We start from the raw sequence: 53,763 nt of genomic DNA, 5'->3' as shown, positions 1-53,763 counted from the left end.
TCATCAGCACGACGATCTGATCATGCAACCGTCCCAGGTCAGTGCTCAGCCGCGGATTGCGCGCCGAGGCAATGACCAGACGATGGAACTGCTCATCGAGCCAACGTGTCGATCGACTGCGCCGTCGGCGATTGCCTGGGCATGCCGCTCGAGCACCGTCGCCAGCTCCGTCTGGACCTCCGACGAGATCCGAGCCGCAGCCTGACGAGCGGCCATGCCCTCAAGTGCCTCGCGGACCTCGAACAGGTGGACCAGATCATCCCGTCCCCCCCGAAGACGACCGCCCCTTGCCTGGGGCGCAGCTCGGCCAGCCCCAGGCGCTCGAGAGCGTAGATCGCATCGCGCACCGGCGTACGGCTGACGCCGAGCTGACGCGCGAGCTCGGGCACGCTGAGATGCGACCCGGCGGCGAGTGTCCCGTCAAGGATCGCCGCGCGCAGTCGCGACTCGACGCGAGCGGCCAGCGACTCGGAGCCGTCGATCGGAGAAAGCTCGGGCACGGGCGCCCCGCCCGTCGAAACAGTCATGACCGAATCCTACGAGAGAGGCTCGATCGATCGAGTAGTCGTCAGCGTCGCACCCCAGCTGTGGATGATCGTGGCGTGGAGGGAACCCAGCCCGCCTGCAACCGTCACCAGAGCCTGGCCCGGCTCCTGCAGAAGGTGAACCCTCCCCTCGCGGATACGTCCTAGTGCTTCCATCGGGGCGTGGTAGCGCTTGGGCCAGTCGTCGATCGGAGTGCTGGCGTGCGACCACAGCTGCTGCTGCACCTCTTCGATGTCGGGAACTTCACGCGCAATGACCTCAGCCCACGTCGGGTTGATGACGACCAGCGCCTCGGAGTAGGCCGAACTCGTCAAGAATCCATTGGCCCCAGGCACGGCCATCGACCGGCCGATGATCGACAAGAGCTCAGTGCCGGTCTCGGCCAGGACGTCACAGACATTCATCGTTCCCATTGCGCCGAAGACCGTGACGGCGCTACCCGAGTGCCCCCGACGTTCGGCGAGAGAAGCCCAGGGGGAGCGCTCCTCCCACTCACCGAACACGATGCCAGCGACCCGGCCGGGCTGACCGAAGACGCTCTGGGATGTCACGCCGATCTGTTGCCCAGCGACATTGCGCATGACCAGCCGCAATGCCCGACCGATCGCCGGCGCCGGTCCGGCCACTCCACCGAGGCAGCCTGTTTCGCACGGCACGTCTAGATGGCGACGCACGGGTCCGTTGACCAGGAGCAGCGGCACGACAGATCCCGTCGTCGCATTGAGCGAGTGGAGCTCGAAGTCGGGTTCACTCATGGCACGCAAGGCCGCCACCAACAGCGGCATCGACTCCGCCGGTGCACCAGCCATGACGGCGTTGATCGCCAGCTTCTCCATCGTGCACGCCGCACCGGACGGCGGCAGCTGGTCGACGACGATGTCAGAAGGCGCCGCGTGGACGGCATCGAGGAAGCGCGTCACCCGGTCGGCTGTCGGCGGCACCAAGGGCAGGCCGTCGCCCCATCCTGCGATCGTGGCGAACTGCTGAAAATCTGAAGGATCAGCCGCCACGTCGTGGACGGGGCTGGACAGGACGGTCGACTCGAGGTTCATACGGTGGCTCCCAGTGTGGTGAGAAGTGCAGGAAAGTACTCGACGGCGATGTCGCGGACTTCACTGTCTGGACGGTTCTGCAACGGGAACGGCAGCACCTGCGCTCGCAGACCGGGGCGCTGATAGTGACCCGCGAGCGTCCCGGCGAGTGCTGCGAACTGATCAGTCACGACTGCCGTGGTCGGCATGCCCGTCCTGGCGGCCTCCGCCGCGTCCTTGATGGTCCAGGAGGTGCATGACCCGCAGTTGCCGAGTCCGACGATGGCAACATCGGCCTCGGACACCAGGCGCGCATACTCGCGGTCGGCTGCTGCGGCATCAGCCCCTGCCAGCCCCTGGGTCCGTCGAAAGGAGGTGACCTTGACGCCCGCCTCAGTCAGCATTCGTTCCCACTCCTGCGAGACGATGTCCCACGAAGTCCACAGCGCGTCGACCCGAAAGAACACCGTCTTCCCGGCGAGACTACCCGCATCAGGACCGGCGTCGAGGTCGATGGAGGCCACCGCAGCCGTGGGGTCGAGGACCAGGATCCGCTCGCTGTCTCCTGGCATCGCACCGCCCCCACGGGGATCACGGAGCACCAGGCGATACTTCGTCACGCCCTGCTGGACGAGGCTCGAGGCAAGCACCTCGCGCAGACGCGCTGGCGGGAGCATGCACTCGGCGCAATTGGCATCGACAAGCTCCAGGGCGAGCTCGACTGTTCCGATGCTGTCGTCGATTGCAATGACGCTGAGATCAGCTCCGTCTCCTTGGACGAGCCCCCTCAACGTCTCGATCGCGCTCCGCACATCGGTCACTTCTGTCACCGTCATCTTCTTTTCCCTTCTTGTGGCGTCGTCGGGTCGTCACGCCGTCGGCGTGTCAAGTCGTGAACTCGCGATGATCCCGTCATCGGCCAGGCGCTTGATCTCGACATCCTCAAGACCAAGCCAGCCGCTCAGGACGGTCCGCGTGGCGTTGCCCAGATGGGGGCAACCGTCCGGCTCCCACGTCTTCTGGTGCGGGAACCTGGGCGCCGGGGCCGCGACGAGTCGCTCGCCCGCTTCGATGCTGTGTACCCTCCGGATCGCCTGGCGCGCCTGGACGTGCGGATCTGCCACCAGTGTTTGAGCATCGTGAACAGGCACCACAGGTAGGCGCAGCGCCGTGAGCTTTTCGATGACCTCGTGGCGCTCGACACCTGCAATCCACGTAGCGACTGCTGTGTCATAGTCGCCGTCAACCGACTCTGCCGCTGGCCCCCCAACAAGGCCGACCAACTGCGCCAGGTGACGCGGCGTGCTACAGCTGATGGCAACCCAGGTGTCATCAGCACAGCGATACGTGTTGCGAACCGGCGACCCGGCCAGTCGCCCGTCAAGCCTCGTGGGTGGCGCATCGCCGGGGGCCCACTGCGCCAGCGCTGGACCCGTGAGGTGAAGCAGGGCGTCGACCGGGTTGACGTCGACGCTGACCACCGCCCCCGTTGGCCTTCTGCTGGCAGGCTGCGAGCACCCCGAAGGCACCGACGTACCCGGTCATCGCATCACCTACCGGCACCGAGGCCAAGGTGGGCTTGCCATCGGGGCGCCCGGTCAGGTGAGTCAGACCGGCAAATGCCTCACCGAGCGTGCCTGAGCCCGGAAGCTTCCGCGTTCGGGCCATCGAGGCCGAAGCTCGTCACGCACACCAGCACCAGATTCGGATTGATCGCCGACAATCTCTCCCAGGTCAGTCCGCGCTTCTCCAACATAGGAGGAAGCAGGTTGACGATGATGACGTCGACATGGGCGGCCAGCGAACGCAGGACGTCACACCCTGCCTCAGACCGCAGGTCGAGCGTCATCGACTGCTTGCCGCGAGCCAGGATCGGCCACAGAGGGCTTCCGGAGACTCGATAGGGATCTCCGCCTGGGGGCTCGATCTTGATGACGTCCGCGCCATGGTCGGCCAGTACGGTCGAGATGAACGGGCCCGCATAGAGGGAGGCAGCGTCGATCACGCGGAGACCCTTGAGCGGTCCATGCACGCTTGCGCCAGAGGTCATGTGTAGTGCTCCTTGAAGTATCCAGCGAGCCGATGCCCGCCGATCTTTATATTACATGTAATGTGAAGATCGTCTAGAAAGCCTCGGAAGGGACCTGCCATGAAGCTGCACCCTCGACTGTCGATCAACCTGGTCGCCTTCACCTCCACCCCGACTGCTGCCTACGGCCCAGGCTTCGCGACGACACTCGAGCAGGATCTGGACTTCGTGGTCGAGACCGGCTTCGGCTCGTTCGGGATGATGGCCGATCATCTTGAGACCCACGGCTGGGATCGCGCCGTTCAGCTACGGAACGCCACGAAGCAAGCCTTGCCTACCTGGTGCAAGCCAATATGTTCACGCTCGACACACCCAACCGCTGGGCCGAGGAACGTAGCAGCCTGAGCCGGACCGTCGAGGCTGCGGCTGCGATGGGTTCGCACCTTGTCTACGGCACAGCCGGTCCGGCGGGCCAGCTGACGTTCGAGGCCGCAACCGAGGCTCTCGCCGAAGCGTCCGCGCCCGTGCTCGAGCACGGGCGCACCCTCGGGGTCGACATCCTCATCGAGACCACGAATCAGCTACGGCAAGAGCTGAACTTCGTCTACAACCTGCGCGACCTCAAGACCGTCTCGGACTCAACCGGGATTGGCATCTGCGCCGACATGTTCCACTGCTGGCGTGAGGCCCGGCTTGACCAGATCATCACGGAGATCGCACCCGCGACTCGCATGGTTCAGCTGTCCGACTGGACCCCCGGCATCACTTCGATGCCAGACCGTGTGGTGCCCGGCGACGGCCAGGTCCCGTTCGCCCGTATCCTCGACCAGTTCGAACGCTCTGGTTTCACCGGCATCTACGACATCGAGCTGCTGGGTCCACGTCTCAACGCTGAGGGCCTCGGCGCATTCAGACGAGCCGGCGAGCACCTCACTGAAATCCTCACATCTCTCGAAGCAACGACGCCCTGACCACCAAGTCACGACAGGAAGACGCATGACGCGCAACCTCATCATCATCGGATCGGGCCCGTCGGGCTACACGTCCGCGATCTATGCAGCCCGGGCCAACCTGGAGCCTCTCGTCTTCGAAGGCGCCGTCACTGCCGGTGGCGCGCTGATGAACACGACCGACGTCGAGAACTTCCCCGGTTACCCCGACGGCATCATGGGCCCCGACCTGATGGACAAGCTGCGGGCACAGGCTGAGCGCTTCGGCGCCGAGCTCGTCACCGACGACGTCACCGAGGTCGACCTGACCGGCGACATCAAGGTCGTCACGGCCAGCGACGGCACGGTTCACCGCGCCAAGGCAGTCGTCCTGGCGATGGGCTCGGGCTACCGCAAGCTGGGCGTCGAGGGCGAGGATCGGCTGTCCGGTCACGGCGTGAGCTGGTGCGCGACCTGCGACGGCTTCTTCTTCCGTGAGCAGAACATCCTCGTGGTGGGCGGCGGCGACTCCGCCCTCGAGGAGGCGACGTTCCTGACCCGCTTCGCGAGCAAGGTGACGCTCGTGCACCGTCGCGATCAGCTGCGCGGCTCCAAGATCATGCAGGACCGCGCGCTGGCGAACGAGAAGATCGACATCGCGTGGAACAGCGAGATCGCCGAGATCATCGGTGACGACAAGCTCGAGGCGGTGACGCTGCGTGACACGGTCACCGGCGAGACCCGTCGTCTCGACGCGACCGGCCTGTTCATCGCGATCGGCCACGATCCTCGCTCCGAGCTTGCTGACCGGCCAGGTCGACCTCGATGACGAGGGCTACGTCCTGGTCAAGCCGGGCTCCACTGCCACCAACCTCACCGGCGTCTTCGCTGCCGGCGACCTCGTCGACCACACCTACCGGCAGGCGATCACCGCTGCCGGCACCGGCTGCGCGGCAGCTCTCGACGCCGAGCGCTACCTGGCCGACATCGAGGCCGCGGGCGAACCGGCACCAGCCGCCGCACTGGTCGACTAGCTGGATGTCCAGGGACGTTGTTCCGCTCGAGTGGGCGCCGTTTCCATCCAGTCTGCTCAGGCCTCCGCCGCAGTCACGTCCTTGAAGTTCTCGCTCTCCTCCTGAGCGTTCAAGCTGTCCATCGTGGCACGCCCGGCCGCGAGTACCTGCCCACCGTCGACAGCCAGTGCCTGACCGGTGATGTAGCGAGCAGCATCGCTGGCGAGGAAGACCATGGCCGCCGCCAAGTCGGACGGCTCACCCATGTATCCCAGCGGGATCTGGTCGGTGAACGGCTTGAGGACCTCAGGATTCTCGGCCAGGAAGTAGTTGAGCCGCGTGTTGATGAGCCCTGGCACGATCGCGTTGACGCGGATGTTGTCACGTCCAGCGTGCACCGCCAAGGCTTGGCCCACTGGATCACACCGGCTTTGGCCAGGCTGTAGGCAAACGTCTGCGGTGCGTAGATCTGCGACATCGTCGACGACGTGATCATGATCGAGCCGCCCCCGACCTTGCGCATCTCTGGCAGCGCAGCCCGCGCGATCATGAGGTTGGTGCGCAGGTTGCCAGTCAAGGTGGCATCCATCTCGTCGGGGTCGAGACGCTCGGGACCCCCGTAGGTGACAAGAGCTCCGTTGAGGGCGAGGACGTCAAGTCGGCCGAACTCCCGGATTGCCTCGTCGATCAGCGGTTTGGCCTGGGTGGCGTCCGCCAGGTCTAGCACGAAGGGACGGGTGGCGTCGCGGCCGATCTCCTCGTTGAGACGGCGTGAGGCGCCGGCGGGATCATCGCTCGTCACACCGGTGATCACTACCGAGGCGCCCTGACGGGCCATCTCCAGGGCCGTGGCGTAGCCGATACCACTACTTGATCCGGTAACGACGGCCACCTTGCCGTCGAGTCTGAACAAGGACACTTCGATCTCCTCTGCTGAGTTGTGCGACCACCCAATCTGCACAGTGAGTGCCGATGGACCGCTGATTGCGTAGACGCTCCGTCAGACGGATCGCTGTCGAGCACGCAGGTCCGTGATGACGGCGAACAGCACCACCGCACCCTTGACGATCTGCTCAGTGGCCCCACTTGCATTGATCCCCACGATGACGTTGTCGAGCACCCCGAAGATGAGCAGTCCGATAGCCGTCCTCCACACCGCTCCGTCGCCGCCGTAGAGAGATGTGCCGCCCACAACCACGATGGCGATGACGTCCAGCAGGAGTGGCGCCGAGTTGGTCAGCTGGGTCGACTGCATGCTGCCCAGCCGAGCCACGAAGATCACGCCGGCCAGACCGGCGCACATGCCGACGATGACGTACGCGCTGACTCGGAGACGCTCGACACGCAGTCCGGCGAGCCGTGCCGAGTGCTCACTGCCGCCGACCGTCATGAGGCGACGGCCGAACGCCGTCGACCCGAGCACGATCTGACCGATCACGAACACCACGACAAGGAGCACGATCGGCACCGGAACACCCAGCAGCGAACCGGTTCCGATATCTCGCGGACTCGGTGTGGTCAATGAGAGCAGATCCGTGCCGAGCCAGCTCAGCACGATACCGGAGAAGATCGACGAGGTCGCGAGCGTGGCGATGAAGGAGTTCACGCCGATCTTGGCCACGATGATGCCATTGATGATGCCGGTGACAGCTCCCGCTGCAACGGCCGCGACCAGCGCGAGCCCCCATCCCATCTCGTCGGCGGTGCTGGCATAGACCGCACCGCCCAGGACGAACACTGGCACAATCGACAGATCGAAGGCAGCGGTGACCATCAGCATCGTGACGCCGACCGCGATGATCCCGAGCCCGGCGTTCTGCACAAGAATGATCTTGAAGTTCTCCCACTCCAAGAAGTGCTCGTACGTGAAGGCCGCGATGACCACCAACACTGCCAGGACAAGAAGCATCGCGTTCTTGTAGAGCAGTGTGATGACGGCGTCGCGACGGGTCGTCCCGGCCGACGCCGATTCTTCCGAGATGGGTTCAGATGTGAGAAGTGACATGTTGCTTCCTAAGCTGTGGTCGGCGAGATGCCGAATGAAAGATTGAGGATCTGGTCGACAGTGATCGGTCCGTTCGCGCGATCGAGCCTCCGGCGGTGCGTCCTTCTTGCAGCACCACCACCCGGGAACAGAGCTCGGTGACCTCCTCCATCTCGCTGGAGGCAAGGATTACTCCGACTCCGCGTTCACATCGGTCCAGCAGCTTCTCGGCAATCACTGCCTTGGCACCGATGTCGATCCCGCGCGTCGGCTCGTCGGCGAGCAGAACTCGGACAGGCGCGTAGTCCCACCGAGCAAACAGGAGCTTTTGCTGATTGCCGCCGGACAGGTTGCCAGCACGGCTGGACAGTCTCGAGACATCGAAATCGGCGTTCTTGGCCGCATCGACCGTCGTGGCGAACAACTTGTTGGTAGTCAGAATGCCGTTGCGGGTCGCGCGTCCCAGGTCACCGATCGCGATGTTGAGCCCACTGGAGCTGTCTAGCACCAGGCCCTCGGTCTTCCGGTTCTCAGGGATCATCGCTATCCCCATGCGCAGGGCCATGTACGGCGAGGTCGGCCACTTGACCGGCTTTCCGTCAATCCACATGTCGCCCGATGTCCGCCGGCCAGACCCACCAAGGCTCGAAGGACCGTGGTACGTCCCGATCCCACCAGCCCCCCGAGGCCGAGCAGGTCACCCTCCATCAGACAAAAAAGAGATGTCCTCGACCGCGCCAGCAACGGTCAGTCCTTCGACCCGTAGCAAGCTCCTTGGACCGGGGCACTCGGTGCGGTGTCACATGATCCTTGAGCGCGACCTCCCCGGGCTCGAGTCCCGAAGGACCGAGCATGGCGGTCACCAGCTGCTGCTTGTCTCGCACACATGCTGTCGCCGGTAGTGCCACCTTTCCGTCGCGAAACACCGTGATGTCGTCCGCGATCTCAAGGACGTCCTCCAGGTTGTGACTGACCAGCACCATCGTCGTGCCCCGGATCCGCAGTTCCTTCATGATGCGAAACAACGACTGCGCCTCGGTCAACGAGAGTGCTGCCGTCGGTTCATCGAGCAAGATCACGCGAGCATCGGCCCGTAGCGCTCGCATGATCTCCAGCATCTGCTGATCAGCGACAGACAACCGTCCGGCGGGGATGTCGGGCGGGATAGACACTCCGAGTCGTTCATTGAGGTCACGCAGCGTCCGGCGCATTCGACGCTCCGACAAGATGCCGAACCGAGATACCTCGGAGCCGAGATACAGGTTGGCCTGCGTCGAGAGCGTCGGGACGATCGTCAGCTCTTGGTAGATCGACGTTATTCCGAGCCGGATGCCGTCTCGGGGCGAGTCGAGCTCCACTTCCTCACCGAAGACCTCAATCGAGCCCTCCGTCGGCCTCTGCCTTCCGGCCATCAGACCCAGGCACGTTGATTTGCCCGCACCATTTTGACCCACCAGGGCGTGCACCGTCCCTTGACGGATCACCACGTCGACGGCGTCCAGAGCACGGACGAGCCCATATTCCTTGCTGAGTCCTCTGCACGTGATCGCGCTACTGTCCACCGTCGACATGGGACTACCGCGCCGTCGCGTTGTCGATAGAGTTCGGAACGTAGTCGCCACTCTTGGCGATTTCCGGCGTCACGTAGGTGAAGAACGGCGGCTCCTTGTCCGAGTAGGACTCCAGAGCGTGCCCATCATTGGCGATCACGCGTGGGACGGGGTTTCCAGCCACAGCCTCGTGGAACATCAGCATCGCGGTCTGAGCCGCGGTGCCGTTGTAGTACGGGTGAGTACCCGCGACCCGGCCGTCCTTCAGCATGTCGACCAACAGTGCGTTTCCGCCGGAGACGTACACCTTGACCTTGCCGGTCAGCCCAGCAGCCTTCACGGCCTCGACCGCGCCGGCACCCATCTCGTCGGAGATGACAGAGATGAACTGAGCGTCCTTGTTGTCCTTCAGGTACTGCTCGGTGACGATCTGACCACCGGCAGCGTCCGGGGACGGCGTCTCGACCCGTGTCACCTGTGCATCCGGGTACTTCTTCAACGCCTCGTCGAGAGCCTTGTTCCACCCAGCCGTGCAGATGCAGGTCGATTGCGGGATCACCACGGACAGCCCCTTGCCCTGCGGAGTCTCTGACAGGATCTGTTCCTGGAATGCCTGCCAGGTCACGGCGGAGGTAGATCCACCCACTGCCCCCAGCATGCCCGGAATGTACGAGTCCTGGACCGGCTCGAGATCCTTGCCGCAAATGGGGTTCTCGTACGAGATCACGAGGACTCCGGCTGCTGGCGCCTGCTTGGTGAAGGCATCACAAGCTCCGGCGCCGTCGACCGGGTTGACCAAGATCGCGTCGTACTTCTTGGTGCTGATCGCCGTCTGGATCTGATCGGCCTGCTTGCCGGCATCGAAGGAGGCATCCACCAGATCGACGGTCCAGCCATAGGCTTCTCCCTGAGCCTTCGCCCAGGCATACCCGGTCTGGAAGTAGGGAGTCGCTCCACCACTGACGAACATCCCCACCTTGAGCTTCTTGCCCTTGTCGACTGCAATCTCTTGGCCGCCGCCGACGTCGATGGTGACCTTGTCCCCGTCGACAGTCGGCTCGGTGAGCCCGGACCCGGTGATCAGGCCGGCGAACTCACCCTCGTCGGAGACGCCCAGCGTCTCTGATGCCGAGGTTGCTGTGCCGTCGTTCGCTGTCACGTCACCATCGCTGGTGTCATCCGCACATGCCGACAGCAGCATGGATGCGACTGCCACGAGGGCGATCCCGCCGGTCATCAGCGATCGGGGACGTCGCGGGGTGTGCTGAGAAAAACTTCGCTTCATGGAAAGGTCCTTTTCTTCGGGGGGCCACCCGGAGTCGGGCGAGACGAGCGCAACAGGACACGCAGGGGGGCAGAGGGGCAGAGGCTCAGCGAGTCCGCCGGCGCCGTCGCTGGGTCGCAGCTTACGAGCACGTCGGCCGTTCTTTGTCGCCTACCTTGCCTTGCGAAATCGACAGAATCAGTTTGATTATTCGATTAGTCTGTCGATATTTCGATTAAGTATGTGAGCCGCGCCACACCCTGTCAAGCACTTTCGTTGGCGAATCAGCACACTCGGGCCTGCCGAGCGCTGAGCCCCGACATCCTGCAATACGGTGGGTCGGTCGGGCTCGAACCCCGAACCTGTCGACCGAACAAGGTGGTGCTCCGCGGTGGCTCAACCGTCCAATCCGACACGTCGAGTTGTCGACGTCCTGAACTTCCTCGCTCGCGAGCCGGGCAGGAGCTATTCACTCACCGAGCTCGACCGCGAGCTGACCATCAGCAAGGCCACCCTGCACGCAGTGGTCGGCGCTCTGCTCGATGCGGGCTACCTCGTGCGCGACTCCGACCGGCGTCGCGTCAAGCTCGGTCCGCGGTTGATTCCCCTCGGGCGAGCGTCCCTGGGGCGTCGAGCAGACCTCGTCGATGCACTCCGGCCGGCCATGCGAAGCCTGGCCGCCGAATACGGAACACATTGCCTGGTCAGCGCGGCCATGGGCGACTGGATCGTCGTGCTGTCCGCCGTTGGAAACCCCACTCGCATTCGCACGACGTTCCGAGAAGGCCAGCGCGGGTCACCGCTGACACCCCCGATGGGGTCGCTGTTCGTCGCATGGCGGGACCAAGCCGAGATCGACCATTGGATCACGCAGGCGCACACAGCCGTCGACCCCATCGAGACGGCGATTCACCTGAGCGCGTTGGAAGACATCCGATCACACGGGTTCGCAGTCGCGCAGCGGCTCGACGCCAAACGTCAGCTGGAACTTGCTCTGACCGAGTTCGCGAGCAACACCGTCGGGGTGCAGGAACCCCGAGAAGCTATCAACGCCCTCTTGCAGCAGATGCGGAACACGACATACCTTGTCGTCGATCACGGCGACGACACCTTGCACCAGGTCGACTGGATCGGCGTGCCATTGTTCGACCGCAGCCATCAGGTGGAGCTGGCATTGGTGATGACGAACTTCCCCGACGACCTGTCGGGGGCGCAGATCAAGCAGGTGGCCGATCGCCTCCAAGCCGCCGCCAACGCGGTGCGCCCACAGCCGCCAGCGACCAAGGCCGACTGAGCCGGGCTGAACAGCCCAGAAAGGGCAAGCCTGTGGGGTGGCCAGGCAAGCCCGACCACCCCACACGCCCCTGTGTGGTCAGACCTCCGAGTCGAGCATCACGCCGTCGGCCGCCGTCGCGGCAGAGGCCTCCTTGGGACGCATGACCATGCTGATCTCCATGGTCTGCAGCACTCTCGTGGCGCGGAAGTGCTCAACTGCTCGCGAAGCGTAGGGCGTGGCTCGCCACACAGCCGCGGCGCCGACACCCAGCAGGATGATTTTCTTCATTGTGATCGTGATCCCTTCTTGGTCAGGAGACGTGCTTGCGAAAGGGCGGCGGCGGCGCCTGTTGCGGCTTGTTGGGGCTGCTCTCGCCGACCCGGAAATTGAACTTCCACAGGGGTTTGCGCAACAGCTTCGTCAAGATTCCGTAGTAGATGACTCCGTCGCCCCACTGCGTCGCAATCCTCCCCGAAGCGCTTCGGTAGTAGTTGTTCTCGAAGTGGAACGTGGTGCCCTCGAGTCGCTCCTGCAGCCAGCGATCGTAGACCTGCATCGCCAAGGGACGGATCTCGACCGACGACGCGCCGCGCTTCCAGGCGTTCCGGATGGCAGACAGCACGTACTTCACCTGCAGCTCGAGGCTGGTCAGAATCGTCCCGCCATTGGTATTGGGTCCGTACAGCATGAAGAAGTTGGGCACGTCCTCGACCATCATTCCAAGGAATGCCGTTTCGTCGCCGTCCCAGATCTCGTGGATCGTGCGACCGTCACGGCCGACAACCTCGAATGTCGTCAGGAAGTCGGCCTTGAAGCCGGTCGACATGACCAGCGCGTCGACTTCGTACGGCTTGCCGTTGACGTCGATCACGCCGTTCTTGGTCACAGATTCCACAGCGCTGGGCACCAAGGTCACATTGGGACGAAGCAACGACGGGTAGAACTCATCGGAGATGATGGGCCGTTTTCCGTTGAAGACATAGTTCGGAGTCACCGCCTCGATCAGATCGGGCCGACCCTCGAGCGAGCGGTCGATGAAGTCCTTGGCGACCTTGCGCAGACCCTCATTCTCCTTGGTGCCTGGCCGATAGACCGCACCATTGATCTGAGCCCGCTCTCGCTGTATCAGCATCGAGGTACGGAACACCCGCTGCGCAACCCGCGAGTCAAGCGCCTTGCGCTCGACCTCGGTGTACGGTCGGGCCAGCTTCGGCACGACCCACCCCGGCTCACGCTGGAACATGATGACCTCTGACGCCATCTCCGACAGCGCGGGCACAACCTGGACCGCGGTGGACCCGGAGCCCACCACGGCGATGCGCTTGTTGGTCGGGTCGAAGGAATGGTCCCACTGCGCGGTGTGGAACTTCGGGCCTTCGAAGTCATCGAGACCTGGCCATGTCGGCAGTCTGGGATCGCCGAGCAGACCTACGGCGCTGATCACGTAGTTGGCGCGCATGATCTCCTCGCCTCCAGACCAGATCGCCCACTCCTGTCGCTGTTCATCCCAGACGACTTGGTCGACAGAAACACCGAAACGCATGTGCTCAGCAAGGCCGAACCGTTCGATCACCGCGCACTGATATTCCTGCAGCTCGGCCTGTCGCACGTGAGTTCGCGTCCACTTCCATGGCATGAACGAGTACGAGTAGAGCACCGAAGGGGTGTCCACCTCGGCGCCCGGGTAGGAGTTGTGCCACCACGTGCCTCCAGGCCCCTCGGCGCGCTCGAGCACGGTGAAGCGGTCGAAGCCGGCCTCTTTCAACTGGACCGCCGCCCCAATGCCGCCGAATCCGCCGCCAATGACTGCGACCGATGGGCGGGGCTTCGGAGTCTTGAGATACGACATGAGCGACATATACGCCTACTTCCCTGTGCTAAGTCTGCCCCAACGCGAGTCAGGTCATCGTCAACCCTAATATGCATAGATTCGAGTATTCGAATAGTTATCCAACTATATGACTAATTCTCGTGACGCGGCGCACAGTTGTCAACTCACTCTTCCGGCGCTTCGGGTGGCCCCGACCGGCAGCGAGCGCGCAACGGCACCAGCGCGCAGACCTCTGCGCACTGGTGCCGTCAAGGGGTGAACTGGTACCTATGGCGCCGGCCACATACCCGAGCTGAGCGCCTGGGCCGGGACGAAGGTGAAGTTGTCCGAGCCCCACTTCTGGTTGCTGTGATGCTCCGGCGAGAAACCTAGACCGTCGGTGCCGATCCAGGTGTCCTTGATCGACGCCGGGATGGTGTCCTCGCCCAGATCCTGCAAAGCCTTCGCCAGGCTTGCTGCGTCGTGGTCATCCGACTCCTCGTAGGCCGCCTTGACCGTGATCAACGACTGGTAGAGCGCGACGAGCCCGGCGAAACCGATGTTGACCTCGAACTCGTCCTCATAGGCCTTCTTGAACTTGGCGAAGGCCGGGTGGAGGTCATCGCCGAACCTTCGACGTTCCAATCGGCAGCTTGCACCGTCACGCCGTCCCAGTACTCAGGCTTGGAGATCTTGCCCAGGTCGTTCGCGGCAAATGCAGATCCATCGCCAATGGCCGGGACGTCCCACTTGATGTCTGTGCGACTCTTCAGCATCGTGGCCGCAGCGGGACCGACGGCGCTCATCACCAGCACGTCCGGCTTCGCCGCACGAAGCTTCTCGAGCACCGAGGTAGCGTCGAGGGAATTGGCCGGGATGTAGCCGTCGACCACCTCGAGGCCACCCTCCTTCGCAACCGACTTGAACGCGTCGACCGAGGTATGCCCCGACTCGTCGTCCACCGCGATGTAGGCAACCTTCTTGTGCCCCTCATCGGAAATGTGCGTCGCCAGCGCGCTCAAGATCGTCGACGGTGGAATGGACTGCTGGAAGGCGAACGGGAACTTCTTGGGATCGTCGAGAACCGGTGTGACCGACGAAGACAACGACAACACTTCGGCCTGCGTCAGGATCGGGGCCATGGGCAGCGCCTCGAAGCTGTACTGACCGCCGAAGACAGCGTCCGGCTTGGGATTGTCCGAGAGGTAGGCCTGCAGGTTCGCCACGGCCTTGGTGGCGTCACCCGCTGAATCCACTGTCGTGAGCTTGACCTGTCGCCCGTCGATGCCACCGTCGGCGTTCAAGATCTTGATCCCCGTCTCCAGGGCGTTGCGCGATGGAATTCCGCCACTTTCAGAGAGCGGTCCGCTCAGAGCCAGCACAGCGACGAAGCTGAACGTGTCATCATCCTTCTCCTTGTCGCCACCCCCATCGCCACATGCGGACAGCACCAGAGCACTGGCCAGAGTAATCGCGGCCAGAGACCGCACACGCTTGACATACACCTTCATGACTGGATCTCCTCCGGGCCGAGCAATGAGCGACACATCAACGATGTGTGACCTATCGCACGCTACCTGCTAGCGTTCGTTAGATCAACATATTTTTGTAATCATTTATCTGATTCGGAGGATCTCTCGTGAGGGACGGAAGAAGCATCGTGTTCAGCGACTCCGCCAGCCCGTTGGAGGTGAGGACTCACGACGTACCAGACCCCGGTCCGGGCGAGTTCTTGGTACGGATCACCCATGCCGGCGTGTGCGGAACCGACGCTCACCGCCTCAGCGGCGACGTCCCCACCCCGCCCACTGCGGTGTGCTTCGGGCACGAGGGAGTCGGAGTCGTCGAGGCCCTGGGCGAAGGCGTCAGTCAGGACCGCGCAGGAGCGACGCTCGTGGTCGGCGACCGAGTCTGCTGGTCGCCGCCAACCCCATGCGGCATGTGCCAGGTGTGCTCTGCGAACGGGTCGACGGCTCTTTGCGAGAACCTCGTCTGGCCAGTTCCATACAGCCCAACCACGCCGGCTAGTTACCAGGACTACGCCACCGTGAAGGACACCGCGGCCTTCTACCGACTCTCCCCCGGCGTCAGCTCCCGATTCCGCCATCGCCTTCGGGTGCGCACTTCCGACGGCACTGGGCGGGATCCGCCGCCTCGGCGATCTTTCCGGCGCCTCCGTGGTGGTCCAAGGTGCGGGCCCGGTAGGCCTGGCGGCATGCCTGGCCAGCTCACTTGCGGGCGCCGACCAGGTGATCCTGATTGGCGACCCGCCGTCGCGTCTTCCGACAGCTCAACGATTCGGCGCTCAGCACACGATCGCGCTGACCGGATCGACCGAGGTGCAGCGCCTGTCGACCGTCCTCGATCTCACTGGCGGACTCGGAGCCGACATCGTGATCGAGGCGGCCGGTCACGTCTCGGCGTTCAACGAAGGCGTGTCGATGGTGGCAGTCGCCGGCACCTACCTCGTCATGGGAATCTACTCAGGTTCGGCGACCGTCCCGTTCAACCCCGTCATCGTCAACAATCGCGACCTGGTGATCCGCGGCAGCTTGGGCAACGGGCTGCCCGATTTCCAGCGCGCGATGGAGATCGCCGCCGAGCACGGCGAAGAACGGGACTTCGCCGGCCTCATCTCGCACCGTTTCGAGCTCGCTCAAACACGCGAGGCCATCGCATCAGTGCGCCGTGGCGACGCCAGCAAAGCGTTGGTCATGCCTGCTGGGCCCACCTGAGACCGACCCTCGCCGCTTGCGTGAAATTTACATGTAAAATATTTGATGCCAGGATGCTGGGATTCCACTGACCTCGATGAAGGGCCTCCTGCCATGTCCGATCAACTGTCCTTCGAAGGCTCTGTCGTGCTGGTTACCGGCTCCGCACGCGGCCTAGGCCTGACCCATGCCCGTCTGCTGGCCAGCCGAGGGGCGCACGTCATCGTGCATGATCGGCCTGCAGCCCCAGGTGTCCCCGACCCGGCTTCGGTAGCGGCGCAATCCATCATCGCCGATGGAGGCGACGCGACAGAGGTCTCAGTAGACCTGTCTGACGCCGACGCGAGCCAGTACCTGATCGACCATGCTCTCGAGCGGCACGGACGGCTCGACGCGATCATCCACAATGCTGGCACCGCAGCGAGAGTCCCCCTGGCCGAGCTTGTCCCTGAAGCCGTCGATGCGATGGTTCGCCTACACCTCGGGGTTGCCGCCGCTCTGAGCGCTTGCGCATGGCGCGCTTTCGAACGGCAGGGCGGCGGACGACTGCTCTACATCACTTCGTCGGCCGGACTGTACGGTGCCGAGGGCAATGCCCACTACGGAGCAGCGAAGTCTGGCTCATTGGACTGGCACGTGTTGCGGCGCTCGAAGGCGAACCGGCCAATATCCGCGCGAATGTACTGGGAGTCGCTGCGCACACGCCCATGGTCGAGACGTCGTTGGCAGATGCGGGCGATTGGCTCGACTGGAGCGAACGCCACATGCGACCAGAGCTGGTCAGCGCAGCGGCCGCCTGGCTCGTGCACCCCGACTGCCCTGCCACAGGTCGCATCTACCATGCGTTCGGCGGCCATGTGGCGCGCGTCGTGATCGCAGAGACCGCTGGAATCACCGATCTTCAACTCACCCCCGAAGCAGTTCGAGACCGGTTCACCGAGATCAACGAGGTGGCAGGTCTGACGATGCCTGAGACTCGCTCCGGATTCTGGACGTACGTGGCCAAGACACTCGCTGCAGCAGGAATTCCGGAGGCGCCCGCACTCACCTAGGACCTCGGGTCTCGTCGTAAGCCCTGTCGATGCCTGTAGAGGCCACCACCTCTCCCTGCTCATGGCACCGATCAACGACCCGGCCACGCTAGTCGGTCAACTGCTTGGTGCTTGACTGAGCAGATGCCGTCGCACTTCTACCGCCCTGCAGAGGGTCACCGTCTTCCGCACGATCCATTCAATGCCATCGTCGGGGCCACGCCCCATCGGGTGGATCGGAACGCTCTCGCCCGCAGGTGTGCGTAACGTGGCGCCGTACAGCTTCTTCAACGCGTTCTCGTACGCGCCCCCGCTGATCGGCTTCTCCAGCACCGAACGCAAGCACAGCGCACACAACGCTCAGCTGAGTGGCGAGTTCACCTGGAACCTCGTGACTCGCCCTCTCGCAGAACAGATGAACGCGACATCCACGACGGCCGAGGTCGACGAGTTTCTTGCAGCCGGACTTGAATCAGCTGATTCCATCGACGTCAACGCGCCTCGCGTCGCAGCCTCTCCAGTGAGCTTTGAATGCCGGGTAAGCGACATCGTGGCGTTGCGCGGCGCGGATGGGCGCTCGTCCGCGGGGGTGCTCACGATTGGCGAAGTCGTCGCAGTGCATATCGACGAGGCCCTGATCCCTGGTGGCATCTACGACACAGCACTCGCTCAACCGGTCCTGCGCGCCGGCGGACCCACTGCCTATTTCGAGATCTTCGCCGAAGGCCGCTTCGATCTCACCAGGCCACGCTAGAGCCGTCGGCCAGATCGTGAAGGAAAGCACCGAGGTCTGATCCGAACGGCTGCGGAAGAGCGCCGGGAATCATCGGCGTCCGTGACAGCGACACGACCGGGCCCGGCATCACCACGGCACCGAACATCGCTGTCTCGTCCTCGAGACGAAGGCCCAGTTCGTCGGCAGGACCCCCTGCGACCATGGCCTCGGCCAGGGTGGCGACCCGGTGAAATCCGGCCCCGGCCTGTGAGAAGGCGGTGGTCCATCGCTCCGTGTCAGCCTGCTGCAACTCCATTTCGAGATCAACCATGAGCCGATCTATCGCCGGGTCAGCGTCGACGTCCAGACCCATAGCCGAACAGATCGCGATGAACTGCTCTCTTGACGCACCGAGGAAAACCCAGCCGTCGGCCGTCCGGTACAGCCGCTGCAGCGGCGACCAGCCGCGAGCGTCCCTGCGTGTTTCTGCGGCGGGTGCTCCTGTCTCGGAATCGAGCTCGATGACCCAGCAGATCTGCTCGAGCATCGTCGCACGGACCAGCGATGTCTCGACATTGATGCTGCCAACGCTTCGCGCCCGTGCGTACAGACCGGCCACCGTGCCAAATGCCGCCAAGACCCCGGCCGCGTAGTCGGTGAAGAACCATCGCGGCAGATCGATCGTTGGATCCGCCCCCCGACGGAATCGGACGACCATCGAGGACATGGTCCGACAGCCCGGTTGTGACGTTCGCAATCTCAGCGAACCCGCGAAAGCCAGCCCAGGGACCGCGCGTGCCGAAGGCATTGAGATACAGCATCACGATGTCGGGCGCGATCGCTCGCACGGACCTCTCGTCAGTCCCCAGCCTCTGCGCGGTCCCGAGCGCGAAGTTCTGCACCAGAACATCACAGTGCCCGACGAGCGTCTTGAAGACCCCGCGCCCCTGCTCGGTGTGCAGGTCGACGATGCCCGTCCGCTTGCCACGGTTGAGGTGTTCGTGCAGGACAGGTTCGTCGAAGATCGCCTCGCTGAGGGCTGGCTCCCGGTCGATCTTGATGACGTCGGCCCCCAGCTGACCCGACGAGCTTTGCCGCCGTGGGAGCCGCGACGACGCGCGATAGATCCAGGACACGGACCCGGCCAAGGGCGGCGCAGTCCGCGTGTCAGCCGATTGCGGAACGAGATCTGTCTGGAACTCAGCTGCGATCAGCGCGTCGACGGCCGAGACGATCGCCGGAGTATCGGCCCCCGCGTCGCCTTGAGCCTCGACCGGGCGGCTTCCGTACGGTGACACCTCGACCGCAGGCCCCGGAACCCGGGCACGGCCGAGCTCGGGATCGCGGATATCAACCGCTGCGCCAGACCCGGTAAGCCGCGGGACTGCTGAGCCACTCCCTTGTCGTTCGGACCATGCCGATCGTGCATCCATTCGCCTGGCCCGAGCTTCCCAGTGCTCCGCGTCACGAGTGGCGAACAAGCCGACCAATCGACGCTGAAGCGCGAAACCCGACGACGGGTCCGAACGCAATGCCAAGAAGCCACCAGTCCCTCGTCAATCCAGGCCTGGCACCCAGCAGCCTCGACGAACAGCCGAAGGTGACGGAACCAGTTGGCCAGGAACGTCACCGATCGGCCGTCCGCGCACAAGTAGACGCCGGACCCGAAGTAGCTGAACGCAGGCGGATTGCGCTCATACGTCATAGCCCGCGATCGGCCGGCCTCGAACAAGCCGTTGTACAGCGGCGCTTCGACCCGCTGACCGATACCGTCGCGTTGCCGTGCGACTAGCGCGGCCGCAATACCCATGGCGCCCTCCATCGCAGCAAGAACCGAGGCCAGCGGCGCGGGCGAGAAGTCTGGGACGCCAGCCGGTCCCTGCCCAGAGTCGGCATCGATCAAGGACGGAAGCGGCGCGTACCCGCCGCCGGCTGCCATCACGACCCTCCACCCGGGAAGGCCTGCCCGCGGATCAGCCGCCGCAAATCCAGGCAACGAGCAGTAGACCAGGTGGGGTGCCGCGGCGAGACAATTTTCGGCGCCCAGCCCCAGGCGATCCATGACCCCAGGACGAAAGTTCTCCACGACGACATCGGCCGAGCGCACCAGTGCATGAGCGCGCGCACGATCGCGAGCCGTGGTCAGGTCGAGGATTGCTCGGCGACGACCGCGCAGGAGGGCGGCGTTGGCCCGTGAGCGCCAGCGAGGGCCACCGGGCGGATCTACCCTGATGACATCTGCACCCTGGTCGGCCAGCAACATCGCCGTCATCGGACCTGCGATGTACTGGCCGAAGTCAACGACTCGCACGCCCGAGAGCGGACCGACGTTGCTGCTGTCTGGCCACAGCTCAGCGATCGGGCGGGTCATCTCGAACCGGGTCCTGGACCGACCGCGCCCGCCGCGAGGTCGGCGACGACTTCTGATCGCCACGTCTCGCAGAAGTCCAGATAGTCGGGGAGGACGTACCGCCCCAGTATCGAGAAACGCCGACGTCAGCCAGGTCTCGCAGACGATTGCGAACATCTGCTGGGGAACCCAAGACTCCGAACTGCTCGGTCAAATAGTCAAGCAGACCGAACTTCTCGATCAGGTCGGCATTGGGTGAGCCGCCGGCACTGTCAGCGTGTCGAATGTACGAGTAGCGATTTGCCAGCCGTCGAAGGCGCCTCGTAGGCGGTCAGGGATGACGGACCGACCCGCCGATCGAGCTAACAGGTTTCCGCCGACGGCGAGCACTGAACCGATCTGCTTGGCAGCCTCATCGGCCGACTCTGCGATGTTGAAGTACGACAGGTACCAGACGTCGACCTCGGACGGGTCGCGTCCGGCCTGTCTCGCACCCTCTGCGATCTGCTCGGCTGCGAACTCACGCGTGGTGTCGCCCAACCCGAGTCCAACGACAACGCCATCGGCGATCCGGCCGGCCAGGCGCAAGGACCTTGGCCCGTGCGCGGACATGATGATCGGCACAGGGTCCCCGCCCCACCACTCCAACGCGACGGCGTCGCCGTGATAGGTCGCTCGACCTGTGGTGTGAAGGGACCGCACCGTGTTGACGTACTCCTCCAACTCGGCCAAGGTCGCTGGAGCGACACCCGAGTTGTGGACCGCGCTGTCACCAGGCCCGATACCCAGCACGGCCCGTCCGTTGGACAGCTGCGTGCAGCGAAGCGAGAGCCGACGCGGCAACGCTCGGATGGCGCGTCACCGGATTCGTCACCCCGGGTCCGAACCTCAATGTCGAGGTGTGCTCGGCGACCAGCGTCAGGGCGCAGTACAACTCACGACTGGTCGACTGCATGTCGCCGATCCGGATCGTGTGGAAGCCGGCACGCTCTGTGACACGTGCGATCGACGCCATCTCGCTGAGTGCGGCCGCTGGCCGGTTGATGCTGATCTCGATGGGGAGCTGGCCTTCTGTGAACGCCAACTCTCCGCACGCCGATGTAGATCCGCTCATGATAATCCCCTTGCGACAGACAATTTCGATTATTCAACTTTTAAGTCGATTTATCGAATTGAGTGTGTTACCTGGGCCACACCGTGTCAAGCGTGCGCGGCGCAGCCCAGGCGGGGAACACCTCGGTTCTACTCCTGCTCGGAATGCAGCGAGTCGATGAAGGCGGCTGCCAGCGCCAGCGAATCGTGAGTTGCTCCGACCACTGGATCATTGATGTGCCAGTCGTGCGGCTGTCCAGGAACCTCACGGAACCACACCTGGACGCCTGCTGCGAGGAGTGACTGCGCTAGGGCACGCGCATCGTCCCTGAGCACTTCGTCTCGACTGGTCTCCACGAGCACGGGCGGTTGGGCGTCCCAGCTGCCAAGACCCGGAGAGATGGCCGGGTCCGCCGCGTCCAGGCCAGGCGCATAGAACCCCACAGCCTCTTCGGCGGCCTCTCGCGAGAACAGCTCATCAGTATCTGCGCACTCGCTGTAGCTCGCGTTCTTCACAGTGAAGTCGATCCAGGGCGAGAAGAGCATGGTTCCGACGTGAAGACGATCTGTTGCGGGTTCAACGCGCAGCGCAAGCCCGGCTGCGAGGTTGCATCCGGCCGAGTCGCCGCCCAGCACAACCTTGAGCCCCTGATCGGCGAGCCAGTCAAATGCCGCCTTGGCTTCATTGGCAGCTGCGGGGTACGGACTTTCAGGCGCCAGCGCGTACTCGACTCCCAAGACCTCGGTCTTCGTGATGGCCGCGAGCCGCGACATGTAGGGCCCCCAGCTCTTGACCGAACCCATGCGCAGCGCACCTCCATGGAAGTACAGGATCACCACACCGGATCGAGCACCCTCGGGAGTGAAACGCACTCCATTGAACCCCGGCTCCTCGACCGCTTCTTCCGTGACGCCTGGCGCGCGATTCTGCAAGCCCATGGCCTCTTCCAGTCCGGCGCGCCGAGCTACCAGGGCCTCTGGAGCAGGGCTTCCCAGGAGTGAATGTGACATCGCATCGTCCTCACTATTCGTCGGGTCGGTCTGGACCCCAGGTGATTAATCAGTAATACTATCTCACTATCTTCGGAGGATTACATGCAAAGTGCTGACCACATGGACACCGAACTGCTGGACCGACTCGCAACCTACGGATCTTGCGAGGCCGGGATCGGCGGAGCGCTCATCACCTTGGTCGGGCCTAAACCTGGGCTCGAAGACACCTACAACCGCTGGTACGAGGACGATCACTACATCTCGGGCGCCCTCGCCTGGCCGTGGGTATTTGCTGGCCGCCGCTGGATGGCCACCCGGCGACTCTTCGCGACACATGCACCAGACGACTCCACCCTCGTGCCGGAGGCGCTGCACAGCGCCTTCGCCCACCTGTACTGGATCGCCACCGAGCACGTGGACGACGTCGAGTACTTCGCCACCGTCTCAGTCTCCGAGCTGGCCAAGCAGGGACGGATGTCTGCCGACCGCGTCCACATCTACACGCACTTCCAGGACTACCACGGTGCGGCGTACCGAGATGCCGACGGCCCACGCGATATTCACGCGCTGAACCATCCCTACCGTGGCATGGTGCTGGAAGTCATCGACGCTCCTGACGCAGACCAGCGACGCGACCTCCAGAAGTGGTACCTGAGCGAGCGCGCCCCGGCCGTCCTGGCTCGGGGCTCAGCCGCGATGTGCTTGCTGTTCAGCCCCAGACCGCATCCTGCCAACATGCCCGCCGACATCGTTGCCTCAGTCCCACCGATCAACCCCGGCCGTCTCACCGCGTTGTGGTTCCTCGATGACGACCCTGGCACCGCGGTCGAGACTCTCTTTCACGATGAGGCCGAGACCGTTGCTGCAGCCGGCCTGGGCGACGTGCAGTTGATCATCTCGTCCCGTCCCGGCCGTGACCGGGACGAACGAGCTGATCGACGAGATGCGCTAAAGCACGGCTCGTGCGTGCTCGGTTACCCGAAGAGCTCGGGTGACGAGCACGCACGGTCGCCTCAACGCCGTCGCGCCACGGGACCGTGTCAGGCCCGGTGATGCCGATCCGTTGCGTGGGGTCCAACGCGAGGCCGAGCTGACTACCGGGCACAGGCACCAGGTCAGGCTTCGCTTCCTTGCCGGTCAGCTCACCAATGTAGGCGCACCACTCCTGGACGGTCACGACCTCGTCGCCGCCAAAGTTGACGATGCGTGCCGGCGAAGAGGCCGCATCCAACAAGGGGCCCAGGTGCTCGGCGATGTCCACGTGGCTAATGGGACTGTAGGGCGACGGATCCGACTTCACCGTGATCACCTCGCCGGCGACGATCGCGTCCGCGTGCTGCGCGATGGCCCCGCCATGCGGACCGTAGGCGGAGTTCATCCGTCCAATCACTACCCGAACGCCGAACTCGACCGCGCAGAATCTCGCCACTGCCTCTTGCGATACTTTGCCGACACCGTACGTCGGCACCCAAGGAACGACTGGATCTCCCAGCGGATCGGTCTCGGTGTAGACATGCCTGGGATCCGGGTTGGGCCGATACACGCTCGTGGTCGACATCACCAGGATCGACTCGACATCACGAAAGTGCGAGATCAGTCGTCCAGTTCCGATGGCATCGACCGTGATGGCGAGATCGAAGTCAGCACGCTGATCGATGAATGCTGCCAGATGGACGACGTGGTCGAAGTCGGTGGGCAGGCCGCTGAAGTCCGGGTCTGCCAGGTCGACAGCTTGGGTCTTGACCCCGTGATCCTCCAGCTGACGCCTGAGATCACTGTCGCTGAATCGCGCAATGCCCCACACATCGTTGTGCGCAGCCAGCAGCTTGGTGACCGGAAATCCGATCTGACCAGCAGCACCCGTGACGAGGATCTTCTTGCCCGAGATCATGCGCACCACATCGTTGCGAAGGTGTGGGACGGGAGGCAGTTCTTCATGGTCAGCTCCATTCATTGGTGGGCGAGGCTCGACAGAACCCGTACGCGACGAAGATTACATGTAATGTGTATAATCTGACTAATTTTATAGTTAGATAGATCACATGAGGATCACCAACGCGACCGACGAAAGGCTGACATCGATGTTCAATCGACGTGCCAGAAGAACCCGGAAGCACAAACGGATAGCTGTCATCGGCGGCGGCCTCGGCGGAATCGCCATGGGCGTGAAGCTCAAGAAGGCCGGGTTCGAGGACTTCACGATCTTCGAAGCACAGGACGGGCCGGGAGGGACCTGGTGGATCAACGACTATCCGGGTGCTGCGGTGGACATCCCGTCCCGACATGTACTCATACTCCCTGTCCTTCGGGACATGGCCCTGGTCGCGGACACATGCTAAGCAAGGCGAGCTTCTCGACTACATCTTGCAAGTTGTCGAACGCCACGACCTGCGCCACCACTTTCGATTTGAGACACCTGTGGCCGCTCTCACCTGGGATGACACTGGTCAAAACTGGCAGGCTACGCACGCAACACGGCGAGGAACTGGTCTTTGATGTGGTCGTCAGCGCGGTCGGCTTCCTGAGCGTGCCCAAGACCCCCGCCTGGCCAGGTATGGACGAATTCGAGCGCCCGTGCTTCCACACCGCGCGCTGGGACAAGACGATCGACTATGAGGGCAAGACCGTCGCGATCGTGGGGGTCGGCTCCAGCGCGACCCAGGTGATTCCCGCGATGGCGCCCTCGGTCAAGAAGCTCTCGTATTTCAACGTGAACCCGGCTGGGTCCTCCCCAAGGGCGAACGAGACTTCGACGAGGCCGAGATGAGGATGCTGGCGCGGCCGTTGCGCTACCGACTCAAGAGATACCGGACGTTCATCGGGTTCGAACGCACACAATGGGGCGGCGCTGTGTACCGCACAGGCTCAGCTATCCACGAAGCAGGCGAGGCCGCCGCCCGTAAGTACATCGACGCGACCTTCCAGGACCGCCCTGATCTCAAGCAGGCCGTGACCCCGAACTACGTCTTCTCCGGCAAACGTCGAGTCGTCAGTGACGACTTCTACCCGGCACTGCTGCGAGAAAACGTCGAGCTGTCACCTCCGGGGTCGACCACCTCACCCGCACCGGCATCGTCGACGCCGACGGGGTCGAACGAGAGATTGACCTGTTGGTGACAGCCACGGGCTTCACGGCTGCCCAATACCTCAACACGATGGTGGTGACAGGTTCCGATGGCCGAAACCTCCACGATGAGTGGACCCAACGAGGCGGCGCATTCGCATTTCTCGGCATGGCCATGCCGGGATTCCCGAACTTCTACATGCTCTACGGACCTAACACCAACGGCGGCGCGCCGATCACCTATTACCACGAGCGTCAGGCCGACTACGTGGTCAGCAACCTGCGCCGCATGGTTCGCCAAGACATCACTGCACTCGATGTCAAACCCCTGTACGTCGACATGTACAACGTCTGGCTCCAACACCGGATGAAGGGTACGGCCTGGATGGAAGCCAACAACTACTTCCGCGACCCATCAGGAAAGGTCGTCACGCAGTGGCCAGACGGAATGGTCAAGTACGTGACGCTTCTTCGTCTGCTCCGACGGCCCGCCACCGCCGCCCTCGAGTCGCGAAAAGACCTGTTCGAACCAAGCCACCAGAAGGAAACCGCCTCATGAAGCTGCACATACGTCGTCTTCGCACCGTGACCCTGCCCGCCCTGGCCGCCGTCTTGATCCTCTCTGCCTGCGGCGGCGAAGGCGGCGGTGAAAGCAAGGACAACGACGACACGTTCACCTACCTCGCAGTCCTCCCCATCAGCGGACCGTTGGCCCAGGCTGGCGGGCTTCCAGCCCGCACGGCCTTCGAAGTCGCTGTGGAGACGGTGAACGCGGGCGGTGGAATTGACGGCCGCACAGTCAAGCTCGACATCGTCGACTCGTCAGGCGACGCAACCAAGGCCGTCGCCAACCTGCAGGCCTACCTCGCCGAGAACGACAAGCCGGATGCCGTGTTCGGTGGCCAGTACAGTTTCGAGGCACTGCCCATGGCACCGATCCTGACAAGTAGCGACGTCTTGTCGTTCACGTCCGCAGGCACGACCGAGCTCAACGATCCGGACAAGTTCCCCTACACATTCCAGGTCTCGGCCCCGGTGTCGCGGGCCATCGAGGTACTGGCCGACCACATCGCCGGCGAAGGTCATCGCAAGGTCGCCTACATCGCCGTCGATGACGAGTCGGGGCACACCTCGGTCGACGCCTTCAAGTCGGTGGCGAAACACGAAGGCCTCAGCGTCATCGACGCTTACATCCCGGCCAATGCAGTCGACGCCACGCCAGCCCTCGAGCGTCTGCGCTCCCAGAACCCCGACGTGCTGGTGCTGAGCGCTGTCGGACCAGCCGCTGCGACCATGCTGAAGTCCCGCGCCTCTAGCGGCTGGGATGTGCCAGCCATCGGCGAGGGCACAGCCTTTGCGAACGCCAACGACCTGGGAAAGATCTCGGGGCCTGCGGACTGGGAAGGTGTCACCGTCCAGATGAACAATCCGACTGTCGAGAACAGCAACATGACAAGCACTCCGGCATTCGCTGACTTCAAGGAAGCGTTCCTGGCCAAGAGCAAGATCAACACCGCCATGACGACGCCGGTGACGATCTATCAGAACCTGATCATGGCCAAGGCCGCATATGAGGCTACCGACTCCGATGACGTGGCCGACTTGGCGAAGGCTCTGGAATCGCTCGACCCTGACACCATTCCAGGCTCCATCAAGGACCTGTGGATCGGCCCAGAAGCGATCGGCTACTCACCCGAGAACCACCTGACGGACAGGTGGGGACCAGAGGACTACACATTCGTCCCCGCGCAGGGCCTCAAGGATGGCATGGTCTCTGCTCCCTAACGGCTGACTACCCGCCGCACGCCATGATGGGCGCCTCGAACTCGGCCAGTTCGAGGCGCCCATCAGCGATGAAGACGCTTTCGCCAGCGTCACAGCTTCCGGCGCTTCTGGGCGCCGATCCTGGCATCGACCAATGCCATGGCATCGCTTGGCAGCGTCGCGTAGGGATCGTCCAGCTCGCCGAAGATGTGCGCAGAAACATCGGTGACATATGCCAGGTCGAGCCCTTCGGAGCGATAGGACGATCGGACCACCGTCGACTCAGACCATAGGCCGATCTCGCCACACCCTGCTTGGATGACTCGCCCGTTCACGTGCGCGGCCTCGTCGGTACAGAGCCAAGCGACAACCGCGGCGACCTCGTCGCCCGTGCCGGTTCGGGGCGTGTAACGGTGCGTTCCGGTCATCGGACGGCCGTAGGTCTCGTCGAAGTGGTGCTGTCGGCCCCACGAGCCAGCATCGGCCATGCCGGTGTCGAAGGCCCGGGGACGGATCGCATTGCACCTCACTCCCCAGCGGCCATACTCTCGAGCCACGGCTCGGGTCAGCCCGACGACTCCTTCCTTCGACGCGCTGTAGACACCGCTGAAGTAGTCGCCCAACCCTGCGTCCGAACTGAGATTGATGATACTTCCGCTGCCCTGCTTCTGAAAGATCGTGACGGCTCGCCTCGTCGTGGCGAACGTGCCTTTCAGATTGACATCGATGACCCGGTCCCAGTCATCCTCCGATAGCGCATCGACCGGTCCCATGCTGTAGGTCCCCGCAGAGTTCACGAGGATGTCGAGGCCACCGTATGTGTCGAGTGCGGCCTCGACGATCTGCTTCCCACCATCGAAGCTGCCCACGGAACAGCGCACGGCCACGGCGGTGCCGCCAAGGTCGGCAATCTGCGCCACCACGCTGCCGGCCGGATCGGCGTCCGATCCGGGAAGGTCGTTGACAACTACCTTGGCTCCAGTCGGCCAGCAAGAGCGCCTGCTGCTTGCCCATGCCCCGACCGCTGCCGGTGACGACGGCAACCTTTCCTTCGAGAGCCCGCTCTTCCATGTGATTCATCCTCTGGTCGGCAAATGACTTTCACCGATGATTACATGTAAAATGCAAACTGTCACGCATCTCGAACGAACACCGTCGCTCCGACAGACCCTCGAAGCCGTCGCCGAACCCACAGCCTTCTAGAGCCGTCTGCTCCGGGGATGTCCAGGTGAGGCACGCCATCAACATGGACCAGGCCTGGCGCGATGGTCTCGACCTCGCGCGCGACCGATGTCTCCACGACCGCCTCTGCGCGAAGGCCAGCAATGGATCGCAGCGTGTGCACGGTAGGGGGCATCATCTCGATCCTCCCGTTCCGAGCATCCTCCAAGGCATCCGTCACGGACACCCATCCCCCACGATCAGCCTCTCTCGCCAGCTCACCCACTCGCTGGCCATGCGGAAGCAGCGCCACGAAGAATCGAGCATCAAATCTACGGGGTTCGAACACGGGAGTGATCCACCTGGACCAGCCGCCCAACAGATCCGTCCGCAACGTGAGGCCCTGCTGGACGAGCAGTTCTTCGAACGCGACCTCAGCTCCTTCTACAGCGGCACGCCCCGCCACCAGCTCCGGCGTACCCGTGTCGGCCACCACCCTGTCTCCATCAGGCCCAGCGAGCAGGATGCCGGTCTCCTCGAAGGTCTCACGGATGGCGGCAACGACGAGAGCAGCGAGCCAGCGGCTCGCCGCAACCCAGGATCTTCGCCCAATCAGCGCGGGAAGGTCCCACCCAGGGGATGCTCGCGACGTAGTCGGATTCTTGAACACCGCCACCAGGAAACACATACATGCCGGCCGCAAAGGCCATCGTGGGCTGCCTGCGCATCGCATAGATCTCCAGCACTCCGGCGTTGTCGCGAACCAGCACGACGGTGGCGGCGTCGCGGGGCGGAACGATTGAGCCGTCCCAGCGACTCAGTTCGTCGAGCCCTCTACCGGATAAAGGTCGCATGATCGGCCACATTTCATCTATTGTTCGGCTAGGCGTATTTATTAAACTATATACCGCCCAGTCGCCTTCAGAGCTCCACCACCACCAGGAGAACCGCATGAGTCCTGTGATCTCTACCGTTGAGGCGGGCGTGGCCCACGTCCGACTGAACCGGCCCGACAAGCGCAACGCGATCGACGACGAGACCTTCGACCTCCTGGCCACGGCCCTGGAGTCATGTCGAGACGACAGTGAGCTGCTAGCAGTCGTGCTGTCCGGCGAAGGCGCCTCATTCTGCGCAGGGATGGACTTCTCCATGCACACGTCATTCGCCGACGAGGCCGACGAGGGCGAGCGCCCTTTCGCGGACCCTGACTCACCCGAGTCCGAGGGCAAGAGGGTGCCCGGTCGTGGACAGCGGATCGTCCGCGCCATGCGAGACTCGCCCGTCCCGGTGATCGTGGCCGTTCACGGCCACGCGATCGGCGCCGGCCTGCAGCTCGCACTGGGCGCCGACATCCGTATCGCAGCACCCAACGCCTTGCTCGGTCAGCGCGAGATCGACTTCGGCCTGACAGTCGACATGGGCGCCAGCCAGCTGCTGCCACGTCTCGTGGGTCCGGACCGCGCGTTCGACCTGATCACGACCGGCCGCCTCGTCACAGGCACCGAGGCCATGACCATCGGACTGGTGACGCGGCTCGACGACGACCCGATCGAGGCCTCGCTGCAGGTGGCTCGCAACATCGCCGAGCGCAATCCACATGCGATCAAGGAGAGCAAGCGGCTAGTTCGCCTGGCCGAGACCGCCTCGGTCACCGACGGCATGCACGAAGAGCCGCCGGTGATGTCGAGCAACATCGGCAGTTCCCTGCAGGTGGAGGCGACGCGCCGCTACTTCGCGGCGCGTGCTCGCTGAACCTCATCACACCCGGCCGGTTCGCTGGCCGCCTACCCGAAGGAACGAACCATGACACTAACCCCCGCCGACTCGCTCGCCGGCAAAGTGGCGATCGTCACCGGAGCGCGTCGAGGAATCGGCCGAGCCGAAGCAATCCTTCTGGCTGAGCGTGGTGCCAGTGTCGTCGTGAACGGGCTCGCGCATGGCGGCGACGACTCGGTAGAGTCACTGGCCGACGAGATCCGATCGAACGGCGGCCAGGCCGTGGCCGAGGTCTGCTCCGTAGCGAGTTTTGAGAGCGGCGAGCAGCTCGTCGATCGGGCGCTGTCCGAGTTCGGACGAATCGACATCATCGTCAACACCGCCGGGGTAGTTCGCATGACACCGGTCGAGCTGGCCACGGATGAAGACTGGGACTTCATGGTCAACGTCAACCTCAAAGGCACCTACGCGACTGCCCGCGCCGCACTCCGCCAGTTCAAGAAGCAAGGCTCCGGAATCATCGTCAACACCAGCTCAGATGCTGGCACCGGCGACTTCTACAACTCGATCTACGCTGCGACGAAAGAAGGCGTGCTCGGCATGACGCGAGCCATTGCGCGCGAGTACGGCCGATACGGCATCCGCTGCAATGCCATCAGGCCCCGGGCATTCGACACAGGTATGACGAGTCCACAGACATTCTCGCGCCAGTACGGCTTCGCCGAGCAGTTCGGCGTCCCCGCGTGCGGATCTCACCGTTTTACCCCCCGCGACGGCACGGCAGCCGAGGTCGCCGAGGTTGTCGCCTGGCTATGCACAGATGCGGCCTCCCACCTGAACGGGCAGCTGCTGCAGGTCGGCTGTGGTCGAGCTTGGCCTCTGGGCCGAGCCGACGGTGGCGCGCTCCTCCTACGAGCCCTCCGGGCTCTCACGCGACGGTGTTGCGACCGCGGCAGGCTACCTGTTCGCCGATTGCAAGGACCCATACGCGATGCTCCCGCCCGAGGCTTTCGCGGTGATGGACGCACGAGTCGCCGAGGTAGTGATGCGCTCGGCCGCACAGGACTCCGAACGGAAGTCCTAGACGGTACCGGGAGCTAGCACGCAGTCCGCCGCGAAGTACCAGGCCGGCTATCCGGGCTGAATACTTCGCGGCCGATCCTTCTCAGAGCCTTTCGATGATGGTGCCGGTTCCCAGCCCACCGCCACAGCACATGGAGACAAGTCCGTACCGGCCACCGGTGCGCTCCAGCTCGTGCAACGCCTTGGTCAGCAAGATCCCGCCTGAGGCGCCGAGGGGATGACCGAAAGCGATAGCACCACCGTTGGGGTTGACGCGCTCAATGTCTGCACCCATCTCCTTTCGCCAGGCCAGGACCACGGCCGCGAACGCTTCGTTGATCTCAAACGTGTCGATATCGTCGATCGACAGCTTCGACCGCTCCAGCAGCGCCTGCGTCGCAGGGATGGGTCCGGTCAGCATCTTGACCGGATCGCTGCCAACGAGCACCGCGTCGACGATGCGGGCACGCGGTGTGAGCCCGAGAGCCTCAGCCTTCTCGCGGCTCATCAGCAGCAACGCCGATGCCCCGTCCGAGATCTGTGACGAGGTGCCTGGAGTATGAACAGCCCCTCCGGGACGGTCAGGCAGGTTGAGCTTGAGCTTCTGCAGGCCCTCGATCGTCGATGCGCGAAGTGCTTCATCCATCGCGAACGGCTTCGTCCCGACGACGTTGCCGGAGTCGTCCTTCACCGGCGCGTCGATCTGGACGATCTGCGACGAGAAGCGACCTTCCTCGACGGCGCGCGCGGCCCGCTGCTGGGACAAGAGTCCATAGGCGTCTGCGTCCTCACGGGTGATTCCCCACGTCTCGGCGATGCGCTCTGCACCCTCGAACTGCGTGGTGACCTCATGGTGCTCGCGGTAGCGAGCGTTGCGCCCCGTGCCGAACTCAGTGCTGGTGCTCGAGTTGATCGGAACTTGGTCCATCGACTCCACCCCGGCGGCGATCGCGACGTCGACAAGCCCACTGGCCACGAGCGAGTAGGCGACGGTGGTCGCCTGCTGGGATGAGCCGCACTGAGAGTGGATCGTCGAGGCGCCAACCGAGATCGGCAGCCCAGCCCCCAGCCAGGCATTTCGGGTGACATTGCCCGACTGCTGTCCCACCTGGTTGACACACCCGCCCACGACCTGCCCCACCTCGGCCGGGTCGAGGCCTGATCGCTCGAAGAGCCCGAGCAGCACATCGCCCAGCAAGTCAGGAGACTCTACGTCATTCAACGACCCCTTGCGCTTGCCGATCGCCGATCGACTTGCCTCAACTACGACTACCTCAGTCATGCGCCCATCTCCATTTCTAAATCATGTATATATTTACACTATTTTATGCGGACTGTGGAACGCTTAGTGCGCGGCTTCCGCCACGTCATCGCCGCCGAACATCGATGCCGCGGTCTGGTTGAGGCTCGAATAATCGAGCTTCCCGTTCGCCAGGCGTGGTATCTCGTCGACGAATCCAACGTGCCGCGGTGCTTTGAAACCAGCGAGACGCTCCTTGACATGACCCACGATTCCGTCTCCGTCCACGGAGGCGCCCCGCTGCCAGCTCCACGAGTGCCGAGACTGCCTGTCCGAAGCGTGGGTCAGGGACTCCCACCACGGCGACGTCGCGCACTGCGGGATGCGAACGGATCACATCCTCGACCTCGCTCGGGAACACCTTCTCGCCGCCGGTGTTGACCGTCGTCGACCCCCGTCCGAGCAAGCGGATGCTCCCATCCCCCATGACCTCTGCGTAGTCGCCCGAGACCGCGTATCGCGTCCCGTTGATCGTTCTCCAGACTTCTTCGGACTTGTGCGGGTCCTTGTAGTAGCCCAGTGGGTGGCGCCCGCCGACCACCAAGACGCCACGCTCACCCGAGCCTGGAGCCACCGGCGTGCCGTCGTCCCCGAGAACAGCAGTGTGACGGCCGGGCATGAAATCGCCCTCCACCGAGACCGACCGGCCGCGACGAGTGACGGATCGCCCCACTCCCATCCCCTCGGACGAACCCAGGGTGTCGACAAGAGCGATGTCGGCTGGTGGACAGCTATCCTGCGCTTCACATCGTCGCTGAAGGCGACCGCCGAGGACACGATGTAGGTGATCGACGACAGGTTCCACCGGCCCGGCTCTGCATCGAGTGCCTCAACCACAGGCCGACCTATCGCATCTCCGGTGATCGCGACGGTCCTGACCTGCTCAGTCTCGATGGCATCGAGCATCTCCACCGCCGAGAACGTCCGACTCGGGAGGAAGGACCACTGTTCCGCCTTGGCTGAAAGCACTCATCGACGTGATCGAGCCGGCACCGTGCATCAGCGGCGCCGCCGGCAGATGAACTGGTGGCCCTTCGGGCAGGTGCTTGGCGAATTCTCCCCATGCGAGGTCCTCGGGGTACCTGAACAGCGCCGTGGCGTTGAGGTTGCAGAACATGTCGTCCTGCCGCCACATCACTCCCTTTGGCAGGCCTGTCGTCCCACCCGTGTACAGCAAGAACACATCGTCACCACTGCGCTTGGTCGCCGCCGCAGCGGCCACATCACGCGATGCCCATGTCTCATAGGCAATCGCCCACGATGGGCCGCCAGCCCGACGCACACCCAGGTGTGGACGTCTGGAACCCGGGCGCGCATGCTGTCGGCGACGTCGGCGAAGACCGCGTCGAAGACGATGACCTCGCTGTCGGAGTCGGTCCACACGTGCTCCAGCTCATCTGGCCGAAGCGGTAGTTGGTGTTGACCGGCACCAGACCAGACTTGAAGGCCGCATACATGACCTCGAGGTACTCCGGTCCGTTGTGCAGATAGAGTGCCACCTTTGACTGGTACCCGGCCGACGTCGAGCGCAGCCCCTCAGCGACGCCGCGGGCGCGGCGTTCGAAGTCGCCCCACGTCAACCGCGCGGGTCCTTGGATGATCGCGAGCCGTTCGGGCGTTGATCGGGCGACGGCATCCCAGACGTCAGCGAAGTTCCAGTCCGTCACTGCGCAGGCCCCGCAGAGTCGACCACGCCTGCGCCCCAGGCGCGCGAGGATCTCGGCCGCGTCGCTCACGATCGACCGCACGATCTCGGCCGCAGGAAGGACAGACGTGATGTTGCCAGCACCTGCCCAGCAAGGTAGGCCTCGCGCTCGGGGTCAACATCTGCGTCGGACGACCGGCCCAGGTTGCTGACCTTCGCCTTGATCGCCAGCATCCGTTGCGCCGGGAACGGGAGCAGCTCTTCGGGATGCTTCTCGAAGTGATCAGTCCAGGCGCTGCGGATGACCCGCATCGTCTTGCCCGAATATGCGCGGGTGATCACCGTGGAGTCATCCTTGGCGCCGAGAATCGCTTCGTGAAAACCCTTGAGCCTACGTGCCTCCACCGAGGCCGCGAACCGCGTGCCGACCCACACCCCGTCAGCGCCGAGAGCGAGTGCTGCCGCCAGCCCGCGCCCGTCGGCGATGCCTCCACCAGCGACGACCGGGACCTGCGATCCCACGGCGTCGACGATGCTCGGGATCAGCGTTGACGTGGCGATCGTGCCGGTGTGCCCTCCGCCCTCGGTCCCAGTAGCGATGACGAAGTCCACCCCGGCCTCGACGGCTCGCTCGGCGTGCTTGGTCTTGCCACAGAGGCTGGCAACCTTGACGCCATTGGCCTGGAGCTCGGCGACGACCTCGACCGGAACACCCAGCGCGGCAACGTAGACTGCCGTGCCAGCATCAATGATCAGCGGCAGAAAAGTGCGCACGTCCTCAGGCACAGCGGTCAGCGCATTGACCCCGAACGGCTGGTCCGTGCCAGCTGTGATCGCGCTCAGCTCGGCCTTCAGCTTGCCGGCATTCATCGAGGAGGCCCCGACGGTTCCGAATGCTCCCGCCTCGCAGACTGCCACGACAAGATCTGAGTAGGCAACTCCGCCCCATGCCGGCCAGCATGATCGGATGCTCGATGCCGAGAAGCTCGGTCAGTCGCGTTCTCAGGCGTGGTCCCGCCAACTGGGTCATGTGAGTTTTCCTTCTGCTGTGTCGATGTTGCGTGGGTTGTAACGGGCCGAGAAGTCAGGTCTCGTACCGGTCTTGAGTGCCGCAGCGCCCGTCGCGAAGTCCTCTGAGCCGACCATCTGCTCCAGACGGACCTGCGCATCTCGGTCGGCTTCGGCCAAAGAGCGCTCGAGATCCAGCCACATCTGCTGCTTGGCTGCCGCGAGCGCTCCAGGCGACGCGGTGCGGACGAGATCGTGCGCGTAGGCCGAGGCGGCATCGAGCACCGACCCGCGCGGCGCGGCTCGGTGGGCCCACCCCACGTCAGCGGCTTCGCGCCCCATCATCACCGGACTACCGAGAAGCAAGTGGGTGGCACGAGACGCACCGATCAGTCGTGGAAGTATCCATGAGACCGCGAACTCCGGCGGAAGGCCGAGCCGGGACGTTGAGGTGGTGAGCTTGGCATCCTCGGCCACGAAACGCACGTCGGCGAAGCATGCCAGCCCGAACCCGATGCCTGCCGCTGCCCCGTTCACCGCCGCGATGACTGGCTTGGGGATCGACAGGAGAAAGCCATGCCGTGACATGTGGGCGGGGTGGTCCGGTGACCCGGGCTCGGCCAAAGGAGCAGACAGACCGGACGAGTAGGACCCCCGCTCGGAGGTGCCGGACACTGCTCGGGCGTCAGCGCCGACGCAGAACTGGCGCCCGGCACCTGTCACGATGATCGCCCCGACCCGGTCGGACTCGCTTGCCTCGGCCAGAACGTGTCGGTACTCAGCCTCCATCCGGCCCGTCCACGCATTCCCGCGCTCTGGACGGTTGAGCGTCAGTGTTGCGACTCCCCGATCAACGGTGAACGTGATCGTCTTGAGCTCCATGGTCGATTCGGGCATCGTCAGGCACCAGCCAATGAACGGCCGCCGTCTATCGCAAGCTCCGTTCCTGTGATGTAGTTGGCAAAGTCACTGAGCAGGTACGTCACCGCGTCCGACACCTCGTGGCGTACCGCATGCCGGGCCAGAGGCACGCGATCGATATCTCTCTGCAGCGCGGTCTCGTCGCCGAAGAGCCGTCTCGCCGCCTCGGTATCTGCAGTCACTCCAGGAGACACCGTGTTCAGTCGGATGCCGTGTGCGCCCCAGGCCAGAGCAAGCGACTTCATCATCGCCAGCACGCCGGCCTTGGCCGAGGCCGAATGCACCGTGTCCGGGCTGCCAGAGTGTGCCTTCGCACTACCGATCGACACGACCGACCCTCCGACGCCTGCAGCGATCAAGTCGCGGCCCATGACCTGCGTGCAGTTCCATGAGCCATCCAGGACGATCTTCGTCACAGCAGCCCAGCCGTTGGGTGTGATCTCCTCAGGCGCGGCGCGGAAGTTTCCCGCAGCAGAATTGACGAGATGTCGCACGGGACCCCACCGGGCCGCGATGTCGCTGAACGCTGCCTCGACCTGGTCACGGTCGCGGACGTCGAGCGGCCAGCACTCGCCGACACCGCCGTCCGCTCGGATGAGCGCCCGGGTCTCCTCGAGCGGTTCAACCCTCCGCCCGATCAGCGCGACCTCGGCTCCCAGCGCCCCCAGCGACAGAGCGATGTGCTGGCCCAACCCGGATCCAGCCCCGGTGACTGCGACGCATCGCCCCTCGAACGTGCCCGGAGGCAGCATGAGCCTCGGGCCCCTCATCGAACGCTCGCGATCCACTCGCGAAAAACGCTCTGCCAACGCGCGTCGCAACGCTCGAACTCACGTCGCAGGGCCGTTCCTGACCAGCGGTCAGGCAACAGGCTGGGCGGCAACAAAGGATCATCGAGCAGGTGTCGAAGCACGGCCGCCGAGGTGACGAATCCATCGACGAGAGCGTCGGAACCACGCTCGTCGAGATCCGTTGTCGATGCCCGAAGCCGAACGACCAGCCGTCCGCCGTGGCGGACCACTCACTCAGGGGCCATAGCCGTGCAGCCAGGTGACTGCCATCCTCCTCAGGGCGGACCGAGAACTTTTCGCACTGGTCGCGCACCGTGACTGCCGCATCATCGTCACCGGCATCGTCCAGGTTGTCCGGTCGAACCCAGACGCCTTCACGCAGCTCGGCCAGTGACAGCTTCAGGGCCGAGGATCGCATCGAGTGCCGAAGCTGGTGAGATCGCTGCCCGGGCTTCACGACATACATGTTCCATTGCCCGTCCCACGGCAGAGAACCCGCGAATCGGCTGCCGTCCTGTCGGCGTCGTCGCTCGGCGAGTCGACCAGACAGCACGTAGCGCTTGTCGTCTAGTCGAACCTCGCCCGCGGAGGTCATGCGCGAGAGAGCGACCCGAGCAGTGCCTTCGGCGATCCCGAAGAGCTCGGCGAAGCGAACCAGGACATCTCCCCGCAGCCCGGTGTGCGTGCCCATGAGGGCCGACAGCATCACGGACCTGGCGGACAGCGCACGCGCAGAGGACATGGATGGTGTTGAAGTAGCCACAATCGTCACTGTAGTAGTGTTACATAAAATCCTCGAACGTGACAGGAATGTAACCATGAGTGATGTTGATCTCTCTGCTGCGGACCCCAAGCCGACACGCGACGAGAAGCTTCCGCAAGGTGTGGGAGACGATGCCCTTCAACGCCAAGTGCGGATTCACCGTCGAAGCCTGGGCAGCCGATGCCGTCACCATGAGAGGGCCGTTCCTCGACGAGAACACCAACGGCGCCGGCACGATGCACGGCGGGTTCATCAGCAGCCTGATCGACAGCGTCGCGACCGCGGTCGTCATCGCGGGAGCAGAGCGCGGCGACCGTCGAAACCCCGTCACCACATCGCTGACCGTGCACTACCTGGGAGCCGCATCCAGTGCCGTGCTGGCCACAGCGACCTGCTCGCGGCGCGGCAAGGCCATGTGCTTCGTCGACATCGCGGTGACGGACGAGACCGGCCGTCCCATCGCCACCGCGATGGTCTCAACCCTGCTGCGCTGAGCGCGCCTCAGCGCTCCGGCAGACCTGCACTCGCCAGCTCTTTGTCGAGCATGACGACGTCCTGCTGCTCGAGACGGCGAAAGCCATCCCGAGCGGAGCTCCGCCACCAGATGGGGTCGGCTCCGTGCCACTTCGCTGTCTGGAGCTGCGCTGTCAGCAGCTTGTTCGTCGCAGTGCGGGGAATCTCGTCCACGAAACGCACGAACCTCGGGATCTCCTTACGGCTCAGCCGGTCCAACCCGTCCCAGAACGAGAACAGGCCAGACGGGTCGACCTCGCCTCCTTCGACAAGTCTGATGGCGACCATGAGCGCGTCGTCTGAACCTGGATCCGGCACGCCGTAGACGACGTTCTCGGCGATGTCGGGATGCTCTTCAAGCACCTCTTGCACCCTGTGGGCTGACAGGTTCTCCCCATCAACCCGCACCATCCCGCCCGACCTGCCGGCGAAGTAGAAATAGCCCTCGCCATCCCGCCACGCCAGATCGCCACTCCAGTATCGACCGTCGCGCACCCGCTCGGCCTGGGCGGCGTCGTTGCTCCAGTAGCCTTCGAAGTTGCCGACTCCGTCGACTCGCACGATCTCGCCGACCGCCTCAGCCAGGTTCGCGACTCGTCCGTCAGCCCCGATGCAGGCTCGCGGACACTCCTTGCCGGTCTCTGGATCCAAGATGCGCACGTCTCCTGTGGCTGCAACACCCAACGAACCACTCGGGGTCGCTTCGCTGCGACGCAGGCTGATCGCGCCCTCGGTCGAGCCGTACACATCGATGACTCGGCAACCGAATCGCTCGGCGAAGGCGTTGATCTCACGGTCAGACGCACCGTTGCCGATCATCGTTTCGAGCCTGGTTCGCGGCCCCACCTGGCCTGCCGTCTGAGCCAGGATGAACTGAAGTGTCTTGCCAATGTACGTCGCGTGGGTGGCGCCGAAGCGGGAGACGTCGTCGAGGAAGCCTGACACCGAGAACGACGGCCTGGTGGCGATGACCGCTCCTGCCATCACCGCGGGCATCAACAAGCCGACGACCGTGTTGGCATGGAACATCGGCATCGGAAGGTAGACACACGCGTCGCGGCTCAGTCCAATCTCCGTCTGCAGCTGCCGACCGCGGCGCAAGAGATGACCATGGCTGTGACGCACGGCCTTGGGCTGCCCTGTCGACCCAGACGTGAACATCATCAGGAACAGATCGTCAAGCCCTGCGTCCCGGCGCCATCTGCTCATCGCTCTCAGCCGTCCACGGGCCGTCTTCGACCAGCACGATCTCGACGTCAGGAGACACGCCCGCCAGCTGCGGGCGACGCCTCGCATCGGTGATCACGATTCGGGTCGAGGTGTGCTCGATGTCGACGGCGGCTGCTCACCGCCACGGGAGGTGTTCAGGGCCACCAGCACGTCACCTGAGATGGCCGTGCCACCCAGCATGAAGACATAGTCCGGCCCGTTGTCGAGCAGGACGCCGATGTGCTGGGCCCGGTCGTCCCCCGCCTCCAGGCGCCTGCGGCGAAGCCACCGCGCCCGCCGCGCGCTCTCACACGCCACCTCGTCCCAAAGCCATTCCTCGGCGCCGAACCTCAGGGCGGGCGAGTTGTTACCTCGATGACTGGCGAACAGCTCGCCCAGCGATCCGGCGGACAGTCGCTCGTCAAGACGTGTCATCTCACCATCTACTTCCATCTAGCTCGACTCGTCATCTGCCCGTTGAAGTCACGGCGTCACGGGCAACTCGACATATGCCCACTCCGATTCTGGATTACAGTTCAGTTTCAATCACAACATTTTGGTAATGTAGCAGCCGTCGCTGCGGCAGGCAACGTATCTCACGTCCGGCCCCACGGCAGGGCGGGGCAGCGCCGACCGCTACCCCAGTCGGACCGACGTCAGATCGCCCCACGCGTGGGCGTGAGGCGATCTGACGTGTCGCTCTGGCTGGCTGAGTCGGCTGGTGTCAGCCCTTGCGCTTGGCAACCTCGGAGGTCGCCTGCGGCAGGACGGCCTTCAGGTCGCCCACGACGCCGAAGTCGACGAGCTCGAAGATCGGCGCCTCGTCGTCCTTGTTGACCGCGACGATCGTCTTGGACGTCTGCATGCCGGCGCGGTGCTGGATCGCACCGGAGATGCCATTGGCGACGTAGAGCTGCGGCGAGACCGTCTTGCCGGTCTGCCCGACCTGGAACGAGTGCGGGTACCAGCCCGAGTCGACGGCAGCGCGCGAGGCGCCCACGGCCGCACCGAGGCTGTCGGCGAACGCCTCGACCTCGGTGAAGTCACCCGACGTGCCACGGCCACCCGAGACCACGATGGCGGCCTCGGTCAGCTCGGGACGACCCGAGGCGGCCTTCTCCGCCGACGACGTGATCTTGGCGATCTTGGCCGCATCGGAGATCGTGACCGAGACGGCCTCGACCGAACCAGCACCGGCCACAGCCTCGGGAGCTGCCGAGTTGGGCTTGACGGCGATGACCGGCGCGCCCTTCGTGACAGCAGCCTGGACCGTGAAGTTGCCGGCGAAGACCGACTGCGTCGTCGTGATGGAACCACCGTCGGCCTGGACGTCGACCGCGTCGGTGATCAGACCCGACTCCGACTTGAGCGCGACGCGAGCCGCGATCTCCTTGCCCTCGGTCGACGAGCCGACCAGCACGGCGGCCGGCGACTTGTCGGCGACGCGCTGCGCCAGCGCCTCGGCCTTGGGGCCGACCAGGAAACCTTCGTAGGCGGCGTCGTCGAGGGTGTAGATCTTCTCAGCGCCGTACTCGGCGAGGACACCGTTGTCGGCGGTGCCGAAGACGACCGCGGACGGCTCGCCGATGCGGCGGGCGATCGTGAGCAGCTCGAGCGAGGGCTTGGTGACCTTGCCGTCAGGAGCGTCGATCAGTACGAGAACTTCAGACATGTGGCACGTTTCCTTTTAGGTCTAGTCTTCTCAGACGAACTTCTTGGAGGCGAGGAACTCGACGAGCTTGACGCCGCCGTCTCCCTCGTCGGTGACGATCTCGCCGGCGGTGCGCGGCGGGCGCGGCGTGAAGGAGTCGACCTTGGTCCACGCGTTGTCGCCGCCGACTGCCGCAGCATCGATGCCCAGGTCAGCCAGCGTCCACTCCTGGACGTCCTTCTTCTTGGCCGCCATGATGCCCTTGAACGACGGGTAGCGAGCCTCGCCGGTCTGGTCGGTGACCGACAGCACGAGCTTGCCGGTGGCCTCGATCTCCTGCGTCGCGACGTCGCCGTCACGCACGATCTTGACCGTGTCGCCGTCAACCGTGATCTCGTTGGCGTAGGTCACTGCAGGCAGGCCCAGACGCTCGGCGACGAGGGTCGGGACGACACCCATGCCGGCGTCGGTCGACGCCATGCCGAACACGACGAGGTCGTAGTCGAGCTTCTTGATCGCTTCGGCGAGCACCAGCGAGGTCGCGAAGGCATCGGATCCGTGGATCGCGTCGTCCTGCACGTGGACGCCTGCGTCAGCGCCCATCTGCAGCGCCTTGCGGACAGCGTCGGACGCCTGCTCGGGACCGACGGTCAGGACCGTCACGTCGCCGTCGCCTGCCTCGACGATCTGGAGCGCCTGCTCCACCGCGTACTCATCAAGCTCGGACAGCAGACCGTCAACGCCAACACGATCGACGGTGTTATCGGCGCTGAAGGTCCGGTCAGCCGTAGCATCCGGGACATACTTCACAGCGACAACGATTTTGGTCATCAAGACTCCTTGCAGTGCGTGCAGATACGACCAGCATACATGTCATACAGTTGAATAATTAGACGAAATATGGTGAGATGGGTCTCGCCCTTCTTCGCCAGCCCTTGAAAGGTCGCGATGAGTCATCAGAACCACGCTCGTCGCGGGCGCACTTCCCGACAGCCCCGTCTCCCCAGATGACTCAGTCCCTTGCGCGCACTGGCGGCATCCCACGCCGCGTAGTTCTCGGACTCACAGCGGGACAGTTCATCGCCACAATGTCGACGACGATGATTGCGACGAGTCTTCCCACGGTCCTGGACGATCTCGACGGACAGTCGCAGCTCCCCCTGGGTCGCGTCTGCGACTCTGCTGGCCGCGACGATCGCCGGTCCGTCGCTCGGCAAGCTTCTCGGACACCTTCGGACGTCGTCTGATCTTCACCGTCACGATAGCGATCTATGTGCTGGGCGCGGCAATCGCCACGACAGCCGGTAGCACCTGGCAGCTCGTCGCAGGCCTAGGCGTGCTGGGCATCGGCATCGGCGGCCTCCTCGTGATGTCGCAGGTGCTGCTGTCAGACCTGACCACGCCCCGTGAACGTGGACGATACATCGGCTACATCGTGATGGGCTATGCTGCGGGATCCCTGTCCGGACCGCTCATCGGGGGCGTGCTGGTCGAGATGCCCGGCCTCGGCTGGCGGACGTGCTCTTTGACGGTCACGGTCGTGGCGGCCGGGTCACTGGCCATGGTCTACCCCCATCTCCCTGGCCGCCAAGGCACCGGCACGCGTCTACCCGTTGACGTGCTGAGGCATGGTGTGCCTGTCGGTGACCACGTTGAGCTTCCTCGTGCTCGTCAACTTCGCCGGGCGACAGGCTAGCCTGGTCGCACCCCGCTACCTGGTCGATCGGGGCGTCGTGCATTCTCGGCATCATCTGCCTGGTCATGGTGGAGAGCCGGGCTGCCAATCCATTGCTGGATCGATCTGTCGTGTGGTCGCCGATCGTGCGAAGGTGCCTGTCGATCAGTCTCATCGTGAGCGGCCTGATGTACACGATGCTGTTCCTGCTGCCGCAGTACCTGCAGCTGGCACGCAACCTGTCGCCCACGGCGTCTGCTCTCCATCTCCTGCCAGTCCTCATCACGCAGATCATCGTGACTCCCCTCGTCGGACGCTGGATCTCACGCGATGGACGCTGGCGACACTTCGCGGTCACCGCGTTGGTCAGCCTGACCGTGGGCATGCTGCTCCTGGGCACGCTCCGCAGTGGGCCCGAGACAATCATCTTGTCCTTCTCGATGGTCCTGGTGGGCATCGGCCTGGCCGGATCGCTGCAGGTGCTCATGGCGCTCGCACAGACTGCAGCACCCGTCGGGCATGCCGGTGCTGTCACGTCCTTGGTGACGTTCTCCAGATCGCTCGGCTCCTCCATCGGAATCGCCGCCTTGGGGTCATTGTCGTCCGTTCGAGCCCATTCCGTGATGCCCGAGCGGTTGGAGGCGGCGGGATTGTCCGCGGCAGACGCCCGACAGCTCGCCGGCGCCGTCGACTCTCCCGCCGCCGTGGCCAATCTCCCAGACAAGGTGCGAGAGGCGGTGGCGAGCTGATACTCAACCGGTCTCCACGATGCGTTCGCTGTGGGTACCGTCATGGCATTGATCGGCCTGTTCTTGATGATCCGACTCCGTGCGCCCCGCCTGCCGGACCACTCTCCCACTGCACCCTGACAACACAGCTCACACCTGAAAGGCAGCCGAACATGACATCTTGGACCGACCGCGCGCCTCGCGCGCATGCCCTCCCCGGAGACGCCGCATGACCGGGCCGCTCGACGGAGTTCGCGTCATCGAGATCGCCGGCATGGGAGCCGGACCCCTACACCGCGATGCTCCTGGGCGATCTCGGAGCCGACGTCATTCGCATCGACAGGCCCGGCACCCGCGCGGCCCGTGCTCGCGACTACGCACTGGCTCGCAACCGGCGCTCGATCGAGATCGACCTGAAGACCGACCGCGGCATCGAGACCCTGATGTCGCTGGTCGAGCAGGCCGACGTGATCTTCGAGGGGTTCCGGCCGGGAGTTGCCGAACGGCTCGGCTTCGGGCCCGACGCCTGCTTTGCTCGACGTCCATCGATCGTCTATGGACGCATGACTGGCTGGGGTCAGACCGGGCCGATGTCCAACATGGCCGGCCACGACCTCAACTACCTGTCACTCACCGGCGCGCTGACCCTGTTCCAACGTGACGGCTCCCAACCCGCGACGCCTCCGGGATTCGTGGCTGACCTTGGTGGAGGCGGCCTCATGCTGGCGCTGGGCCTCGTCAGCGCCGTGGTGTCCAGCCGTGCCACTGGCACAGGCCAGGTCGTCGATGCCGCCATGGTCGATGGCGTGGCCTCCTTGACGACTCTCGTCCACTCGATGAGCGCCCAGGGACGGTGGGACCTGGACCGACCCGGCCAGAACTTCTGCGACGGCGGCGCTCCGTACTACGACTCCTACGTGACGTCGGACGACAAGTACATCGCGGTCGCTCCCATCGAGCCTCAGTTCTACGCCGTGATGGTCGAGCTGCTTGGGCTGACCCTCTCGGGAGCTTGCCCGATCGAGACGACCCGGCCAACTGGGACAAGCTGAAGCGCTTCTTCGCCGACATCTTCCGCACCCGGACGCGTGCTGAGTGGACTGAGCTGTTCGACGGCACGGACGCCTGCGTGACGCCCGTCCTGAGCTTCAAGGAGGCCATGCAGCACCCGCACAACGTCGCGCGAAAGACGTTCGTCGAAGGGTCTGGTGTCATGCAGCCAGCTCCGGCGCCTCGTTTCTCCCACACACCGGGTGCCATCACCCAGGCACCGCCGATACCAGGCGAGCACAGTCGGGACATTCTTCATGCCTGGGGGATCGACGCCGCTACCGCGGAACAACTGATCGACGATGGCGTGGTCATTCAGAACTAGACCTCCAAGCCGAAGAGCTGTGGCCCACCCTCATTCGTGAAGGTGGGCCACAGCCGTAGGTCAGGCGGTGAGCAGGTCGATCAGCCGATGCCAGCGCGCAACGGCAGGACCCCCGAAGGCGTTCCGGCGACGAAAGGCTCGTTGGCCCGCTCGGCCAGCTCTTCGACACCCCACTGGCGATCTCCGACGGAGATCTCGGACTCGGCCTCGATCGGCGACTGCAGTTCGACCGTGCCGCCGTAGGTCGCGAACACCTTGCCCGAGATGTGTCCGGCCGATGGTCCGGCCAGCCAAGCCACGACCGGGCTGACGTTCTCCGGCGCGCGCTGGTCGAACGCGCCCTCGTCGACCGCCTTCGCGGTGCCGAACGAGTCGGGATCATGCGGGTGCGAGCTTCGCGGGGCAATCGCGTTGACAGTGACTCCCACACGCTGCGAGCTCACGCGCCATGGTGAGCGTCATGCCCACGATCCCAGCCTTGGCAGCGGCGTAGTTCACCTGGCCAGCCAGACCGATGTAGCCGGACTCGCTACTCGTGTTGATGATGCGTCCGTAGACGTCGTTGCCGGCCTTCGCCTCGGCACGCCAGTAGGATGCCGCAAACCGCGATGGCGCGAAATGGCCCTTGAGGTGCACGTTGATCACGGCATCCCACTCGGCCTCCTCCATGTTGAAGCCGTCTTGTCTCGCAGGATGCCGGCGTTGTTGACCAGGACATCCAAGCGTCCAAACGTGTCGATTGCCTGTGCGACGAGCCCCTCGGCGCTCTTCCAGTCTGCGCAGCTGTCGAGATTGGCCACGGCACGACCGCCGAGCGCTTCGATCTCCGCCACGACCTGTGCCGCGGGCCCATCGTCGTGACCGCTACCATCGCCGCCGACACCGGGATCGTTGACGACGACTGCTGCTCCTTCGCTCGCCAACTTCAGCGCGTGGGCGCGACCGAGTCCACGTCCTGCGCCGGTGACGATTGCCACCCGTCCGTCCAGTGTTGCCATGTGTCGCTTCTCCTTCGTTGTGATAGTTCAGATGCCGATACGATCGGCGAGCTTGCTGACGGTGGAAGTCCGAGCTGCCCGCGTAGAGCTGCACGTTCTTGGCCCGTTTGAGGTACAGGTGCGCCGGATGCTCCCACGTGAAGCCAATACCTCCGTGGATCTGGATGTTCTCGCCGCACGCAGACAAGTAGGCATCAGCGCAGAACGCCTTAACCAAGCTCGCGACCTGGGGCGTATCTTCGTGACCTACCGAAGCCGCCCACAAGGCGTAGTAGACCGCCGACCGCGACGACTCCACGTCGACGAGCATCGAGGCGCACTTGTGCTTGATCGCCTGGAACGATCCGATGGGCCGACCGAACTGCTCGCGCACCTTGGCGTAGTCAACGGCCATGTCGAGGACCTTGGCGCTACCGCCCAGCGACTCAGCTGCCAGCGCGATCGCAGTACGGTCCAGCATCGTGGCAACCGCGGCCGGTGCCGCCGCGACAGATCCGATGAGCCGTGCCGGAGTCGCATCGAAGGTCAGTCGTGCCTGCTTGCGCGTCTGGTCCATCGTGGCGAGCGCCTCCGACGCGAACCCATCAGCGTCCTTTGCAACTGCGAAGACTCCAAACGACGACTCGACTGCCGCGATGACGAGCACGATGTCGGCAGCAGTGCCGTCGAGAACGTAGCTCTTGTGGCCGTCAAGCGTCCATGAATCGCCTGCGCGAGTCGCTGAGGTAGCGACCTCGTCGGGCTTCCATGATCCGCTGTCCTCAGCGAGGGCAACGGTGGCGATCAGCTCGCCCGATGCAATGCCGGGCAGGAAGTCGAGCCGGGCCTGTTCGTCATCGGCTGCCAACAGCAGCTCGGAGGCCATGACGCACGATGCAAGGAACGGCGACACAACGAGTGCGCGCCCCATCTCCTCGAGGACTAGCCCAAGCTCCATGAAGGTGAAGCCATTACCGCCGTACTCCTCAGGGATCGCCAAGGCCTGCAGGCCAAGCTGGTCTGCCATCTGTTTCCACAGCACGGGATCGAACCCGGCCGGATCGTCCATTAGGTCACGGACGACCTCCTCGGGGGACTTGGCCTGGAAAAAGTCCCGCAGCACTTCTTGGAGAGTGGTCTGATCTTCATCAAGAGCGAAGTCCATCAGCGCATCACTTCTTCCTCGCGCGGAACGTCTCGGGCACAGCCCGGTACTCGGCTGTGTCGTGTGATTGACTCTCGGCGGCGAATCCGAAGTTGAGAGAATGCACGGCCGCCTGCCGCAGGTGCTGGTTGAGCACGGCCTTGGTGTCTTGAATTGCCTGCGGCGGCATGGCGGCCAGGCGATGCGCATAGGCGACTGCCTCGGACATGAGGTTCTCAGGAGAAACCACGCGGTTCGCCATGCCGATCTCGACCGCCACTTGCGCTGAGATCCTGTCACCGGTCAGCAAGAACTCTTTGGCTCGCAGGAGGCCTGCGTTGAGCGGCCAGGTGATCGCTCCACCGTCACCAGCGACGAGCGCCACGGTGACGTGCGGATCAGCCATGAATGCCTTCTCCGAGATGAAGACCATGTCGGCCAACGAGGCGATCGTGGCACCCAGGCCCACCGCTGGGCCGTTGACGGCAGCGATGACCGGTAGATGCACGTTGACGAGATCCTCGAAGATCTGGCGTCCGTCCCGCAAGGAGGCGCGCCGAAGCTCAATATCGTTGGCGAAGGTCTCGAAGTCCTCGATATTGCCGCCGGCACTGAACGCGCGGCCCGCGCCGGTCAGGACGATCGCGCGAGCATCCTTGTCACGACACACATCGCGCAGCACCGAGGCAAAAGCCGAGTGCAGTTCATCGTCGAACGAATTCATCGCATCGGGACGATTGAGGGTGAGGATACGAACGCCACCGTCCGCCTCGACCAGGATGGTCTCGGACATGTCAGGCTCCTGTCTCGACGAAGTCACGGCCCCGGATCAGGCGCACGGGTGTGAAGTAGGCGACCTCTTCGCCCCGCTGGTTGATGATCGCGCAGCGAGTGGTCACGACTCCGCGGCCCGGCTTGCTCGAAGCCCGCGACTCCGTCGTCTCGACGATCACGTGCAAGGTGTCACCGACGTACACCGGCGACTGCACCGAGTACTCCATGCGCATGAAGGCGAGCCCGGTGCCGTGCAGCGCATTGGTCTGGAGGATCAGCCCCTCGGCGATCACGTAGATCAGGGCACCAGGGATGAGGCGTCCGGTGTAGCCCCCGGCAGCGGCATGGCTGGAGTCGTAGAACAAAGGCTCATTGAAGCCTCCTAGGTTCACGAAGCTCATCAGGTCGGACTCGGTCACGGTGCGCGACGCGGTGCGAAATGCGCTTCCGGCCACCATGTCCTCCCAGGTCAGACCGGTGGCGAGATAAGGAACGTCGCTCGTGATGTTACTCATAGTGCATCCTTTCAGGGTGCGGCACTGCCGTCGGGTCGCGGTTGACATGTTCCAACCCCGCCGAGCAATTGTCTACCTAGTTATACATTAGACTAAATACTCGCGATTGTATCTAGGAGGACCTCCGTGGCTTCAGCACAATTGGAACCGCCCCCTTTCCCCACGTGGTCCGAGCGAGTGCTCGACCACCTCGGTCGAGATCAAGACGTGCCGGCCATCGTCGCGGTCGAAGCCGACAGCGTGCAGACGTGGTCGCGCAGCGACTATGCGCGGATGACGGCAGGCGCAGTGAGACTGATCCAGTCGCTTGGCCAGGAGCCCGGCACGCCGATTCCCGCCCTGCTGGCGACCCGGCCAGCTTCTATCGCCCTCCTGCTGGCCGGAGCATTGTCCGGTCGCCCGCTTGCCCCACTTGCCCCCCGCATGACGTTCCGTGAGCTGCATGCCTGCGTCTCCAACCTGCGCGGCGACGTCCTGCTCGCCGAGCCCGAATGGGCCGACATGGCGCAAGCGCTCGCCGAGGCATCCGACAAGCGCGTCGTGTTCATCGACGGCCCCGTCCTGGCTGACGACGGCTGGTCCCCCACCAGGATCCGTCGTCCACCGCATTCATGATGCACACGTCCGGCACCACGGGCCTGCCCAAGCAAGTCGCGGTTGCCGAGCGCCCACTGGGCCGACGCGGCGACGTCAACGGGCTCCTGCTCGACCTCCACCCAGGAGATCGGCTGGTGACGGCAGCACTGTTTCACCATGTCGGTGCCTTGGGCAACATCGCAGTGGCTCTTGCCAACGGAGCGACCGTCGTCATGTTTCCATCCTTCAGCGTCGATGCGTGGCGCAGCCTCGAGGCCGTCGATCCGACGCATGCCGTGCTGGTGCCATCAGTCATCGAGATACTGCTCGACGCCGGTGCGCTCTCGCTGCCGAGCCTCAGGGTCATCGGATATGGCGGCTCACCGATCCACCCGCACACGATGCGCAACGTGCAGGACGTCCTGCCCTCAGTCGACTTCGTCAACCTGTTCGGACAGACCGAAGGAAGCCCGGTCTCTGTGCTCGACCCCGAAGACCACCGGCGGGCAGCCAACGGCGAAGAAAGGCTGCTGAGCTCGGTAGGCCGCGCCGCGCCGGAGACCGAGATCTACCTGCACGAACCGGACGACGACGGCGTCGGCGAGGTGTGGGCTCGCGGCGGCCACTCGTTCGTCGTCGACGAGGACGGCTGGCAGCACACCGGCGATCTGGGACGATTCGAAGGCGAGTATCTCTTCTTGGTCGGCCGCCGCGGAGACAAGATCATTCGTGGCGGCGAGAACGTGTTCCCCCTGGAGGTCGAGCAGGTGCTCGAGACGCATCCGGCCGTCCGAGAGGCCGCCGTTGTCGGCGTGCCCGATCAGCGCCTCGGCGAGACCATCAAGGCCTACTTGGTCGCGACGGCTGGCGAAGAGATCTCCTTCGAGGAGCTCCGCACCTACGCACGTCGCCAGCTTGCCGGCTTCAAGGTGCCGACCGACTGGGAGCTCGTCGAAGCCATGCCACGCAACCCCAGCGGCAAGATCCTGCGCCGTGGCTCGCCACGAGAGCGGCGGACTCTGTGGGAGCGTGAGCCCTGATGGTGTCGGCGGATCTGTTCGCCGACACCATCAGCCCCTACGAGTCGTCACCGACGAACGGCCTCGCCAGGCCTTCCTGGAAGCCCGATGCGACTAGCAGGCCATCGGGGGTGAAGACCTGCGAGATCGACAAGCCCCTGGCCCCAGCCGCAACCGGAGAGAAGTGCTCGATCAGATGCCAGTCGGTCGCCCGGAAGGGCCGATGGATGTAGAAGTTGTGGCTGAGCGTGGACATGAAGAAGCTTGTGATGGCCCGGCTCGTGCGGCAGTCGGATCGACGAGATCATCGTGAAGTCGCTCGCATACACCGCGTAGACAGCCTGGCGCCGCGGGTCCATGGCGTCGTCGAAGGAGTACCGAAACCAGAACTGTCGACGCCCCTGAGGATCATCGAGGTCCGGCGACACCGGACGCAGCTCGATCTCGGGATGCCGTGTCGTCCATGTGCTCCAGCCCTTTCCCTCCGTGTCTTCGGCCTCGAAGATCGTCGGCAAGCTCTCAGGAGCTGGCGCCTGCGGCATCGGATCTTGATGCTCGAAGCCTTCTTCGGCCACGTGGTATCCGATGACTCCGCTGAAGATTGCGCGCCCTTCCTGCGTCGCGACGACCTCACGAGTCGAGAACGAACGGCCGTCGCGCAGACGCGTCACCTCGTACTCGACGGGCACCTTGGGGTTGCCTCGACGCAGGTAGGTCGACTGGAGGCTGTGCGGTGAGCGGTCGTCCGACACCGTGGCATTGGCTGCGGAGACGGCCTGAGTTGCCACCTCGCCCCCGTAGATCCAGCCAGGTTCGAGCGCCGCGTGACCTACGAACCGGTCGCCCCCGACGGACTCGAGATCAAGCCGAGCTCGAAGATCATCCATCATGACACATACCTCTCAATAAACTAACTATTTGCGAGTACAGTAGCAGGACAACAGGAAGAGGAGTGGCATGAGTAAAGCCCTTGCCGGAACCAGAGTGCTCGACCTTAGTCGGGTGCTCGCAGCGCCCCTGGCCACCCAGACGCTCGGGGACCTCGGAGCCGAGGTCATCAAGGTAGAGCGCCCGGCCGTCGGCGACGACTCTCGTCAGTACGGTCCCCCATTCTTGGAGCCGGGTGACGCCAACGGCATGTCCGCGTTCTACCTCAGCTGCAACCGCAACAAACGCTCGGTGACGCTGGACTACACGACCGACCACGGCAAGCAGATCCTGCTCGATCTCATCGCGCGCAGCGACGTCCTCGTCGAGAACTTTCGACCTGGCGTGCTCACCAAGTACGGTTTCGGGTTCGACGAGCTGCACGCCAGATTTCCACGGCTTGTCTATGCCTCGGTCACCGGATTCGGACAGGACGGCCCGTACAGTCACCGCGCCGGCTACGACGGCATATTCCAGGCCGTCAGCGGCATGATGAGTGTCTCCGGAGTACCGGACGGGCAGCCGGGAGCGGGCCCCGATGAAGTCCGGCCTGTCGCTCGTCGACATCTTGACCGGGCTGTACACGAGCACAGCAGTCCTTGCCGCCTTGCGCCACCGCGACAACGGCGGAGCCGGACAGCACCTGGACATCTCCCCGGTCGACTGCGGCATCGCATCGATGTCGCACTACGTCGAGAACTTCCTGGTGAGCGGCGAAGTTCCTGAACGACGCGGCAACGGGGGCTTCGGCGGCATACCATCACAGGCATTCCTGTGCTCCGACGGGCAGCAGATCTTCCTGGTCGCAACCACCAATCCACAGTTCACCCGCGCCTGTGCTGCTGTCGGGCAACCTGACCTGATCGACGATCCGCGGTTCAACAGCATTGCCGCCCGCATCGAGCATCGCCTGGAGCTGCTGGACATTCTGGAGAAGGTCTTCATCCAGCGTCCGGCTCGCACGTGGATCGAGGCGCTCGAGGCGGTCGACGTTCCGGTGAGCCCGGTCAACGACATCCGTTCAGCCCTCGAGGACCCCCAGGTGCGCCACCGCCAGATGCAGATCTCGATGGATCACGGTCAGCTGGCGAGATACCGGGTCTACGGTATCCCGTGCGAATGACCGAGTCACCGGTCGAGCGATACTCCGCGCCTCCGACACTCGGACAGGACACGGACGATGTCATGACGTCCTTGCTGGGCATGAGCGCCGCCGAGGTTCAGGCCCTTCGCCAGGCGGAAGTGATCTAAGTGAGCGTTCTTCCCGCGACCGACGAGATTCGCCTGGCACTGGACGACAACGTCCTGCTGATCACCATCGATCGTGCGACCGAGCACAACACCGTCACATATGCCGTTCTCGACGCTTGCTCGCGGCATTCGAGTTCGGGACGACCTGCGACGACGTACGGGCCATCGTGGTCACCGGAGCTGGCGACACCTTCTCGCACGGAACCGACTTGCGCGCTCCCGACGGATTCTCGGCAGGCAGCGGGGCATTCAAGCCGCTGCGCGGCGGGCGCCGTGACGTCGGAGGCGAGCTGGCCGTGGCGATCTACCGGTCGACCCGACCGGTCATCGCGGCCATCAACGGCACCGCCGTAGGAATCGGCGTCTCGATGGTGCTGCCGATGGACATCCGAGTATGTAGTGCCACGTCCCGATTCGCAGTGCCATTCGTCCGCCGAGGCATCGTACCGGAGTCGTGCAGCACGTGGTTCCTGCCTCGCATCGTAGGTATCTCGACAGCGATGTACTGGGCCACCACCGGCAAGACCTTCACTGCCGACGAGGCGCTGGCACAAGGCCTCGTGCAAGAAGTCGTGCCCCAGGAGGACGTCCTGTCACGAGCCATGGAGATCGCCTCCGGCATTGCCTCTCACAGCGCGCCGATTGCCGTCGCCTTGACCCGGCAGATGATGTGGCGCGGGCTCAGCGTCGACCACCCCATGACAGCCAACGAGCTGGAGTCCGAGGCCTTGCTGCATCTCGGAGCCCTGCCGGATGCCCGCGAGGGTGTGCAGTCGTTCCTGGAGCGCCGCGCCCCGATCTTCCCGACTCCGGCCTCGCAGACTCCAGCCCCGTACCCGTGGTGGGTCGAGCCAGAGTTCCAGGCCCCCGAGAGCTGAACAAAGAGGTGATCCGGCCGGGAGCAGCAAGCTTCCCCGGCCGGATCAGGCATGACTCTCAGGCGCGACGCGGCTCACGTGGCAAGCCGAGCGTACGCTCGGACAGGACGTTGTACTGGATCTGGCTCGTTCCGCCGTAGATCGTCTCGGCACGGCTCGACAAGAAGATCTGCTGCAGCCGATCGAGGCCGTACCCCTCTCCCACGAGCTCGCTGCGCGAACCCTCAGCACGCATGGCAGCCTCGCCCATACGGCGATGCGCCTCGCTCGCGAAGACCTTGGCGATCGATGCATGCACCTCGGGGTTCGGACCGCGGCCCTTGATCGCGCTCATCAGCCGCAAGCCGTTCCACTCCATGATCTTGGCCTCCGACCAGGCCCGAGCCAGATCAGCCCGCATGACTGCACGCTCCGTGGCACCAGAGGTCCGTGCCTCGTCGATCATCTGGCGAACCTCGCCTGCAATGCGCAGGTGCTCGGCCAGCAACGTCGTGCCTCGTTCGGTGCCGAGTGCGCCCATCGCGACACCCCAGCCGGCGTTGACCTCTCCGACGACCATGTCGACCGAGGTTCGCGCACCGGTGAAGAACACCTCGCAGAACTCCGCTCCGCCGAGGATGTTCTTGATCGGCCTGACCTCGACTCCTGGCTGGTCAACGGGGATAAGGAGCATCGAGATGCCCTTGTGCCGAGGGGCGTCGGGGTCGGTGCGGCACAACACGTACATCCAGTCGGCACGAGCACCCGCGGACGTCCACACCTTCTGTCCGTCGATGACCCACTCGTCACCATCAAGCACGGCTTTCGTACGGAGACCTGCAAGATCCGACCCTGCCCCCGGTTCGCTGAAACCCTGGCCCCAGAACTCGTCGACCGCGAGGATCCTGGGCAAGAATCGCTGCTTGATCTCTTCGCTCGCAAAGCCGAGCAGAGTCGGACCAAGGAGGTCCTGCCCCTGGACCGAACCTCGATACGGGGCGTTCGAACGCGCATACTCAAGCTGGAAGACGGCTGCCGTCTACAGTTGCG

At 64.3% G+C, this 53,763-nt stretch carries 59 protein-coding genes and 15 pseudogenes (1 of these 74 only partly in view); 27 read left to right on the top strand and 47 right to left on the bottom strand.

The genetic code is table 11. The features are described from left to right. The 6 genes and pseudogenes from ACHMWU_RS11465 to ACHMWU_RS11440 all read right to left on the bottom strand — a co-directional run. A pseudogene (locus ACHMWU_RS11465) lies at positions 1-216 on the bottom strand (FCD domain-containing protein) (it extends 47 nt beyond the left edge of the window). 71 nt (positions 217-287) lie between these two features. After that, positions 288-527, bottom strand: a pseudogene (locus ACHMWU_RS11460) (GntR family transcriptional regulator); the annotation flags it as partial. A 9-nt stretch (positions 528-536) separates the two neighbouring features. Continuing rightward, positions 537-1,598 carry a hypothetical protein gene (locus tag ACHMWU_RS11455; protein ID WP_396043779.1) on the bottom strand — a complete coding sequence of 354 codons (1,062 nt, stop codon included), beginning with the start codon at positions 1,596-1,598 and terminating at the stop codon, positions 537-539. Beyond that, a complete protein-coding gene (locus ACHMWU_RS11450; RefSeq protein WP_396043777.1) occupies positions 1,595-2,413 on the bottom strand; it encodes a hypothetical protein in 819 nt (272 codons plus the stop codon). Before ACHMWU_RS11450 ends, ACHMWU_RS11455 begins: the two co-directional genes overlap by 4 nt. Positions 2,414-2,446: 33 nt before the next feature. Then, positions 2,447-3,245: pseudogene (locus tag ACHMWU_RS11445) on the bottom strand (CoA transferase). After that, positions 3,202-3,627, bottom strand: a complete 426-nt coding sequence (locus tag ACHMWU_RS11440) for a CoA transferase (RefSeq protein ID WP_396043775.1) — start codon at positions 3,625-3,627, stop codon at positions 3,202-3,204. The pseudogene ACHMWU_RS11445 and the gene ACHMWU_RS11440 overlap by 44 nt, the downstream one beginning before the upstream one ends. A gap of 332 nt (positions 3,628-3,959) precedes the next feature. On the opposite strand from ACHMWU_RS11440, the gene ACHMWU_RS11435 reads away from it, so the two are divergent. Together ACHMWU_RS11435 and trxB are read left to right on the top strand one after the other, a co-directional pair. After that, on the top strand, positions 3,960-4,577 hold the full coding sequence (locus ACHMWU_RS11435; protein WP_396043774.1) for a sugar phosphate isomerase/epimerase family protein: 618 nt from the start codon (positions 3,960-3,962) through the stop codon (positions 4,575-4,577). Positions 4,578-4,602: 25 nt separating this feature from the next. Further along, positions 4,603-5,569: pseudogene (trxB, locus tag ACHMWU_RS11430) on the top strand (thioredoxin-disulfide reductase). Between the two features lie 56 nt (positions 5,570-5,625). Here the strand turns inward: trxB and ACHMWU_RS11425 are convergent. From ACHMWU_RS11425 to ACHMWU_RS11405, 5 genes and pseudogenes are all read right to left on the bottom strand, one after another. Beyond that, positions 5,626-6,386: pseudogene (locus ACHMWU_RS11425) on the bottom strand (SDR family NAD(P)-dependent oxidoreductase). A gap of 162 nt (positions 6,387-6,548) precedes the next feature. Next, positions 6,549-7,553 (bottom strand): ABC transporter permease, encoded by a 1,005-nt coding sequence (locus tag ACHMWU_RS11420; RefSeq protein WP_396043772.1) that lies wholly within the window; start codon positions 7,551-7,553, stop codon positions 6,549-6,551. Continuing rightward, positions 7,534-8,202 carry an ATP-binding cassette domain-containing protein gene (locus ACHMWU_RS11415; protein WP_396046664.1) on the bottom strand — a complete coding sequence of 223 codons (669 nt, stop codon included), beginning with the start codon at positions 8,200-8,202 and terminating at the stop codon, positions 7,534-7,536. Before ACHMWU_RS11415 ends, ACHMWU_RS11420 begins: the two co-directional genes overlap by 20 nt. A gap of 37 nt (positions 8,203-8,239) precedes the next feature. Then, positions 8,240-9,103, bottom strand: a complete 864-nt coding sequence (locus tag ACHMWU_RS11410) for an ATP-binding cassette domain-containing protein (protein WP_396043770.1) — start codon at positions 9,101-9,103, stop codon at positions 8,240-8,242. A gap of 4 nt (positions 9,104-9,107) precedes the next feature. Further along, positions 9,108-10,367 (bottom strand): sugar ABC transporter substrate-binding protein, encoded by a 1,260-nt coding sequence (locus tag ACHMWU_RS11405; protein ID WP_396043768.1) that lies wholly within the window; start codon positions 10,365-10,367, stop codon positions 9,108-9,110. Between the two features lie 313 nt (positions 10,368-10,680). On the opposite strand from ACHMWU_RS11405, the pseudogene ACHMWU_RS11400 reads away from it, so the two are divergent. Beyond that, a pseudogene (locus ACHMWU_RS11400) lies at positions 10,681-10,911 on the top strand (helix-turn-helix domain-containing protein); the annotation flags it as partial. Between the two features lie 99 nt (positions 10,912-11,010). Further along, a complete protein-coding gene (locus tag ACHMWU_RS11395; RefSeq protein WP_396046988.1) occupies positions 11,011-11,640 on the top strand; it encodes a hypothetical protein in 630 nt (209 codons plus the stop codon). 78 nt (positions 11,641-11,718) lie between these two features. On the opposite strand, the gene ACHMWU_RS11390 is transcribed toward ACHMWU_RS11395, so the two are convergent. From ACHMWU_RS11390 to ACHMWU_RS11375, 4 genes are all read right to left on the bottom strand, one after another. After that, the gene (locus ACHMWU_RS11390) at positions 11,719-11,910 is read right to left on the bottom strand and encodes a hypothetical protein (protein WP_396043766.1); all 192 of its coding nucleotides are present in this window, start codon (positions 11,908-11,910) and stop codon (positions 11,719-11,721) included. A 22-nt stretch (positions 11,911-11,932) separates the two neighbouring features. Beyond that, complete coding sequence (locus ACHMWU_RS11385) at positions 11,933-13,471, bottom strand: flavin-containing monooxygenase (RefSeq protein ID WP_396043764.1); 1,539 nt, start codon at positions 13,469-13,471, stop codon at positions 11,933-11,935. A gap of 249 nt (positions 13,472-13,720) precedes the next feature. After that, on the bottom strand, positions 13,721-13,957 hold the full coding sequence (locus ACHMWU_RS11380) for a hypothetical protein (protein WP_396043761.1): 237 nt from the start codon (positions 13,955-13,957) through the stop codon (positions 13,721-13,723). Further along, on the bottom strand, positions 13,954-14,943 hold the full coding sequence (locus tag ACHMWU_RS11375; RefSeq protein WP_396043759.1) for an ABC transporter substrate-binding protein: 990 nt from the start codon (positions 14,941-14,943) through the stop codon (positions 13,954-13,956). Before ACHMWU_RS11375 ends, ACHMWU_RS11380 begins: the two co-directional genes overlap by 4 nt. A 128-nt stretch (positions 14,944-15,071) precedes the next feature. Between ACHMWU_RS11375 and ACHMWU_RS11370 the strand changes: the two are divergent. The 5 genes and pseudogenes from ACHMWU_RS11370 to ACHMWU_RS11350 all read left to right on the top strand — a co-directional run. Next, positions 15,072-15,482, top strand: a pseudogene (locus ACHMWU_RS11370) (alcohol dehydrogenase catalytic domain-containing protein); the annotation flags it as partial. A 127-nt stretch (positions 15,483-15,609) separates the two neighbouring features. Beyond that, positions 15,610-16,167 carry a zinc-binding dehydrogenase gene (locus ACHMWU_RS11365; protein WP_396043757.1) on the top strand — a complete coding sequence of 186 codons (558 nt, stop codon included), beginning with the start codon at positions 15,610-15,612 and terminating at the stop codon, positions 16,165-16,167. A gap of 45 nt (positions 16,168-16,212) precedes the next feature. Next, positions 16,213-16,755, top strand: a pseudogene (locus ACHMWU_RS11360) (SDR family NAD(P)-dependent oxidoreductase); the annotation flags it as partial. Between the two features lie 98 nt (positions 16,756-16,853). Next, positions 16,854-17,198, top strand: a complete 345-nt coding sequence (locus tag ACHMWU_RS11355) for a hypothetical protein (RefSeq protein WP_396046986.1) — start codon at positions 16,854-16,856, stop codon at positions 17,196-17,198. Positions 17,199-17,379: 181 nt separating this feature from the next. After that, the gene (locus ACHMWU_RS11350) at positions 17,380-17,931 is read left to right on the top strand and encodes a flavin reductase family protein (RefSeq protein ID WP_396043755.1); all 552 of its coding nucleotides are present in this window, start codon (positions 17,380-17,382) and stop codon (positions 17,929-17,931) included. Here ACHMWU_RS11350 and ACHMWU_RS11345 read toward each other — a convergent pair. The 6 genes and pseudogenes from ACHMWU_RS11345 to ACHMWU_RS11320 form a co-directional block, all read right to left on the bottom strand. Next, positions 17,915-18,610, bottom strand: coding sequence for a CoA transferase (locus tag ACHMWU_RS11345; RefSeq protein WP_396043753.1), 696 nt, complete (start codon positions 18,608-18,610; stop codon positions 17,915-17,917). The genes ACHMWU_RS11350 and ACHMWU_RS11345 overlap by 17 nt on opposite strands. Then, positions 18,603-19,028: pseudogene (locus tag ACHMWU_RS11340) on the bottom strand (CoA transferase); the annotation flags it as partial. The gene ACHMWU_RS11345 and the pseudogene ACHMWU_RS11340, both read right to left, overlap by 8 nt. Before the next feature lie 74 nt (positions 19,029-19,102). Next, positions 19,103-20,263 (bottom strand): CoA transferase, encoded by a 1,161-nt coding sequence (locus tag ACHMWU_RS11335; protein ID WP_396043751.1) that lies wholly within the window; start codon positions 20,261-20,263, stop codon positions 19,103-19,105. Between the two features lie 219 nt (positions 20,264-20,482). Continuing rightward, entirely contained in the window at positions 20,483-21,034 is a 552-nt protein-coding gene (locus ACHMWU_RS11330; protein ID WP_396043749.1) for an LLM class flavin-dependent oxidoreductase, read from the bottom strand. After that, positions 21,012-21,356, bottom strand: coding sequence for an LLM class flavin-dependent oxidoreductase (locus ACHMWU_RS11325; RefSeq protein ID WP_396043747.1), 345 nt, complete (start codon positions 21,354-21,356; stop codon positions 21,012-21,014). Before ACHMWU_RS11325 ends, ACHMWU_RS11330 begins: the two co-directional genes overlap by 23 nt. Before the next feature lie 128 nt (positions 21,357-21,484). Continuing rightward, positions 21,485-22,273 (bottom strand): alpha/beta hydrolase, encoded by a 789-nt coding sequence (locus tag ACHMWU_RS11320; RefSeq protein WP_396043745.1) that lies wholly within the window; start codon positions 22,271-22,273, stop codon positions 21,485-21,487. 156 nt (positions 22,274-22,429) lie between these two features. Here ACHMWU_RS11320 and ACHMWU_RS11315 point away from each other — a divergent pair, with 156 nt between their 5' ends. Next, positions 22,430-23,380, top strand: coding sequence for a hypothetical protein (locus tag ACHMWU_RS11315; protein ID WP_396043743.1), 951 nt, complete (start codon positions 22,430-22,432; stop codon positions 23,378-23,380). Between the two features lie 106 nt (positions 23,381-23,486). On the opposite strand, the pseudogene ACHMWU_RS11310 reads toward ACHMWU_RS11315, so the two are convergent. Then, positions 23,487-24,218: pseudogene (locus ACHMWU_RS11310) on the bottom strand (NAD-dependent epimerase/dehydratase family protein); the annotation flags it as partial. Positions 24,219-24,369: 151 nt separating this feature from the next. Here ACHMWU_RS11310 and ACHMWU_RS11305 point away from each other — a divergent pair. From ACHMWU_RS11305 to ACHMWU_RS11285, 5 genes are read left to right on the top strand one after another with little or no spacing between them, the layout of a single operon-like run. Continuing rightward, on the top strand, positions 24,370-24,666 hold the full coding sequence (locus ACHMWU_RS11305) for an NAD(P)-binding protein (RefSeq protein ID WP_396043741.1): 297 nt from the start codon (positions 24,370-24,372) through the stop codon (positions 24,664-24,666). A gap of 32 nt (positions 24,667-24,698) precedes the next feature. Further along, a complete protein-coding gene (locus tag ACHMWU_RS11300) occupies positions 24,699-25,094 on the top strand; it encodes a hypothetical protein (RefSeq protein WP_396043739.1) in 396 nt (131 codons plus the stop codon). Continuing rightward, positions 25,091-25,444, top strand: a complete 354-nt coding sequence (locus ACHMWU_RS11295; RefSeq protein ID WP_396043736.1) for a hypothetical protein — start codon at positions 25,091-25,093, stop codon at positions 25,442-25,444. Before ACHMWU_RS11300 ends, ACHMWU_RS11295 begins: the two co-directional genes overlap by 4 nt. Then, positions 25,441-25,950: a hypothetical protein gene (locus ACHMWU_RS11290; RefSeq protein ID WP_396043734.1), complete on the top strand. Its 510-nt coding sequence runs from the start codon at positions 25,441-25,443 to the stop codon at positions 25,948-25,950. The genes ACHMWU_RS11295 and ACHMWU_RS11290 overlap by 4 nt, the downstream gene beginning before the upstream one ends. Beyond that, positions 25,947-27,176: an ABC transporter substrate-binding protein gene (locus ACHMWU_RS11285; protein ID WP_396043732.1), complete on the top strand. Its 1,230-nt coding sequence runs from the start codon at positions 25,947-25,949 to the stop codon at positions 27,174-27,176. Before ACHMWU_RS11290 ends, ACHMWU_RS11285 begins: the two co-directional genes overlap by 4 nt. An 89-nt stretch (positions 27,177-27,265) precedes the next feature. Here ACHMWU_RS11285 and ACHMWU_RS11280 read toward each other — a convergent pair whose 3' ends face one another. Both ACHMWU_RS11280 and ACHMWU_RS11275 read right to left on the bottom strand, forming a co-directional pair. Then, positions 27,266-28,198: an SDR family NAD(P)-dependent oxidoreductase gene (locus tag ACHMWU_RS11280; RefSeq protein ID WP_396043730.1), complete on the bottom strand. Its 933-nt coding sequence runs from the start codon at positions 28,196-28,198 to the stop codon at positions 27,266-27,268. A gap of 663 nt (positions 28,199-28,861) precedes the next feature. Continuing rightward, a complete protein-coding gene (locus ACHMWU_RS11275; protein ID WP_396043728.1) occupies positions 28,862-29,086 on the bottom strand; it encodes a hypothetical protein in 225 nt (74 codons plus the stop codon). A gap of 82 nt (positions 29,087-29,168) precedes the next feature. On the opposite strand from ACHMWU_RS11275, the gene ACHMWU_RS11270 reads away from it, so the two are divergent. Together ACHMWU_RS11270 and ACHMWU_RS11265 are read left to right on the top strand one after the other, a co-directional pair. Continuing rightward, positions 29,169-30,068 carry an enoyl-CoA hydratase-related protein gene (locus ACHMWU_RS11270; RefSeq protein WP_396043726.1) on the top strand — a complete coding sequence of 300 codons (900 nt, stop codon included), beginning with the start codon at positions 29,169-29,171 and terminating at the stop codon, positions 30,066-30,068. A 51-nt stretch (positions 30,069-30,119) separates the two neighbouring features. Then, entirely contained in the window at positions 30,120-31,133 is a 1,014-nt protein-coding gene (locus tag ACHMWU_RS11265) for an SDR family NAD(P)-dependent oxidoreductase (protein ID WP_396043724.1), read from the top strand. A gap of 64 nt (positions 31,134-31,197) precedes the next feature. Here ACHMWU_RS11265 and ACHMWU_RS11260 read toward each other — a convergent pair whose 3' ends face one another. The 10 genes and pseudogenes from ACHMWU_RS11260 to ACHMWU_RS11215 form a co-directional block, all read right to left on the bottom strand. Beyond that, the gene (locus ACHMWU_RS11260; RefSeq protein ID WP_396043722.1) at positions 31,198-32,376 is read right to left on the bottom strand and encodes an acetyl-CoA C-acyltransferase; all 1,179 of its coding nucleotides are present in this window, start codon (positions 32,374-32,376) and stop codon (positions 31,198-31,200) included. Between the two features lie 63 nt (positions 32,377-32,439). Continuing rightward, positions 32,440-32,604, bottom strand: coding sequence for a hypothetical protein (locus ACHMWU_RS11255; RefSeq protein ID WP_396046984.1), 165 nt, complete (start codon positions 32,602-32,604; stop codon positions 32,440-32,442). Between the two features lie 37 nt (positions 32,605-32,641). After that, positions 32,642-32,821, bottom strand: a pseudogene (locus tag ACHMWU_RS11250) (acyl-CoA synthetase); the annotation flags it as partial. Between the two features lie 456 nt (positions 32,822-33,277). Continuing rightward, positions 33,278-33,616, bottom strand: a complete 339-nt coding sequence (locus tag ACHMWU_RS11245) for an AMP-binding protein (protein ID WP_396043720.1) — start codon at positions 33,614-33,616, stop codon at positions 33,278-33,280. A 19-nt stretch (positions 33,617-33,635) separates the two neighbouring features. Next, a complete protein-coding gene (locus ACHMWU_RS11240; RefSeq protein ID WP_396043718.1) occupies positions 33,636-34,130 on the bottom strand; it encodes an AMP-binding protein in 495 nt (164 codons plus the stop codon). Continuing rightward, entirely contained in the window at positions 34,127-35,008 is an 882-nt protein-coding gene (locus ACHMWU_RS11235) for an NAD(P)H-dependent flavin oxidoreductase (RefSeq protein WP_396046662.1), read from the bottom strand. Before ACHMWU_RS11235 ends, ACHMWU_RS11240 begins: the two co-directional genes overlap by 4 nt. A gap of 57 nt (positions 35,009-35,065) precedes the next feature. Further along, positions 35,066-35,944 carry an enoyl-CoA hydratase-related protein gene (locus ACHMWU_RS11230; protein ID WP_396043716.1) on the bottom strand — a complete coding sequence of 293 codons (879 nt, stop codon included), beginning with the start codon at positions 35,942-35,944 and terminating at the stop codon, positions 35,066-35,068. 2 nt (positions 35,945-35,946) lie between these two features. After that, positions 35,947-36,720, bottom strand: coding sequence for an SDR family oxidoreductase (locus tag ACHMWU_RS11225; protein ID WP_396043714.1), 774 nt, complete (start codon positions 36,718-36,720; stop codon positions 35,947-35,949). A gap of 14 nt (positions 36,721-36,734) precedes the next feature. Then, complete coding sequence (locus tag ACHMWU_RS11220) at positions 36,735-36,989, bottom strand: PaaX family transcriptional regulator C-terminal domain-containing protein (protein WP_396043712.1); 255 nt, start codon at positions 36,987-36,989, stop codon at positions 36,735-36,737. A gap of 116 nt (positions 36,990-37,105) precedes the next feature. Then, positions 37,106-37,465, bottom strand: a pseudogene (locus ACHMWU_RS11215) (PaaX domain-containing protein, C- domain protein); the annotation flags it as partial. A 188-nt stretch (positions 37,466-37,653) separates the two neighbouring features. Between ACHMWU_RS11215 and ACHMWU_RS11210 the strand changes: the two are divergent. Then, positions 37,654-38,016: a PaaI family thioesterase gene (locus ACHMWU_RS11210; protein WP_396043710.1), complete on the top strand. Its 363-nt coding sequence runs from the start codon at positions 37,654-37,656 to the stop codon at positions 38,014-38,016. 7 nt (positions 38,017-38,023) lie between these two features. Here the strand turns inward: ACHMWU_RS11210 and ACHMWU_RS11205 are convergent, their stop codons facing one another. The 5 genes from ACHMWU_RS11205 to ACHMWU_RS11185 all read right to left on the bottom strand — a co-directional run bounded on the left by ACHMWU_RS11205 (position 38,024) and on the right by ACHMWU_RS11185 (position 41,726). Next, entirely contained in the window at positions 38,024-39,196 is a 1,173-nt protein-coding gene (locus tag ACHMWU_RS11205; protein ID WP_396046660.1) for an AMP-binding protein, read from the bottom strand. 16 nt (positions 39,197-39,212) lie between these two features. After that, positions 39,213-39,341, bottom strand: a complete 129-nt coding sequence (locus ACHMWU_RS11200) for a hypothetical protein (protein WP_396043708.1) — start codon at positions 39,339-39,341, stop codon at positions 39,213-39,215. Next, positions 39,338-39,679: a hypothetical protein gene (locus tag ACHMWU_RS11195; protein WP_396043706.1), complete on the bottom strand. Its 342-nt coding sequence runs from the start codon at positions 39,677-39,679 to the stop codon at positions 39,338-39,340. Before ACHMWU_RS11195 ends, ACHMWU_RS11200 begins: the two co-directional genes overlap by 4 nt. A 289-nt stretch (positions 39,680-39,968) precedes the next feature. Further along, on the bottom strand, positions 39,969-40,916 hold the full coding sequence (locus tag ACHMWU_RS11190) for an electron transfer flavoprotein subunit alpha/FixB family protein (protein WP_396043703.1): 948 nt from the start codon (positions 40,914-40,916) through the stop codon (positions 39,969-39,971). Between the two features lie 30 nt (positions 40,917-40,946). Further along, positions 40,947-41,726, bottom strand: coding sequence for an electron transfer flavoprotein subunit beta/FixA family protein (locus ACHMWU_RS11185; RefSeq protein WP_396043701.1), 780 nt, complete (start codon positions 41,724-41,726; stop codon positions 40,947-40,949). A 124-nt stretch (positions 41,727-41,850) separates the two neighbouring features. Here ACHMWU_RS11185 and ACHMWU_RS11180 point away from each other — a divergent pair, with 124 nt between their 5' ends. The 4 genes from ACHMWU_RS11180 (at position 41,851) to ACHMWU_RS11165 (ending at position 44,673) form a co-directional block, all read left to right on the top strand. After that, positions 41,851-42,591, top strand: coding sequence for an MFS transporter (locus tag ACHMWU_RS11180; protein WP_396046658.1), 741 nt, complete (start codon positions 41,851-41,853; stop codon positions 42,589-42,591). Between the two features lie 65 nt (positions 42,592-42,656). Then, positions 42,657-43,319, top strand: a complete 663-nt coding sequence (locus tag ACHMWU_RS11175; protein ID WP_396043699.1) for an MFS transporter — start codon at positions 42,657-42,659, stop codon at positions 43,317-43,319. Between the two features lie 278 nt (positions 43,320-43,597). After that, positions 43,598-44,350: a CoA transferase gene (locus tag ACHMWU_RS11170; protein WP_396043697.1), complete on the top strand. Its 753-nt coding sequence runs from the start codon at positions 43,598-43,600 to the stop codon at positions 44,348-44,350. After that, a complete protein-coding gene (locus ACHMWU_RS11165; protein ID WP_396043695.1) occupies positions 44,311-44,673 on the top strand; it encodes a CoA transferase in 363 nt (120 codons plus the stop codon). Before ACHMWU_RS11170 ends, ACHMWU_RS11165 begins: the two co-directional genes overlap by 40 nt. An 80-nt stretch (positions 44,674-44,753) precedes the next feature. On the opposite strand, the gene ACHMWU_RS11160 is transcribed toward ACHMWU_RS11165, so the two are convergent. The 5 genes and pseudogenes from ACHMWU_RS11160 to ACHMWU_RS11140 form a co-directional block, all read right to left on the bottom strand. After that, a complete protein-coding gene (locus ACHMWU_RS11160) occupies positions 44,754-45,101 on the bottom strand; it encodes a hypothetical protein (RefSeq protein WP_396043693.1) in 348 nt (115 codons plus the stop codon). Beyond that, a pseudogene (locus ACHMWU_RS11155) lies at positions 45,052-45,650 on the bottom strand (SDR family NAD(P)-dependent oxidoreductase). The gene ACHMWU_RS11160 and the pseudogene ACHMWU_RS11155 overlap by 50 nt, the downstream one beginning before the upstream one ends. Next, a complete protein-coding gene (locus ACHMWU_RS11150) occupies positions 45,538-46,815 on the bottom strand; it encodes an acyl-CoA dehydrogenase family protein (protein WP_396043691.1) in 1,278 nt (425 codons plus the stop codon). The pseudogene ACHMWU_RS11155 and the gene ACHMWU_RS11150 overlap by 113 nt, the downstream one beginning before the upstream one ends. A 7-nt stretch (positions 46,816-46,822) precedes the next feature. Beyond that, positions 46,823-47,587 carry an enoyl-CoA hydratase/isomerase family protein gene (locus ACHMWU_RS11145; protein ID WP_396043689.1) on the bottom strand — a complete coding sequence of 255 codons (765 nt, stop codon included), beginning with the start codon at positions 47,585-47,587 and terminating at the stop codon, positions 46,823-46,825. Between the two features lies 1 nt (position 47,588). Then, positions 47,589-48,083: a MaoC family dehydratase gene (locus ACHMWU_RS11140; RefSeq protein WP_396043687.1), complete on the bottom strand. Its 495-nt coding sequence runs from the start codon at positions 48,081-48,083 to the stop codon at positions 47,589-47,591. A 207-nt stretch (positions 48,084-48,290) separates the two neighbouring features. Between ACHMWU_RS11140 and ACHMWU_RS11135 the strand changes: the two genes are divergently transcribed. Together ACHMWU_RS11135 and ACHMWU_RS11130 are read left to right on the top strand one after the other, a co-directional pair. Next, positions 48,291-48,698, top strand: coding sequence for a hypothetical protein (locus ACHMWU_RS11135; protein WP_396043685.1), 408 nt, complete (start codon positions 48,291-48,293; stop codon positions 48,696-48,698). Then, positions 48,695-49,699, top strand: a complete 1,005-nt coding sequence (locus ACHMWU_RS11130) for a class I adenylate-forming enzyme family protein (protein ID WP_396043683.1) — start codon at positions 48,695-48,697, stop codon at positions 49,697-49,699. Before ACHMWU_RS11135 ends, ACHMWU_RS11130 begins: the two co-directional genes overlap by 4 nt. 37 nt (positions 49,700-49,736) lie before the next feature. Here the strand turns inward: ACHMWU_RS11130 and ACHMWU_RS11125 are convergent, their stop codons facing one another. Next, a complete protein-coding gene (locus ACHMWU_RS11125; protein ID WP_396043681.1) occupies positions 49,737-49,934 on the bottom strand; it encodes a hypothetical protein in 198 nt (65 codons plus the stop codon). A gap of 340 nt (positions 49,935-50,274) precedes the next feature. Then, positions 50,275-50,565 (bottom strand): annotated as a pseudogene (locus ACHMWU_RS11120) (acyl-CoA thioesterase); the annotation flags it as partial. Between the two features lie 70 nt (positions 50,566-50,635). Between ACHMWU_RS11120 and ACHMWU_RS11115 the strand changes: the two are divergent. From ACHMWU_RS11115 to ACHMWU_RS11105, 3 genes and pseudogenes are all read left to right on the top strand, one after another. Next, a pseudogene (locus ACHMWU_RS11115) lies at positions 50,636-51,118 on the top strand (CaiB/BaiF CoA transferase family protein); the annotation flags it as partial. Between the two features lie 25 nt (positions 51,119-51,143). After that, a complete protein-coding gene (locus ACHMWU_RS11110) occupies positions 51,144-51,728 on the top strand; it encodes a CoA transferase (RefSeq protein WP_396043679.1) in 585 nt (194 codons plus the stop codon). A gap of 244 nt (positions 51,729-51,972) precedes the next feature. Further along, positions 51,973-52,734: an enoyl-CoA hydratase-related protein gene (locus tag ACHMWU_RS11105; RefSeq protein ID WP_396043677.1), complete on the top strand. Its 762-nt coding sequence runs from the start codon at positions 51,973-51,975 to the stop codon at positions 52,732-52,734. A gap of 58 nt (positions 52,735-52,792) precedes the next feature. Here the strand turns inward: ACHMWU_RS11105 and ACHMWU_RS11100 are convergent, their stop codons facing one another. Continuing rightward, the gene (locus ACHMWU_RS11100) at positions 52,793-53,626 is read right to left on the bottom strand and encodes an acyl-CoA dehydrogenase family protein (RefSeq protein ID WP_396043675.1); all 834 of its coding nucleotides are present in this window, start codon (positions 53,624-53,626) and stop codon (positions 52,793-52,795) included. Between the last annotated feature and the right edge of the window lie 137 nt (positions 53,627-53,763).

Origin of the sequence: Aeromicrobium sp. UC242_57 (genome assembly GCF_044452305.1) — a bacterium.
Lineage (GTDB): Bacteria > Actinomycetota > Actinomycetes > Propionibacteriales > Nocardioidaceae > Aeromicrobium.
The sequence above is the reverse complement of the archived record's forward strand: the minus strand, read 5'-3'. Positions and strand labels throughout refer to the sequence as shown.

Coding starts and splice junctions, on each gene's coding strand:
- ACHMWU_RS11455 (WP_396043779.1), bottom strand. CDS start 1,598: ATGAACCTCGAGTCGACCGTCCTGTCCAGCCCCGTCCACGACGTGGCG.
- ACHMWU_RS11450 (WP_396043777.1), bottom strand. CDS start 2,413: ATGACGGTGACAGAAGTGACCGATGTGCGGAGCGCGATCGAGACGTTG.
- ACHMWU_RS11440 (WP_396043775.1), bottom strand. CDS start 3,627: ATGACCTCTGGCGCAAGCGTGCATGGACCGCTCAAGGGTCTCCGCGTG.
- ACHMWU_RS11435 (WP_396043774.1), top strand. CDS start 3,960: ATGTTCACGCTCGACACACCCAACCGCTGGGCCGAGGAACGTAGCAGC.
- ACHMWU_RS11420 (WP_396043772.1), bottom strand. CDS start 7,553: ATGTCACTTCTCACATCTGAACCCATCTCGGAAGAATCGGCGTCGGCC.
- ACHMWU_RS11410 (WP_396043770.1), bottom strand. CDS start 9,103: ATGTCGACGGTGGACAGTAGCGCGATCACGTGCAGAGGACTCAGCAAG.
- ACHMWU_RS11405 (WP_396043768.1), bottom strand. CDS start 10,367: ATGAAGCGAAGTTTTTCTCAGCACACCCCGCGACGTCCCCGATCGCTG.
- ACHMWU_RS11395 (WP_396046988.1), top strand. CDS start 11,011: ATGCGAAGCCTGGCCGCCGAATACGGAACACATTGCCTGGTCAGCGCG.
- ACHMWU_RS11390 (WP_396043766.1), bottom strand. CDS start 11,910: ATGAAGAAAATCATCCTGCTGGGTGTCGGCGCCGCGGCTGTGTGGCGA.
- ACHMWU_RS11385 (WP_396043764.1), bottom strand. CDS start 13,471: ATGTCGTATCTCAAGACTCCGAAGCCCCGCCCATCGGTCGCAGTCATT.
- ACHMWU_RS11375 (WP_396043759.1), bottom strand. CDS start 14,943: ATGAAGGTGTATGTCAAGCGTGTGCGGTCTCTGGCCGCGATTACTCTG.
- ACHMWU_RS11355 (WP_396046986.1), top strand. CDS start 16,854: ATGGTCGAGACGTCGTTGGCAGATGCGGGCGATTGGCTCGACTGGAGC.
- ACHMWU_RS11350 (WP_396043755.1), top strand. CDS start 17,380: ATGCCATCGTCGGGGCCACGCCCCATCGGGTGGATCGGAACGCTCTCG.
- ACHMWU_RS11345 (WP_396043753.1), bottom strand. CDS start 18,610: ATGGTCGTCCGATTCCGTCGGGGGGCGGATCCAACGATCGATCTGCCG.
- ACHMWU_RS11335 (WP_396043751.1), bottom strand. CDS start 20,263: ATGACCCGCCCGATCGCTGAGCTGTGGCCAGACAGCAGCAACGTCGGT.
- ACHMWU_RS11325 (WP_396043747.1), bottom strand. CDS start 21,356: ATGAGCGGATCTACATCGGCGTGCGGAGAGTTGGCGTTCACAGAAGGC.
- ACHMWU_RS11320 (WP_396043745.1), bottom strand. CDS start 22,273: ATGGGCTTGCAGAATCGCGCGCCAGGCGTCACGGAAGAAGCGGTCGAG.
- ACHMWU_RS11315 (WP_396043743.1), top strand. CDS start 22,430: ATGCAAAGTGCTGACCACATGGACACCGAACTGCTGGACCGACTCGCA.
- ACHMWU_RS11305 (WP_396043741.1), top strand. CDS start 24,370: ATGAGGATCACCAACGCGACCGACGAAAGGCTGACATCGATGTTCAAT.
- ACHMWU_RS11295 (WP_396043736.1), top strand. CDS start 25,091: ATGAGGATGCTGGCGCGGCCGTTGCGCTACCGACTCAAGAGATACCGG.
- ACHMWU_RS11285 (WP_396043732.1), top strand. CDS start 25,947: ATGAAGCTGCACATACGTCGTCTTCGCACCGTGACCCTGCCCGCCCTG.
- ACHMWU_RS11270 (WP_396043726.1), top strand. CDS start 29,169: ATGATCGGCCACATTTCATCTATTGTTCGGCTAGGCGTATTTATTAAA.
- ACHMWU_RS11265 (WP_396043724.1), top strand. CDS start 30,120: ATGACACTAACCCCCGCCGACTCGCTCGCCGGCAAAGTGGCGATCGTC.
- ACHMWU_RS11260 (WP_396043722.1), bottom strand. CDS start 32,376: ATGACTGAGGTAGTCGTAGTTGAGGCAAGTCGATCGGCGATCGGCAAG.
- ACHMWU_RS11230 (WP_396043716.1), bottom strand. CDS start 35,944: ATGCCCGAATCGACCATGGAGCTCAAGACGATCACGTTCACCGTTGAT.
- ACHMWU_RS11225 (WP_396043714.1), bottom strand. CDS start 36,720: ATGCTGCCTCCGGGCACGTTCGAGGGGCGATGCGTCGCAGTCACCGGG.
- ACHMWU_RS11210 (WP_396043710.1), top strand. CDS start 37,654: ATGCCCTTCAACGCCAAGTGCGGATTCACCGTCGAAGCCTGGGCAGCC.
- ACHMWU_RS11205 (WP_396046660.1), bottom strand. CDS start 39,196: ATGTTCACGTCTGGGTCGACAGGGCAGCCCAAGGCCGTGCGTCACAGC.
- ACHMWU_RS11195 (WP_396043706.1), bottom strand. CDS start 39,679: ATGACACGTCTTGACGAGCGACTGTCCGCCGGATCGCTGGGCGAGCTG.
- ACHMWU_RS11190 (WP_396043703.1), bottom strand. CDS start 40,916: ATGTCTGAAGTTCTCGTACTGATCGACGCTCCTGACGGCAAGGTCACC.
- ACHMWU_RS11185 (WP_396043701.1), bottom strand. CDS start 41,726: ATGACCAAAATCGTTGTCGCTGTGAAGTATGTCCCGGATGCTACGGCT.
- ACHMWU_RS11175 (WP_396043699.1), top strand. CDS start 42,657: ATGGTGGAGAGCCGGGCTGCCAATCCATTGCTGGATCGATCTGTCGTG.
- ACHMWU_RS11170 (WP_396043697.1), top strand. CDS start 43,598: ATGCTCCTGGGCGATCTCGGAGCCGACGTCATTCGCATCGACAGGCCC.
- ACHMWU_RS11150 (WP_396043691.1), bottom strand. CDS start 46,815: ATGGACTTCGCTCTTGATGAAGATCAGACCACTCTCCAAGAAGTGCTG.
- ACHMWU_RS11145 (WP_396043689.1), bottom strand. CDS start 47,587: ATGTCCGAGACCATCCTGGTCGAGGCGGACGGTGGCGTTCGTATCCTC.
- ACHMWU_RS11140 (WP_396043687.1), bottom strand. CDS start 48,083: ATGAGTAACATCACGAGCGACGTTCCTTATCTCGCCACCGGTCTGACC.
- ACHMWU_RS11130 (WP_396043683.1), top strand. CDS start 48,695: ATGATGCACACGTCCGGCACCACGGGCCTGCCCAAGCAAGTCGCGGTT.
- ACHMWU_RS11125 (WP_396043681.1), bottom strand. CDS start 49,934: ATGTCCACGCTCAGCCACAACTTCTACATCCATCGGCCCTTCCGGGCG.
- ACHMWU_RS11110 (WP_396043679.1), top strand. CDS start 51,144: ATGAAGTCCGGCCTGTCGCTCGTCGACATCTTGACCGGGCTGTACACG.